The organism is Peribacillus sp. FSL R5-0717 (assembly GCF_038002945.1).
Taxonomy (GTDB): Bacteria; Bacillota; Bacilli; order Bacillales; family DSM-1321; genus Peribacillus; species Peribacillus frigoritolerans.
On record NZ_JBBOOF010000003.1, the window covers coordinates 1 to 57,671 of the forward strand.

A 57,671-nucleotide genomic window follows, 5' to 3' on the forward strand; every position below is an offset into this window, starting at 1 on the left:
AAAGCATATCCTCTATGGGCATGCTTTTCTTTACCAATTCCAATTATCCGTATTATCTAAAAGTTGATCGATGTCAAATGTATCAAGATGGAATGGAACTGACTCTTCTGCTATCGCTTCAGTGGCTAACAATAATTGGTCGATATCAATAATGGCCAAAACAGTCCTCTCCCTTTTTTAATGGTCTTTACCCTCATTTTTAATACTTTAAACAATTCGTTCAAAAGAAATTTTATTAGAGGGTCATTTTACATTTGACATTTATTTAAGATGCAGTGAATCTTTTTCAGATCCTTCCGGAGAAAGCGTATGTATCAATTTAACCAGCTTATAAAAGGTCCCGCTGCAGATTGTTACCTCGGGCAGATTATGAAATATTGATTTTTTATTAATATGATAATTTTCTTTCTCAGGAGAATACACAATTATTTTCTTATTTAAAGATAAAGCATAGCCAAGCTCATATAGATTACCTTTTCCTGCCGTTAGGAAGATCAGCATGAAATCGGCTTCCTCTATCCCCTTTTTTTCATATTCTCCAATGTCGTCCGTTATTTGGTTTTTCTCATCATTCGTAATTAAATTCATGTCATTCACACAAGTAAATCCTTTTGAAGTCAATTTCTTGATCAATGATTTTACTTGCTTCAAATTTTTTTCGTCTGATGCTATATAATATTTCACACATACACCTCCAAAATATATAACTATTGATACTTTTTACCTATGTTACCTATACTATACATATTCGTTATAAAGAACGCAATATCCTTTCCCCAAAAATAAAAAATATTTAAGCGGGAATTTTTAGCGAAACTAAAAACCATCATTCCTTTTACAGGTAATGATGGTTTTTTACATTTTAATAAGTGCACTATTATCACCAACGACTTCAGCTTACTAAAAAAATAATATAGTATGTACTGTTCTGTCATTCCGGGTTACAAATTCAAGAAATCCAAAATAAAAACCTTGTCCATTAACCGGCAAGGTTTTTTTTATTTTTCATATGTGATATTTTCTATTTCAATTCTGAAGGGTGCAGCCTCGCATATATTAATTCCCCGATCCAGATTCACCTTTTCCATTTCGCTTGCATCCGGGATTGTTTTTTTATCGTGTATAAAATGTTCGACCATGGATTCCAACAGTTCTTGAGCACAAGCTAAGGCATCTAACCGATTCCTGCCGCTAACGGAAGAAATAATTCCTTCTCGCCTAAAATCCGGGAAACAAACTTGAACGGAAAAAGAGTCGACAATCAAAGGGTGCTTTTCATAATAGAATACAGCTGGGTACTCAAAGATTTGAATGGTCAAAATATCATCCCTTCATACAATATTTAGATATTTATAATAATTATAACATGAATTTCCATTTTATATAGGTTTAAATTACTTTTCTTTGTTTGTCAAGTTAATACTTACATTCAATAGGTTGATATGTCCGTATTGACTACGAAATAAAAAAACACCATGAAAATCAAAATCATGAGAACATTTAAGATTATTCCAATAATACTGCACACTTTTCCAGCTGTCACTAAACCATTTCCAGATTCACCAGTAAGGTTCATTTCTTGTTTACTCTTCGATGAAAATATTAACCCTAAAATACCTAATATGATGCCAATGATTGGAATAAACAGGGATAATACCCCCATGATCAATGATACAATCGCTTTGCTATTGCTTCTTTTAATTTCCGACATATTTTCCACCTTCTTTCTTCCTTTATATATACGGTTATTAAAAGCAAAAGATTCATTTTTTGTGTACTCATTCATCACTATTATTCCATTTGATTAAGAAGTCCGCTCCCTTTCCGCCGACTGTATGCCATTCCTTCTCGGCACAAGCGCCTGCGGGGTCTCGGCTAGCCAGGTATTCGGCTGGAGTGTCGCAGATTTCTTCCATTTATTAAGGATTACAGTTATAAAATCATGAAGGATAACCTAGTCCTAAACTCGGTTCGAATGAGTTCAGCCTATGGTTTCTTCTTAAAATAACATTCCAGTTAATTTCAGAAATCCGCTCCCTTTCCGCCGACTGTCTGCCAAGTCTCCTCGGCACAAGCGCCTGTGGGGTCTCGGCTAGCCAGTTATTCGAGTGGAGTATCGTATATCTATTCAATCCATTAAGGATTACAGTATAAAACCATGAAGGATAACTTAGTTTCAACTTGTTTGGCATGAGTTCAGCCTACGGTTTCTTCTTAAAATAACATTCCGGTTAATTCCAGAAGTCCGCTCCCTTTCCGCCGACTGTATGGATCATGGAGTATAAACAAGTTTTAAAACAAGGGTGAGGGTGAGACACTTCCGAATCTTCTAGACAAATAGAAAACGACTCATTTCTGAGCCGTTTTTTTAGGTGCGTTTCAATTCAAGTCTCTGGGCTACCAAAGAAAGGCTATAGTTAACTATGAAATACATGAGAGCTACCAGGATCAAAATCGGTATTAAATACTTTTGACTTTGTCCATATATGATTTGACCATGATGGGTCAGCTCCGGCAAAGAGATGACAACCGCTAAAGAGGTATCCTTTAATAAAGAAATGAATTGGCTGACAATGGGAGGAACCATGCGGCGCAGCGCTTGGGGCAGAATAATATGTATCAATGCCTGTGTATAGCTCAAACCTGATGAACGGGCAGCTTCCATTTGGCCTTTATCAATGGATTTCAGTCCACTTCGAATGACTTCAGAAAGCATGGCTGACTCAAAAATTGTCAAGGCAACGATGGCTGCTGGAATGATTTCCAGTTTAATCCGTATCTCCGGCAAAGCAAAATACGTAAAAAATATGATTAATAACAGAGGTAAATTACGTACCGTTTCTACAATCAAAGCTAGTATTTGTGATAACACCGGCACTTTTGCGTATCGGATTATACCTACAAGCCCGCCAATAATGAAACTTAGAATAATGGATATAAAAGCTACCTGGAGCGTTACCCAAAATCCTTCTAATAAAAACTTAAGATTATCTGGTGTATAGGCACCTGCAAAATCCATATCTTATACCTCCCTCAATTACTCTTAGCAAGACGTTTTTCCAAATAACCAACGCCAAAGCTTAAAGGAATGGTAAGAATTAAGTAAAAAGCTGCAACGAAAATGTACACATCAAACACGACAAATGTCCTTGAAGAAATCAAATCCCCGTGGTACATAAGATCGAGTCCTGCAACGACGGCCAAAATGGAAGAATTCTTTACTAAATTGATAAATTGGTTCCCTAAAGGAGGAATGACTATTTTAACGGCCTGCGGCAGTATGACGAGCCTCATGGCCTGCCCATATGTCAGGCCTGATGAACGGGCAGCTTCCATTTGACCCTTAGGCACGGAGAGTATGCCTGCCCGAATTGCCTCAGCTATGAAAGATGAAGTGTAAATGGTCAAGGCTAATGTCCCTGCATATAGACCGCTTAGTTTAAGACCAAGAAAGAAGAAAAAGGTAATGATCAATAACGGTATGTTCCGAATAAACTCGACATAGGCGGTACCCAGCCAGTTTAGTGGCTTTATTGGCGCAATCCGCATGATGGCAATTAGCACACCAAGAATCAAACTCGATACCAACGCGACCAAACTCGACATGATCGTATTTTTAAAGCCTAATAAATACATATCCAGATTCTCTGTTAAAATGGAGAAATCAAGCACGGCATACAACTCCTTTAACTAGTAAGGATGAGCAAAACGCTCATCCTCACAGACAAATGTTCAAATGTTATTCAAGGTCAGCTGCCCATATACATTTGCTAAAATGTTTAGTGTTTAATCCATTTATCATGGATTTCGTCGTACTTGCCTGAATCTTTAAGTGACTTAAGGGCTTTATTCAACTCTTCCACAAATTCAGAATTCCCTTTTTTTACGGCAATTCCATATGGCTCTTCGGTAAATGTACCGCCAACAAGCTCATAACTTGGATCTTCATCTGCCATTCCATAAAGGATGGAATCATCCGTTGTCAATGCATCCCCTTGTCCGGATTTAAGTGCAGCGAACGCTTCGGAATAGTTTTCAAATTCCAGCACTTGTGCTTCAGGAGCTTTTTCACGGATATTTATGGAAGAAGTAGAGCCCTTGACAGCCAATACCTTTTTCCCTTTCAAACTATCAATACCCTTGATATCGCTGCCCTTTTTGACTAACAAAGATTGTCCCGCGTCGAAGTAAACATCAGTGAAGTCAACTTCTTTTTTACGATCTTCCGTGATTGTCATAGTTGCTACAATTGCGTCGATATCACCATTATTCAATAAGGCCATCCTAGTTTTAGAAGTCACTTCTTTAAATTCAACTTTATTCTCATCACCAAGGATTTCTGCTGCAAGAGCTTTGGCAATATCAATATCAAAGCCTTCTACCTCTCCAGTACTAGGATTCTTCAAACCGAATAGCCTTGTATCATTTTTCACCCCAAAAACGATCTTATCCTTTTCCTTCACTTGTGCTAGAACATCTTCTTCTTTGCCTTTACCTCCACCCTCTTCAGCTTTGTCGGTATCATTCCCCCCGCCGCAACCAGCTAATAAAATGACGGCCAGTAATGATAGCAAAGATAATTTTAACCATTTCTTTTTCTTCAACATGTAATTCACCCCTGTTTTTTATTTAATGATTTAATATACGGCTAAGGAATAAACGAGCCCTCTCTTCACGAGGATTGGCGTAAAACTCAGCCGGAGTTGCCTCTTCTAAAACCCTGCCTTCGTCCATGAATACGATTCGATCCGCCACTTCACGGGCAAATCCCATTTCGTGCGTAACAACCACCATCGTCATTCCTTCATGGGCAAGTGCTTTCATAACATCCAGTACCTCGCCAATCATTTCCGGATCCAAGGCTGAGGTAGGTTCATCAAAAAGCATGATTTCCGGTCCCATTGCCAAACCTCTGGCAATCGCTACCCGTTGCTGCTGTCCACCTGAAAGCTGGGAAGGAAATGAATTTGCTTTATCTCCAATCCCCACTTTGTCCAAATACTTGAGTGCAATCTTTTTTGCTTCCTCTTCGGATTGTCCCAAGACCTTCCTGGGAGCAAGCATGATATTCTCGAGCACGGTTTTATGGGGATACAAGTGAAAATGCTGGAAAACCATACCGATATTCCGACGGAGTTTGTTTATGTCCGTCTTTTTATCCGCTACATTTAAACCATTTATTGAAAGGGATCCTTGCGAAATGGTCTCTAGACGATTAATGCATCGAAGCAGTGTACTTTTTCCTGATCCGGAAGGTCCGATGACCACTACCACTTCCCCTTTCTTGATTGTTAGATTAATTTCTTTCAATACATGGAAATCGCCATAATACTTATTCACTCGGTCAAAAACTATCATAATTAGCACCCCGCCCATAATCAATCTTCGAAACTGAATATTTATAATAATCAGAATTATAAAAGCGTACTATAACATTCTCTTAACTCGATTCATATCTTATGTATAATCCTTTCTTCCAATATTATTTCCCAATATTTCGATAGTGTTAGGGAAGCGACCATTTTTATTGTTATTTTAAACTAGTAATTTAAATAATATATTCAATATTCACATTTTTTATTATATATAATATTTCTTAAAATTACCATATAAACTTTAAATTGTTAAAAACGTTATCATATTTCATGATATTATTGCTATATTCCATATAAATGTTAAATTTTAACTTATTTCCCCGTGGAAAAATTCCCTCTTTTTGTAAAAAATCATTCATTTCCCGAAAGCTGAATACGCTTTTAATAATACAAAAAGACAGCATTTGCTGTCTTTTCGTATTATTCCTTTATCGCATCTTCAAATGGTGCTGAATACAAACCCCTTGGCGCCAGCATATCCGTATCTGATTCATGAATTTCCCCATTGTGGGTATATGGACCTGCTGGAAAAAAATCAAACAAATCACTTTCCTTATGTATGATCAAGAAATAATCGTATAAATCATCCATAAGTTCCTGATGTTCATCTATTTTCATGATTTCACCACATTCATCAATTTCAAAGTTTTCATTAATCGCAGCTTGAAGTTCCTCATTATTTGAATACGCGATATAAAAATCGACATCACCGCACTCCATGCATAGCAAGAGTTTTTCTTCCAGTGCTTCTTCAAAGGTTTTCAGGACGATTTCCTTTAGTATGGCATCAATCTTTCCAGGATTAATCAATTTAATTTTAGTCTGGAACACAAAACCCCTCCAATCAAATACTGGCATTAAAATACCAAACGCCAGTTTAATAAGCTACTCTTTAATATTAAAATGAAATTGTTGAAATCATTTTTTCATCAACACCTAAATAAAGGCCATAAGTTCATGTACCGCGATGGGTACCCAGCCCAAGATTTGGTCATCAAGGGCAATGCCTATCATTAGGCCGGATCTCGTTTATTGGATAGGAAACGTCCGATTCGTGTTTATAATAAGTTTGCCCACATAATTAGAATCATAATCTTCTATAATACAAAGAAAAAGATGATGGGAAGCGTAATCAGGCTTAATGATGTACTGATGAATGTAGCACTTGAAACGAATTCTGGCTCCGTATTGAATTGGAGCGCATACATTGTAGTGTTGGCCGCCGTTGGCATGGCAGCTACGATGATCATGATATGCCTGACCATTTCACCCACTGGCAAGGTAAGTGATAATAGGAAGGCAATTGCTGGTGAAACGGCAAGTTTAAGAAGTAGCGAAACTGATAGCTTTCGATAGGCAATTTTTTTCAGGGAAATGTTGGCCAGCTGCATTCCCAGTGTAATCATGATTGTTGGGATCGCTGCGTTTGCAACAAGATTAATAGCTTCCATAACCGAATTGCTTAAAGGTATGTTCACGAACTGAAAGGCTGTTCCCGCAATAGCTCCATAAACAATTGGCATTCGACATACCGCTTTAATTGCTGTTTGAACTCCGTTTCCTTCAGGACTGCCCTTTGCTGCAAAATAAATGCCGATTGTGCACATCACTAACTGCTGTCCCACCATAAGGATGATTGCATAATCGAGTCCCGCGGCTCCGAATAACAGGAAAATGACGGGTGTACCGTAATTCCCGTTATTCATGAATGCCGATGCCAATATCATGCCGCTTGTTTCAGTGACTGTATAATTGCGAAAAAAAGATATAATGTAGACTACCAGTATGAGAGAAAGGCAAAGTACTATCGTGAATAAGAACAGGTAAAAATAATTAATCGTAAATTCTGCGGAATAAAAAGTCCGGAACACGAGAAAAGGTGACATTAAATATAATGCCATCGTGGAAATCGATTTTGTATCAAGATTAAACTTTTTCTGACCAATGAAACCTAAAACAAATATACCGAATATCGGTAATAGTACTCCCAAAAAACCCATGCATATCACCTTCATAATTCTAATGATTTTCTTCTAACAATATCAGTTTTATAATTATTTGTAAAAATTCTTTTAAATCCTTTCGACCGCACGTCATAAAATTGATTTTTCTTTATTTTCAGAAAACGATATTCTGTTTCCCCAGACATATGGTATATTGTTTATTATATTTACGTTAAAAAACGTAACATTAACACTTTTTGGTTATTAATATATGAAGGGGTGTTTTTTAGTGGATGTAAAATTCATGGAAATGGCTGTTCGGCTTGCAAATGAAAATGTACTGGCTAAGAACGGAGGTCCTTTTGGTGCTATAATCGTAAAAAATGGCAAAGTCGTGGGCAGAGGATGTAATAATGTGACAACGGCCAACGATCCAACTGCTCACGCCGAGGTACAGGCGATTCGTGATGCATGCAGGAATCTCGACAGCTTCCAGCTTACAGATTGTGAAATTTACACTAGCTGCGAACCATGCCCCATGTGCATCGGTGCTATTTATTGGGCACGTCCAAAAGCCATTTATTACGCATGCACTAAAGAAGACGCTGCAGTTATTGGCTTTGATGATCACTTTATCTATCAAGAACTTGCCCTGCCAATGGAAAACCGCACAATTAAAATGAAACAATTGTCTTTTAATGACCATGACTTACCATTCCGAACATGGGAAACCAATACGGAAAAAGTGAAATATTAACTGGTTTTTATGGCCAAAGGGGTTATGAATATGAAAAAAAACTTGCTTAAAAGGAGAATTGACGTTGCATCAGGAAGAACACCTGCAGATTGCGTCATTAAGAACGGGCAAATCATAGATGTATTCAATGGTGATATCTATACTGGCGACATTGCGATCGCCGATGGTTATTTTGCTGGAATTGGGCATTATGAGGGTACTTCGGAAATCGATGCTTCAGGAAAATTCGTATGCCCTTCCTTCATTGATGGCCATGTTCATATAGAATCCTCGATGGTCAGGCCTTATGAACTTGCAAAAATCCTCCTTTTACATGGTGTGACCTGCATCGTTGCAGATCCTCATGAAATTGCCAATGTTTCTGGAAAAAAGGGCATGGAATATATGATTGAACAATCCGATCAACTTCCTTTTGATTTTTACTTCATGATGCCCTCTTGTGTACCTGCTACGGAGTTTGAACATTCTGGTGCTGTCTTAAGAAGTGAAGATTTAATTTCCTTTTATCAAAACCCGAGAGTGCTTGGTTTAGCCGAAGTAATGAATTTCCCTGCCGTTTCACATACAGATGAAGATATGCTGCAAAAAATATACGATGCAAATAGACTGGGCAAAAGTATCGATGGCCATGCAGCTGGATTATCCCAGCAACAGCTCGATGTTTATCTAAGTGCAGGCATTAAAACAGATCATGAATGCACTACAGCGGAAGAGGCAAAAGAAAGACTGCGTAAAGGAATGTATCTTATGATCAGGGAAGGCACCGTCGCCAAAGACTTAATTAACCTGATTCCAGTAATTAATGAGAAGAACTCCCGCCGTTGTTTATTCGTCACCGATGACCGGCACCTAGATGATATAGTTTCTGAAGGAAGTATCGATCACAACGTTCGACTTTCCATAGAAACAGGTGTCCCGCCAATTACCGCCATTCAAATGGCGACCATTAATGCAGCAGAATGCTTTGGATTAAAGGAACATGGTGCAATTGCACCTGGATACAAGGCAGACTTCCTACTACTGGATGATCTTGATTCAGTCATCCTCCATTCGGTCTTCAAAGATGGAAAGCTTATGGTACAAAATAATCGATTGCTTAACTATCCAGCTGATGAGAAACAGGTTATTACCGACGGGTTGAAGCACTCTGTTCAATTTCATGAAATAACCGGAGATGATTTCGCGATACCTTTTAAAAATGAGTTCGCTAATATTATTGAGATAACTCCAAACAGCTTGATTACAAAGCATTCGATTGAACCGGTCACACTTAATCATGATGGTCTATTTCAGTTCTCCGAACATGTTGATCATCTAAAACTTGCTGTTATTGAACGGCATCATATGACCAAACAAGTGGGCCTGGGAATCGTCAAAGGGCTCGGGTTGAAATCAGGAGCCATTGCCACGACAGTAGCCCATGATTCACATAATTTGATCATTGCCGGAACGAATGACGAGGATATGATTCTGGCAGCTAAGGAAATCAAAAAAATGCAGGGTGGATTGACTGTAATCCAAAAAGGGGAAATACTAGCTTCCCTTCCCCTTCCAATAGCTGGATTGATGAGTGAATGCAATTATATGGATGTGGTCCATTCATTGAAGCACATCGATAAAGCCTTATTGAAACTTGATGCTAACAGGCATTTCAACCCTTTTCTTACACTTGCCTTCTTGGCGCTACCTGTCATCCCTGAAATCAAACTGACGGATCAGGGTTTATTTTCCGTTTCTGAGTTTAGGCATATACCCATCGAAGCTTCAAAGCCAGTCGATTTAAATTAACCCGCTAGGCGGGTTTTTTTTCTTATCACCCAAAAAAATTCTAAAAGAAAAAGGTTCCGACTCAACATAAAATGGGAAAAGGATATATGCGCATCATCTATGTTAAAATAAAAATAAACACAATTCTTTCTTGGAGGAGATAAATATGGCAAAACATGATCAACAGAACATCATTGGATACATAGGCACTTACACAAAAGGAAACAGCGAAGGTATTTACCGATTTACTTTAGATACAGCAGAAGGAAAGCTCAGTACACCGGTACTTGCAGCAGAATTGACCGATCCGACTTATGTCGCCATCAGCCAGGACAAAAAGAATCTCTACGCCATTTTAAAAGAAGCGGGCAGCGGTGGAGTTTCAGCCTATTCGATTAATGAAGATTCAGGTGAGCTTACCTTCTTAGGCAAACAACTTACACCAAATGGCTCTTCCTGCCATATAAGTGTCGACAGCAAGAAACAGGTTTTGGTCACTTCCAGTTATGGAGAAGGCGTGATTGAATCATATCCGCTTCATGACGATGCGACACCTTTGCCTGTATCATCAACTGTTCAACATGAAGGCCATGGACCGAATGAAGAACGTCAGGAAAAAGCACACACTCACTTCGCTGGTTTCACGCCGGATGAAAGGTTCATTGCTGTTGTCGACCTCGGAATAGATAAAGTAATAACCTATAAACTACATAATGGGGTTTTGGAAGAAGTAAACAGCTTATCTGTTGCTCCCGGCAGCGGACCACGGCATCTGACCTTCCACCCAAACGGTAAATTTGCGTATGTCATGGCAGAACTTGTACCAGAAGTGATTGTTTTGAGCTTCGATAGTCAAACCGGTAGTTTTTCTGAATTGCAAACGGTACGGACCGTCCCGGAAGATTTCAAGGAAAATAACCAAGGAAGCGCCATTCATATTTCTGATGACGGGCGATTCATATATGCCGCAAACCGCGGACATGATAGTATTGCCGTTTACGAAATCAATCAAGAAACAGGCAAACTGGCATTCGTGCAGCTGGTTTCCACCGAAGGACATTGGCCGCGTGATTTTTCATTGGACCCTAGTGGAAAATTTCTGATCGCTTCTAATGAACAATCAGGAAACTTGACACTATATGCCCGGAATGAACATGACGGAAAATTAACATTATTGCAAAAGGATGTTCAAGTTCCCTTCCCTGTTTGCGTAAAATTCTTATAATCCATAATAAAAGAGGATTGAAGCTTTCACTGCAGCTTCAATCCTCTTTTTTATGCCTTACTTTAATTCCAATTATCTGCCATTTCGGGAAAATCTATATACGGGTTACGATTACCCTGCATTTCATGTATAGCGAGGTTTCTATGTTTTTCATAAGTGCTGACGGGAAAAAGCCGATGCCATTCCAAAAGCAGTGCCAGGTCGATATTGCCGCTATCGATGATTCCCTCATATCTGAGTAAAAAATACAAAGTTGCCCTCGCCACGATCCCTTTTCCGTATTCGGGCTCGAATTTACTTTCGTCTGATTTCCCGCAACCCGCTTTTATACCGGCAGCCGATCTTTCAGGGATATAATCCTCAAAATCATGGTATGGATAGTTACTCCGGCTGCTATTACACGTTGGTTCACAGGCGAACAGATGATGCAAATCCCCCCTCATCGGTTCTTTTTTATCGAACCATGATTGAGGTACTACATGTTCACAATTAACGAGAATATTCTCCGAATTTGTTGATTCAATACCTCTTGACAACACTTCCAGTATACGGATATCTTCCTCAATCACTTGTGCAGGATCCATCCCTTTACCGGAATACAGACTTTTCAGCTGGCCATTTTCCTGTAAGTCCACCCATGGGTAAACATGACGATGCGGTGAGTAGTTCAGCTGGTTTTTATGGGTTGCCACAAGTAGGTCCTTCAATCCTTCCCGGTCCAAGGAACCATCTTTGTAGTATGCCAGCTTAAGTTCCTTATCTTTGGTTTCATCATAGTATTCGCGGTTTTCATTGAAGTTGACTAGTGCAGCCATTGCCATTTCCCGTTCTTTTTCAAGTACTTCAAAACTATACTTCATCCACTCATCCCCCCGCTACTATTAAAAACCTAACTTTTACCATAATTAAAGTTTAATAGAAATAGACCGAAAAAAAAAGGTGCTTTAGAAGGGTCTAACGAAGAATTTCAATAAAATGGGTAAGGATTTTCGCTGTCATTCCCCAGATTACCCGACCATTATATAAGTAAAAATACTCTTCCATCTGTTTTGGCTGCCATTTATAATTCTCCCCGCCAACGACTAAATCATGGGGGAAGTTTGCATGCGGTTCCACTTTATATTCCACATGATAAATTTCTGGCGGTTTTTCCATGAAAAAGGAAAGCGGGACCGTAAAAATGGTTTCTACCTCAGCTGGATTAGGTATTATCCGTTGATGGTTACGAACAAATCCTGCATAAGGATAGACAATCATCCCGAATGGAGATACCAAATAATCGATCGGAAAGACGTTTTCGATATCTTCTTTTCGCAAATTAAGTTCCTCATATGTTTCCCTTAGGGCAGCAGCCTGTTCATCATGATCCAGCTTGTCTATTTTCCCGCCCGGAAAACATATATCCCCCGGCTGCCTCCTCAGTTTGTGTGAACGCTCTTCGAAAAGAACATGAATTCCATCTTCTTTCTCTATTAGCGGTACCAATACAGCATACTTTGAAAAATTCCCACTCCCTAAAATTTCAGGGATATGTAATGTTAATTTTTTTGTTATATCTTTATTATTCATGTCCCTCACCTCTTCTGCCGGATAATATAGATATTCTATCACTAATCCTTATCATTCCATTTTCGAACATCCGCTATAACTAAGCAAGGAAAACGATTCCAAAATATCGCCTTTAATTTCTACTAGATTCCTTTACCTCTTATTCTTCCTTGATCATAAACAAAAGCACCGTTCAAAGTTCCGAACGGCGCTAAAACTGACGTATCAGCCTCATTTAAAAAGCAAGTTATGTGTATCAACAGGCAAATGCGTAAAATTGTTGAATATTCAGTTTTTTCATTTTATTTTCATAGTTCAGCTAACGTTCGCTTTAACGTCGCTATGATGAATGCAAAATCCTCTTCAGTTATACTAAGTGGGGGAGCAAGAGTCAGGATATTATTGAAACCTGCTACTGTATCGCCATTTTTCCCTATGATCAGCCCCTTTTCTTTGCATGAAGCAATGACTTTATTGATTTTGGAAAGTTCGATCGGCTGTTTGGTCAGTTTATCTTCCACTAGTTCAATGCCTACCAACAAACCCTTCCCGCGTACATCCCCAACATTGGGATGAGATTTGATTTCTTCAAACTCTTGCAGAAAGCGTAGTCCTAACTCCTTGGACCGTTCTATTAGTTTTTCATTTTTATATATTTCAATATTCTTCAAAGCGACGGCACAGGCAGCAGGATTGCCGCCAAATGTATTTACATGCCGAAAACGGTCATAAACGTCTGAGCCAATATACGCTTCATAAATTTCGCGCTTGACGGCTGTAGCGGATAATGGCAAATAAGCGCTCGTGATTCCTTTAGCCATTGTTACGATGTCTGGTTTGACATCATAGTTCATAAATCCAAATTTCTTACCAGTACGGCCGAACCCGCAAATGACCTCATCCGAAATGAGAAGGACACCATTTTTCTCACAAATTTCTTTGACACGTTTCATATATCCATCGGGCGGCATCAAAATTCCGCCCCCGGTGATGATTGGTTCCATGATGACCGCAGCCACCGTTTCGCTCAGCTCCCATGTAATGGTACGTTCAATTTCCGCTGCACTTTTTTCACCGCTTTCATCCTCTGGATTTCGGTAAGAATCTGGCGGTGATACATGAAGAAACCCTGGGGCGAGAGGTTCGTATTTATATTTTCGCTGTGCCTGCCCGGTAGCTGACAGGGCTCCCATTGAATTGCCATGATAGCCGCGATAACGCGAAATGAATTTATAGCGTCCATGTTCACCCTTTTGCTGATGATACTGCCGCGCAATTTTAAAGGCCGCCTCATTGGCTTCTGAACCGCTGTTAGAGAAGAAAATCACATAATCCCCACCAAGCCATTCATTTAATTTCTCCGCTAGCTTAATAGCCGGGATGTGGCTATTCGTTAAAGGGGCATATGGAAGTTCCTTCAGCTGCTCGTAAGCTGCTTCAGCCAGTTCCGTGCGGCCATAACCGACGTTGACACACCATAAACCAGACATTCCATCCAGGAAGCGATTCCCATCAACATCCGTTATCCATGCTCCTTGCCCGTTTTTAATCACCATTGCACCAGGGGTGGGTTCAGCCCCTTTCATATGATGCCACACATATTTACCATCCATCGCTTTAAGATCCTGACCCTGTTTTTCAACCTGCATAAGCTACACTCCTCCTAAAATAATGTATAAAGGAAGGCCGACCACAAATTGCGCCGACCCCCTTTTTCCTATCAGTATCTTGCCGTTAACATTTTCTTTCTGGTATAAAATTCCACGCCATCTTTCCCATTGGCATGAAGGTCCCCATAAAACGAACTTTTATATCCGGAAAATGGAAAGAATGCCATTGGCGCGGGTACCCCAAGGTTAATGCCAAGCATCCCTGCATCAATTTCTTCGCGAAATTCCCGGATGGCTTTTGCACTATCCGTATAGAGGCAGGCACCATTGGCAAATTCGGATTGATTGGTCAATTCAATTGCTTCTTCAAGAGTATTAACTCGTACTATGGATAAGACAGGAGCAAAAATTTCATCACTCCATATTTTCATGTTTGTTTTTACATGATCAAATAATGTCGGTCCAACGTAATAGCCTTTTTCCTGATCGCCTTCATTCCTGCCATCACGAAGGAGGACAGCTCCTTCTTTTTCCCCGATTTCAATATATTGTTCTGTTCTTTTTTTATGAGTATCACGGATTACAGGTCCCAGGAAAACGTCTTTATCCATTCCATTTCCAATCTTGATGTTATCTGCTGCAGCCTTTAATTTCTCAACGAGCGTATCTCCCACTTCTCCCACCGCAACAACCACTGACGCAGCCATGCAGCGCTCGCCTGCAGATCCGAAAGCTGCATTCGTTATGTTCGTTACGGCATTATCCAAATCTGCATCAGGCATGACGATCGAATGATTTTTCGCACCCGACAAAGCCTGGACACGTTTTTTATTGGCAGCTGCCGTTTTGTATACATACTCTGCGACAGGCTGGGATCCCACAAATGATACCGCTTTAATGTCTTCATGCTCCAAAATCCCATTCACGACATCGTGGGCACCATGGACAATATTGACAACACCATCCGGAACACCGGCTTCTGTCAATAATTCCACGAGACGGTTGGCCAAAAGCGGTGTCCGTTCTGAAGGTTTTAAGATAAACGTATTTCCACAAGCTATTGCCAGCGGGAACATCCAACATGGCACCATCATCGGGAAATTAAACGGCGTAATCCCGGCAACGACACCCATTGGATAACGATACATGCCAGATTCAATGCCTGGGGAAATATCAGGAAGCTGACTTCCCATCATCAAGGTAGGGGCACCTGCTGCGAACTCCACGCATTCAATCCCACGCTGAACCTCTCCATATGCTTCTGTATAGCTTTTTCCGTTTTCCATAGTGACCAGCTTTGCAAGCTCATCCCAGTGTTCAATCAGTAATTGCTGGTAACGGAATAAGAAGCGAGCTCTTTTTGGAACGGCGACCTTTTTCCATTCTTTATACGCCTTTTTAGCAACCTCCACCGCTTGGTTTACATCTTCCCTTGTTGAAAGGGGTACGATTGCCAATGCTTCTCCTGTTGCCGGGTTAGGCACTTGTTCATGTTTCGAAGTTGTGGAATCAACCCATTTGCCACCGATATAATTTTTCAACGTTTCTACTTCATTGATAACTGTCATTAAATAAACCCTCCATTTCAACACGATTTCATAGTTTCATTATATTTTTCAAAACGACTTTTTACATTAGACGTTTTGTATAGTTTTTGATTCAATATTTGCACATATTGTTTGTTTCTGGCTTTCCACCATAATCAACAACAGAAATTCACGATTTCGCAAACGATGTATATTTTTCTTATACTTTCCCTTTAATCAGCTGACTACGCGGCCATCATTTTATAATGGAATATAGCTTTAGATCTTGATGCTTCCCCTTGACGAACATTCCTTTTCTGATGATTCCCTCAAAAGACATACCAGCCTTTTGCATGACTCGCTCTGAACCTGAATTTTCAACGAAGCACCTTGCTTGTATTCGAACTAGGTTCATATTTTCGAAGCCAAAGGCGATTATCTTTTGGGCTGCCTCCGTCATCAAGCCACTCCCCCAATATTCTGGTGCAAGCACATACCCTATTTCCGCACGATGATGGTCAACCTGCCATGAAACAAAATCAATGGTACCAATCAACTTACCGCTTTCCTTGTGTTCTATGCCCCATGGAGCGATTTTCTTATCCTCATAATTTTGAAGTATAAATCGGATAAAATCTTTTGTATCACTTAGGGAACGATGGGCTTCCCATGTGACGTAACGGGAAACTTCATTGTTGGATGCATAAGCGAACATGTCTTCGGCATCATTCATGGTGACTTTCCTCATGATCAATCGTTTTGATTCCAGGGCAGGCAGCTGTCCATATATCTCTTTCACGTTCATGATTACACCCCATTCCATTGATTATTAGTATTATAGCAAGATTGGTAAGCAATCGCCTTCCCAATTGAAATATTATCGAAACTTACGTATAATTCAGAAAAAATATCCAGGAGGATAATTATGCCAAAAAGAAAACTAATAATAAGCCAAAATTTGAATGAAATCTTATTACAGAAGATCCAAGAATTGATTCCCGAGTGGACTGTTATCACCGGGAGATCCCAGGAAAAATGGAGAGATCATATCGCCGATGCAGAAGTCATCGCAGGCTGGAAAGCGGAAATGTCTGTATCGATTGCTGCAAGCGATGTTAAATGGATCCAGACATGGAGTGCAGGAGTGAATGCTTTACCCCTGGACAATTTAGAACAAAAGAATGTTCAGATTACAACTGCAAACGGCGTTCATGCGTATCCCATTTCAGAGACAATTTTCGCGTTAATGCTTGCCTTAACAAGAAAAGTAGATACATATATTAAGCAACAGCAGACAAGGATCTGGCATCACGCACATATGAAGCAGGAAATTCATGAAAAGACCATCGGAATCATCGGTGTCGGGAAAATCGGAAAGGAAACCGCAAAAATTGCCAAGGCTTTTGGCATGACCGTATTAGGGATGCGCCATTCCGGTAAATCAGAAGAATTCGTAGATGAGATGTTCACACAAAAACAATTGATTGATCTTCTTCCTAGGTGTGATTATATTGTCGTGACATTACCATTGACCCCAGAAACAAGGAATATGTTCGGTAAAAACGAATTCAAGTTAATGAAGCGCTCCGCATTTTTCATTAATATAGGAAGGGGAAACCTGGTCATTCAAAACGAATTGATTCAAGCGCTTAAGGACAAAGATATTGCAGGTGCTGGTCTTGATGTGTTTGAAACGGAGCCACTTCCTGAGAATAGCCCTTTATGGGAGTTGAACAACGTAATCATCACGCCGCACACATCCGGAAATACGGAATTTTACGACCAAAGGCTAATTCAGGATATTTTCATCCCTAATTTAAAGGACTATCTAAATGGTAAAACACCTTCAACAAATTTACTTGATTACAAAAAAGGGTATTAAGAATTGTTCATTTTCTGTATACATTAATAATCTTTCCTTGTTAGCTTGCAGATTCCGACATTATCTGTTATATTTAAAAAGAATTATTTTTGTTCGGGAAGATTGATAAGTGAAAAACTTTTCGTCTAATGATTGAGCAAGGGTAGTAACACAATGTGTGGATTCACACTAGGAGGCAACAACAATGGAACAAGGTAAAGTAAAATGGTTTAACGCAGAAAAAGGATTTGGCTTCATCGAACGCGAAAACGGAGACGATGTATTCGTACATTTCTCAGCTATCCAAAGCGAAGGATTCAAATCATTAGACGAAGGTCAAGAAGTTACTTTTGAAGTTGAGCAAGGTCAACGTGGACCCCAAGCTACTAACGTTCAAAAAGCATAATTTTAAATACAATATATAACGGACCCTACTTGTAGGGTCTGTTTTTTTTGATCAAAAAAAACAATCATAAAAAAACCCTATTCACAGGGAATAGGGAACATGAAACAAGTTTAGTAAATGGTAAACCTAGTATAACACACTAAGAAAAGAAACCCTAATTTATCCGAAAAGTAAAAATTATCAAGCACTTCCGAAGCCCTCGATATCGACCTTACCATTCATTCATTTCTTATCCGCTTCATATGTTCGATCCGTTCCCCACGGATAAAACGGAGGCATATCCGTGCTGCTTTTCATTTTGAAATCGGCTTTCCTTTTTTCGAGAAAAGCTTCAATTCCTTCTAGTGCATCAGCTTGTTTTCCGGTCCAATGAATCATTTTCGATTCTATTTTGTGTGATTCAACAGGATGGTTCGCACCGAGCATGGACCACATTAACTGCCGGGATAGCGTCACAGAGACGGAAGATGTATTTTCCGCAATGTCTGTCGCAATCTCCATTGCTGCAGACATCAATTCTTCTGGCTCGACGATCTTATTTACCAGCCTTCCCTCATATGCTTCACTGGCCGTAATCATCCTGCCGGTAAAAATCCATTCGGAAGCTTTGCCCATTCCGACAAGTCTAGGCAAGAACCAGCCGCTGCATGCCTCCATCGTTATCCCCCGCCTTGCAAATACAAAACCCATCTTTGCATCTGTTGAAGCAATTCTAATGTCCATGGGCAAAGTCATTGTTATCCCAATCCCGACTGCCGCTCCATTAATGGCTGCTATCATAGGTTTCTTCATCTCAAAAATCCGTAATGACAACATTCCTCCTGCATCGCGATATTCAACCAAAGGAGTGTGATCCATAAACGTTTCTGCACCTTTTTCCAAATCCATTCCAGCACAAAAAGCATCCCCAGCGCCAGTTAATATGACGGCTCTTACGTCATCATTTTCATCCGCTTCATTAAAAGCGTGAATCATCTCCTCACACATCTTTTCATTGAAAGCATTCAATCTCTCTGGACGATTAAGAGTAACAATCATGACACGATCGACGATCTCACTAGTTATCGTGGAATACAATAACAGTCCCTCCTTCTCTCACAAATTGAAACATTCAACAGAATTTTATATTTACATATAATTACATTTTATATGTTTTAATTTCAGATTCCTAGTTTTTTATTTTGACATGCTGATAAATAATTTGATAATCGTTTCTATTCTAAAAATATTTTACATAAATGTGTAAAAAAAGACCAGTCGCAAATGCAACTGGTTTTTTTGTTTACCAATATAAATGACAAGCAACGAAATGCCCTGGTTTTTGTTCTTTCCATTCAGGTACAGCACTGGAGCATATCTCCATCGCCTTAGGGCAGCGCGTCCGAAATACACAGCCGCTCGGCGGATTGATCGGACTTGGTACATCGCCTTTAAGGACGATCCTTTCCCGTTTAATAGTCGGGTCTGGTATCGGCACTGCGGATAGCAAGGCCTGTGTGTATGGGTGTAGCGGATCTTTCGTTAAAGAATCACTATCCGAAAGTTCCATCATTCTTCCAAGGTACATGACTAAAATGCGATCTGAAATATACTTGACCATCGATAAATCATGCGCGATGAATAAATAAGTCAATCCCATTTCTTTTTGCAGTTCTTTTAATAAGTTGACCACTTGGGCCTGTATCGAAACATCCAAGGCAGAGATTGGTTCATCACAAACGATGAATTTAGGATTTAAAGCCAATGCCCTTGCAATTCCAATACGCTGGCGCTGTCCGCCACTGAATTCATGCGGAAAACGAGTGATATGTTCCGGACTTAAACCAACCAGCTTTAATAGGTCTTCCACCCGTTTTCTTCGCTCTTTACCTTTTGATATCCCATGAATGGCAAGTGGTTCCCCAATCAATTCCTCCACCTTCATCCTTGGGTTCAAGGATGCGTAAGGATCTTGGAAAATCATTTGTATTTCACGGCGGATATGTGACATTTCCCCAGGTTTGTAATCGAAAATATTTTTCCCCTGAAAAAGAACTTCTCCATCTGTCGGTTCATATAATCGAGTGATTGTACGACCTGCAGTCGACTTACCGCAACCGCTTTCCCCAACAAGACCGACAGTTTCCCCTGGATAGATTTTGAGATCCAAACCATCTACCGCTTTCAGCGATTGAGAACCGATAGGAAAATGCTTCTTCAGATTCTTTATTTCAACAAGAGGAGAATTTTCGTTGTATGTCTTTTCTTTTACGGCCTTATTTTTCAGTGAAACCATTGGTTCTCCTCCTTTATACGTTAGTCGGTGCTTGTACCTGTGCTGCCTTGGCCATCGGGTGGTGCAGCCAGCATGCGGCTGTCTGACCTTCGTCCACTACTTCAAGCTCCGGATCATGGTCTTTGCACACTTTCATTGCTGATTCACATCTTGGGTAAAATGGGCATCCTTTTGGCGGATCCAATAAATCAGGTGGTGATCCGATAATCGGAACCAACGGAGCCGTTTTTTCCATATCCAGCCTCGGTACCGTTTTAAGCAAACCTCTTGTATAAGGATGCTGCGGGTTTGAAAATATAGCCTCTACCGTACCCGTCTCCACTACCTTGCCTGCATACATGACGACTACCCGTTCACAAGTTTCCGCAACCACACCTAAATCATGAGTGATTAAAATGATGGAAGTATCCATTCTTCGTTGGATATCTTTCATCAGTTCCAAAATTTGCGCTTGTATCGTTACATCCAATGCAGTTGTAGGTTCATCGGCAATCAGTAATTTCGGTTCACAAGCAAGGGCCATCGCTATCATTGCCCTTTGGCGCATACCACCTGAAAACTCATGCGGATATTGCTGCATCCTTTTTCCCGGCTGTGGAATACCTACTAGTTTCAGTGTTTCCAACGCCCGTTCGTATGCATCATTTCGGGACATATTTTTATTATGCTTTAAAATGCCTTCCATGATCTGGCTGCCGATTTTTGTCGTTGGATTGAGCGAAGTCATCGGATCCTGGAAAATCATGCTGATTTCATTCCCGCGAATCCTCTGCATTTCCTTTTCACTCATTTTAAGAAGGTCTTTACCGCCAAAGTTTATCGACCCTTTTCCATACTCTGCCGGGGGTGTTTCCAATAATCTCATGATAGATTTCGCTGTAACACTTTTGCCGCATCCGGACTCCCCAACAATCGCAACGGCTTCCCCCTTTTTCACGCCAAAGTTCACACCGCGAACCGCTTGCACTTTACCTGCATAAGTATGGAAGGTGATTTGTAAATCGTTGACTTCTAATAGGTTCTCCATCATCGTCCCTCCTATTCTAGTAATATCAATTCATTATGTTAGGACTCATTTATTTCCGTAGTTTTGGATCTAAGGCATCCTGCAATCCGTCACCAGCCACATTGAACGCGAACATCGTTAAGGAAATCAATATTGCCGGGATTAACAGTTGATAGAAATTCCCTACCAGAATGCTTCCCAGTGCATCACTTGTCAATGTTCCCCAGCTTGCCTGAGGTGCCGGAACTCCCAGTCCCAAAAAGCTAAGTGTAGCTTCGGCAAAAATGGCAGTAGGTACAGTCAACGTTAAATTGACAAGGATCGGTCCCATTGTATTTGGAATCATGTGTTTTCTTAAAGTCCAGCTCGTATTGGCTCCAGAGATTGTTGCAGCATGGATATATTCATTCTCTTTCAGTTGTAAAACCTGGCCCCGTACCAGTCGCGCCATCGGAATCCACCCCGTAATCGACATCGCAATGATGATCGGCAGAATACCAGGTTTTAATACGACCATCATTAAGATAACCATCAATAGGTATGGAATCGCATAGATTACCTCAGCGATACGCATCATGATATTATCCGTGCGTCCACCGCGAATGGCAGAAATCCCGCCATAAAGGACACCAATTAAAAAGTCGATCAGCGCTGCCATCAATCCAATGAACAAGGATATCCTTGCACCATACCAAGCTCGCGTAAATAGATCCCTTCCTGATGAATCCGTTCCAAACCAATGCTCGCTATTTGGGCTAAGATTCTTTTTATCGAAATCTTGTCCATAATAAGTATATCCGTTAATGTACGGACCAAAAATCGCCATCAAGACCAAGAGGATTATAAGAATAAACCCCGTCATCGCCAGCTTATTTTCTTTAAATCGACGCCAGACGTCAGACCAATATGAAACTGTAGGTCTTGCTATTTTTTCAGCTTCCTTAAAGTTGCCTTCGGCGGGTTGGAACATATCTTCGGTTAAATGCACTTTATCTGCCATTATTTCTTCTCTCCCGTCACTTTAATTCTAGGATCAATCAACGTATAGGCTATATCAACGATGAATATCAATAAAATAAGCACCGCACTATACACAATTGTGGAACCAAGAATCACCGGGTAGTCCCTGTTGGATATTCCCTTTACGAACATATCTCCCATGCCAGGAATACCAAAAATACGTTCAATGATGAAGCTTCCTGTCACGATATTAGCCGTAAGGATGCCCAGAACCGTGATAATCGGCAATAACGCATTCCGAATCGCATGTTTGATTATGACACCGCTCCGTTTCAATCCTTTGGCTTTTGCTGTCAAAATGTAATCCTGCCCCATTACTTCAAGCATGCTTGTCCGCATCAGTCTCGCGATGAAAGCAAGCGGCATCATGGAAAGGGCAATGGATGGTAAAATGGTATGCTGCCATGTCGCCCATGTAGCAACAGGAAATATATTCCATTTAATTGCAAAGTAATTGATTAAAATAGTCGCCAGGATAAAGTTAGGAACGGAAATCCCTACGATGGCAATGATCATTGATAAATAGTCGGGCCATTTATTTCTTTTCAGTGATGCCACGACACCCAAAATGAGGCCAAAGAAGATGGCAATCACCAAAGCTTGTGCCCCTAAGTGCAATGACACCGGAAACCCCTTCAAAATGTAATCATTCACGGAAATGGATGAAGATTTCAATGAAGGACCAAAATCAAATTGAACGACTTCCAATAAATAATTCCCATATTGGGTCAACAACGGCTTGTCCAATCCATAGTGGACTTGAAGGTTTTCATAAACAGCAGGAGGCATGGCTCCTTCTTTTGCAAATGGATTTCCCGGAATCGTATGCATTATGATGAACGTTAATGTAATAACAGCCCATAAAGTAATAATCGCCCATTTAAAACGGTTTAATGTATATCTCAACATGGTAATCACCCCAATCATCGATTTTCTAAGAAGTTGAAAACGGAAATGAATGCATGAAATATTCAAATTCGCAATTGAAAAATGGGGTATGTCCTTAATCGGACATACCTCCCATTTCACTATTATCCTTCTATTATTTTTTATCCGCGTAAATAAAGTTCGGATAAGCGTTAATTGGAGCATAAACTCCAGTAACATTCGATTTAACCATATATGGTTTTGTATAGAAGTAAACCGGAAGGATCGGCATTTCGTCAATCATGACTTTCTCTGCTTTATGCAAAGCATCCATGCGTTCTTTTGGATCCATTGTAGATTTTGCTTCTTTTAATAAATTATCATATTCTTTGTTCGACCAACCTGCATCATTATAGGCGCCGTCCGTTTCCCAAAGCATGAATGTCATCGGGTCAACATAGTCACCAACCCATCCTGCACGGGAAATTTCAAAGTCACCAGCTTTTTCACGGTCAAGCTTAACTTGGAATTCCGCATTTTCAAGTGTCACTTCAACACCCAGGTTATCACGCCACATTCCTTGAACCGCTTCAGCAATTTTCTTGTGTGAATCTAAAGTGTTATACAAAATTGAAAACTCAGGTAATTCTTTCATGCCTTCTTCAGCAAGTCCTTCTTTTAACAATTTCTTAGCTTCGGTAACATCTTCCTTAAATAGGTTACCTGTATTTTCCTGGAAATCTCCAGATGCATCGGGAATACCCGGAGGGACTACGCCGAAAGCAGGCTTTTGTCCGCCTTGAGCAACATTTTCGGTGATTTTTTGACGCTCGATAGCCATTGAAAGCGCTTTCCTTACTTTAGCATTATTAAAAGGTTTCACTTCTGTATTAAAGTTGTAATAGTAAACGGCAAGTTCTTTGCCCATTTTGAATTCTTTATCATCAGAATTGACCATTTGACCTTGAATATCCACTGGCAGTGGATAAGCGAGGTCCAATTCGCCACTCTGATACATTTGCCATGCTGTATTTTCATCTTCAATTAGAGCAAAGTTAACCGCATCCAATTTGATTTTATCTTTATCGTAGTAATTTTCATTCTTTTCGATTTTCAGGCTTTCTTTATGTTTCCATTCCGTTAATTTGAACGGCCCGTTTGAAACGTGAGTTTTTGCATCCAAAGCCCATTTTGGATTTTCTTCCTGTACCTTTTTATTGATTGGATAGAAAGTATAGAAAGAAGTCAAGTCAAGGAAATATGGTGTAGGCTGTTCCAAAGTAACGACTAATGTATGTTCGTCTGTCGCTTTAACCCCTACGTCCTCTTCCTTCCCTTTCTTACTGTTGTATGCTTCCCCGCCTTTAAGATAATAAAGTTGGTAAGCATAATCTGCAGCCGTTTCCGGTTTCAAAGCATATTTCCAAGCGTATTCGAAATCATTGGCTGTAAGCGGATCTCCATTTGACCATTTCAAACCATCTTTCAATTTGAATGTCCAAGTTAATCCATCTTCACTGATTTCCCATGATTCTGCAGAACCAGGGACGATTTTGCCTTCCTCTGTTTTCTTTGTCAGCCCCTCGAACGTATGTTCAAGGATCCATGATTCATGAGTACCTTGAGCATTTGCAGGGTGAAGCGAACCAGGTTCACTCGAATTGTTTACGTTTAATACTTTTGATCCGGATGAGTCACCCGAGCCCCCTTCTTTTTCATTCGAAGTTTCCTTCGAACCGCCGTTGCATGCCGCAAGCATAAGCATGATGGCCATAAGAAGAGCAAGCACTGAAAATTTAGACTTTTTCAAAAAATATTCCCCCTCATCTTTAATCTTTCTTAGAATATTCCCATTTAAGAGATTATCCTTCTAACACCTATTAATCTTCCGTATAGTACATATAATGATTGCGAGGAAAAGCAGAAGCATTCATTGCAGGAATTCACCAAAAACAATTAGCGAACCGTTTGCATAAATCTTAATTTCTACCTAAAAAAAGCAATTAATGCAGTTTACTAGGTATAAAATCACCTTTTTTTCACCTCGCCAAGGATACTATACCTCGAATTAAAGATGTTGAATTTTAAGTATATTACGAATAAACCAAAAAATCAATAAACCGGTGAGTACTTTTTCACAATATAGTAATTAATTGCTAATCAATTCGATCTAGATACTAGGTAAATAGAAATGATCACCTAAAAGGACTTCCGACTTCCAGGTGTTTTTACAAACCCTTCTAAATCAGTATTCATATAGGTTCTCTTGTCTATTTATTTCTCAATATTCTAATAATTCACATCAGGTTGATTACTAAGACAACTTTCCTAGCAAACCATCCCCTCTCAAATAATATATTTTAGCAGAATAATGCATTACTTGATTAAAATATTTAGTTCTCTTTAATCAATCTCCAAATAATAGGCATTAACTATAGGGGAATAGAAATATTCCCCTATATGTACCCGTCATTTCAATGAAAAGTGCCCCTTCTTCATTTATGATTAAACAAATATAATGACACGAAAAGTAAACAAATTCCTGCCACCTTTTTCGCATCCAATGGGATGCGTACGCCTCCGAATAAACCGAAATGGTCAATGACTGCCCCAATAATTATCTGGCCTGCTATAACCCCGACCAATGCCGGTGCCACTCCAATCCGAGGCACGACCAATACGATCACAATGACATAAATAGCCCCTAACAGCCCGCCTGTTAATTGCCATTTGGGTACAGACGCGATGGCAGAAATATTTCCATTTCCCGCAAACAAAACAATAAATAATAAAGCGAGAGTCCCGATTCCAAACGAAATGAAGGAAGCTTCAATGACCCCCACTTTTTTTCCTAATCCACCATTGATTTGTCCTTGTATTGCAATGGTGATTCCGCCCAGGACCGCAAGCAACGGAAATAATATCTTCACAATGATTTTGCTCCTTTTTATGTCCATCCGGACTGATTAATGAATTCGCATACCATTTTAACATGAAAAATATGTATATTGTCCTTTACTGATATAAAATCATCTGCAAATAAAAAAACTGGCACTTTGGGCCAGCTGCAATCTTCTATACCAAACTAAAATCTATATGATTCCTGAACACTTTGTTGCCTTAACTGGCAATACTCCGTACTCAACAAGGAAAATACCAGGGCATCATGGTACTGATCACGAAGAAATAGATAACTTCTGAGGCTGCCTTCCTCTTTGAATCCAAATTTCTTCAGAAGGTTTCTGGATGCAATATTATCCTTGAAAGTTAAAGCGGCGATTCTGTTTAGTCTCAATTCCTCAAAGCAATAGCGCAATACTACGTTGACAGCTTCAGACGTAAAGTGTTTCCTCCAATATTCAGGATGGATTTCATATCCTATTTCGGTGCGTTTGTTGGCTAGGCTCAATTGATGCAGGCCAACAGTACCGATGAACTTGCCTGAATCCTTTAGAATGACTCCCCACCGCATCCCTCGTTTGTTTATATAAGCACTTTTAAACGAGTCGATTAAGCGGCGGGCATCTTCTACTAGAGTTAAACTTTCTATCCCATCATATTTGGTCACTTCATCTTTAGAGAGGATTTCAAACAGACTCTCGGCATGATGGTGACCTATTTCGATTAAATGCAGTCTTTCTGTTTCCAATTCCTTAAACCACATCGAAGAATCCCTCCCGTATATTCAGCTGTCTACTTAATTCTATTCAAGATGAAGAGATACCTGTCTTAATGGACAATACTTTTTGAAAAATGCCTTAATCCCTGATTATTTTGGGAACGGTTGACACTGTAAACCGTTCCATTCCCGCCATAACCCAATAAGAAGTAGAATTAGGATGGTCAGGATACATTCCTATTGTCGGTAAACCATCATGGATCTCACAAAATAAAGCTCCCCAATAATAATCAGCCCAGATCCGATTCTCTAATTCTGGAAACAGATTGACAAGCTGCTATATTAATTTATCTCTATTGTTCAAAATCATTGGATCCCTTTTCTCCAGATAACCGGTCGATTCATCAAGGCCACAAATGATAATTCGATTGTCAGGAGTTTTTCTTGCATATAAATAAGGCCGTGCGGTTTCCCAAATATCATATTATCATGCCATTTAGCTTGATCGGCTATTTGATTTGTTGCTATGGCATATGAACTGAGAACCACTGCATTTTTATCCTTCACTTCTTTTTGGGCTTCATAACCAGTTGCGAAGATGACCGTCTGTGCATGTACCGTATGACCAGTTTCGATAAATAACTGGGTTTGATTCTCTTTTAGTATCTTTCCATTAATTTTTGTTTTTGCATAGACACGTACGCCTTTCGAAACTGCCTTTTCAATCAATAAATGTACATGTTTATAAGGATTGATTTCAGCATCATTATCTGTAACCAGCGCTCCTGCTTTCGAAAACGAAAATTTCCGGTTAATCTCTTTTTCAGTATAATATTCAACAGGGAAATTTCGGGTTTTAAGATTCCTATATTCTCTTTAAGCATGGGATTGGATGCATAGTACAAGCTTTTTCTACTCATTTGAAAACTGTAAAAGTCCAGTGTTCGCAACCGTACTTCCTTCGCTAGCATCCCTTTTATAGATCAGGAAAAAAATTAGACCAGTCTCTGTCAAAAAATAGGCACAGTGTGCATGAACCGCTTCCTTCTATACAAACATCACATGGAAGGTCTTCCTCCAACATGGGATATTTTCTCGCTTCAAATGTATCTTTCCAAAACACTTTCCCTGCCTTTAAATCCATACAAGCTCCACCCTTGGAACAATTAATTAGTTTCATCCTTTTTAGTTCCATATAACTATATCGTTTTGATGTACTTATTATTTCCCTGAAAAACATGGCCTGCAAACGTAAAATGATTCTTTTTTTCCAGAAATTCAGCATTCTAATTTATCAAATAGACCTATGATTTTCATTTACCATATAATCTGCCAAGTTATATGGACCCTTATTATGTATATTCTTATACTATCCTTTTTCCTAGTCCTATAAAGAATGAGAATGAGCTAATTTTACACAAAACTATTTTTATAGGATACTATATTACCAATTCAGATATTCTACTAGGAGGAATTAAAATGAAGAAAATCATCCTTTTATCAGCACTGTCACTATCACTTCTATCTCCAAAAGTTGCTTTGGGAGCCAATACATACGAGGTGGCAGAAGGAGATACCTTAACGAAAATCGCTTCTGAATATGATGTCAGCATTGACGAATTACTTAAATCGAACTCTGCTATTAACGATGCAAATCAAATTCGAATCGGACAAATCATAAATCTTCCCGAATCATCCAATACCACGGTTAATCGCAAAGAAAGTCAATCAGTTGAACAGCAGGTCCTTAGTTTAGTTAATGAAGAACGGGCAAAATCGGGCCTCCCTTCACTTAAAATGGATACAGCCATTTCCAAGGTAGCCATTCTAAAATCTGAAGATATGCGTGATAATAATTATTTCAATCATACAAGCCCCAGTTATGGATCGCCTTTCGATATGATGAAATCCTTTGGGATCAGTTACGAGTACGCAGGGGAAAATATCGCAGCAGGTCAACCTAGTGCGGATGCTGTCATGAAATCATGGATGAACAGCCCCGGACATAAGGCGAATATTCTTAACAAGAACTATACGCACATTGGAATCGGGCATGTAACTGGAGGGAAATACGCCCACTATTGGACCCAACAATTCATTGGAAATTAAAAGCTTCAGAGGCGGCAGCCTCTGAGTTTGTCGACACAACTCTCCCCCGGACCATGATAATATAAGGAAACTTGGTTATCCTTCATGAATTTTTACCTATTTGGAATGAAACCTCATTAGATTGAAGAAATTTGCGACACTCCTGCCGAAAAACTGGCTAGCCGAGACCCCACAGACGCTTGCGTCGAGAAGGCTTGGCAGACAGTCGGCGGAAAGGAAGTGGATTTCTGAAATCACTGCAACTTTTTTCAAATAAAAAACTGTAGACTAGCTCGATTTAAATCGAATTTGTCTACAGTCTGAGAGGCGGCGATTGCCGGCCTCTTTTATTTATTCTTATATTCCAAGTCAAATGATTGCCATTATCGCTGATTATATTCCTTTCTCACTTTATATCAAAAAGACGTAATTTCAGTTTGATCGTATCAATAAGAAAACGTTCTTTATTTTTTGTTGGATGGGTTACGCAAGGAAAACACGTAAAGCAGTTATATCATACTATCTTTCAATTATCTTACTGATAAAAAATAAATTATGTAAAATAGAATTCTAGACATAGGTACAAAGGGGCAATTGTAATGAAAATAGAGGTTAGCCCTGTCATCAACGAATTACGAATTAAACAAAATCTTACACGAGAAGAACTGGCTAAGGATATATGTGAACCTATTGCCTGTCAGATTATGAAAGAAGTATCACTTCTCCAACCATTGATGAATTGGCACTTTTTGCGGATAAACTTAAAGTTGACCTGCCGTATTTCTTCACTACCAAAAATGAACCGATCTATAATTACATAGAAACCATTAAACTTTTGATTAACAAATACAAACGCACACGTAATTATGAAGCAATTTATGAAATCATTCAAACAGAAATGGCAACTGCACCGGAAAAATCGATATCATTTTATCAATTCTTAAAATGGCATGAAGGTATCTCTTTTTTTTATTTCTACAATGACAAACAAAAGGCTATTGAATTATTGAATGAAGCCATGCAGATTACCAAGGGTAAACGGGTCATTCTTCATCAACAGGAGATAGAAGTTTTAAATAGTATCGGGATCATCCATTTTAAAACGAAGAATTATGAAGAGGCCATCACCATCTTCAATGATGCACTGGAATTTATCAAAAATATTCCCCATGTGAACCAAGAAGGTACCATTATCGTGATGATCTTTCATGGATTAGCACAAACATTGACTGAACTTCATTATTATCAAGAATCATTAAATTATACTCTTAAAGGGATCAACATTTGTAATTCGATAGAATCATTATATTTATATGCGGAACTCCATCTTTTAACTGGTAAGAATCTGGTTCATCTGCAACAACCTGAAGAAGGACTGCACTATATAAAGCAATCCAAAAACATTTTCAGTCTTCAAAAAAACGAAGAATTCGTACAAATTGCCGAACATGAAATGGAAAACATTTTGCACTGCATATGAACATGGATAAAAAAGATAGAGATTGCTTAAAAATCTCTATCTTTTTTTAGTATCGTTAGTTCACCCTTACCTTCAATATTTCAAATCCTTTAAAACGATCATAATGCTTTCAATAGCCATTCTATGTCAGCTATAATAGAAGAATGTAACCCAACTGGAGGAAAAAAAATTGACTAATAGATTAGGTTTAGTACTGGATGTAGAAACTACTGGTTTACGTCCCTCTTCAGATGAAATTATCGAGCTTGCCCTTATACTCTTTACATACAGCAGTGAAACAGGGGAAATCATTAATCTTATTGATCAAGAATCATTTTTAAGGGAGCCTCTCTCCTATGGAGCAAGAAGGAATTATGATCAAGCATACAGAATTCATGGAATTCCATACAGCTCCGTAGAAGGAAAGAGTTTTCATGATGAAAAAATTAAAACCTTCATTGACCGTACCGATTCGATCTTCGCACACAATGCTTCTTTCGATAGAAGTTTTCTCTACCAAATGTATCCGGAAATCAATGATCAAAAGTGGTACTGTACGATGCGTAATGTACCTTGGAAGCAATATGGATTTGAGAATAGTAAACTCTTAACATTACTGCAGGCACATAATATCACCAATTTTCAAACACATAGGGCCATGGACGATATATCTTACCTAATGGAGCTTATGAGAAAACCAGGTCCTTCTGGCCATCCTTATTTGAAGGATGTCATTGCAAAAAATCCAATGAAGAAATATGCACCTGCTTCCCAAAAAACAAGGGTATAGCCGTTTAAATAATTACTTCATTGTAATGGTGCACCAATGTTTTGTCACAAACAAACCGTTGCCCATTCCATGAGAACAGTAATGCATATCTTTAAGGTGGTTTTTATTTTAGGAAGCCTATTATTATCCTGCATTTCACTTATTACTTGATATTTATCAAAAAACAGCGACCCAGACGGGTCGCTGTTTCAGTTTATTATAAAAGAATACTTAGTTATCCTTCATGTATTTTCACTTTTTTATCTGGATGAAATCAACAGGAACGTTTTGAGGGGTTTAAATTTGAACGTTGATTGGAACGTAAGGCACTCGCTTTCGTGGGCGGTCTTTACGTCTGTAGGGTCTCCCTTGTACACGCTTTTCCAAGCAGGAGTCTTGAACGCCCGCTCCAATCAACTTTGTTTTAAAATATAGATAGAAACCCCGTTGTCGACAAAAGTGGAGCCGAAACGGCATTATCCCGAATCTGAAATTATTACCATTATTTTAAAACGAGACTTGGTTTTACTCCATAATTTTTTACTGTTTTATATGGGGTGAAATCCTATCTAGATTGAAGAAATTTGCGACACTCCTGCCGAACGACTGGCTAGCCGAGACCCCACAGACGCTTGCGTCGTGGAGGCTTGGGAGACAGTCGGCGGAAAGGGAGCGGATTTCTTCAATCAACTGGATTTTTTTTGAAAAAGACTGTAGACAAACTAGCTTTCCTCGAATTTGTCTACAGTCTGAAACAGCGACCTAGACGGGTCGCTGTTTTTTTGATCATTGTACAGTTGCTTCTTCCTGTTTTTCATTCAATGTGCCGTTCATTTTCTTATACCTATAAATAAAGTAAAGAAGAGATAATATTAATGCCGTAACGAGGAATATCGCCAATATGGCAAGATTGTGCCACATGAAGCTATAATCTCCTGTTGAGATGACAGCACGAAAAGCATTAATGGAATAAGTCATCGGCAGGAGCGGTGTGAATCCTTGCAAGAAGCCAGGTACTAATTCATTGGGGAATGTTCCGCCACTGCTGGTCAGTTGGAGAATCAAAATCAATAATGCTATGAACCTGCCTGGATTGTCAAAGGCTGAACCCAGGAACTGGATGATTGCCATGAATGTGCAGCTAGCAAGAATGCTTACTGCAAAAAACAACGGCAGGCTCGTAACATTGATTCCAAGACCTAAAATTAAAATCGAGTCCACCAATATGGCTTGACAGATTCCGATGAGTGCCATGACACTGTATTTACTAATAAACCAGCTAAATCCACTCGCAGGTATAACAGCAGGATCTCTTAGCGGGAAAATGATCGTCAGAACGATAGCCCCGATAAATAAACTTAATGAAATTAAATACGGTGCAAAACTAGTGCCATAGTTCGGTACATTATTAATTGGTAATTTATCTACTTTAACTGGGCTTGCAAACATGTCATAAACTTCTTCATTGGATTTGATCTTGCCTGCTTCATTTGCCCCGTCATTCAATTCGTCATGTAATTCTGCAGATCCATCTGAAAGTTTGGCGATACCATCTTGTAACTTAATGGCTCCATTCGCCAGTTCTCCCATTCCGCTAGTTAGGCTGTTTGAACCCTCCTTCAATCTATCCGTTCCTTTAACCAGACCTTCCGAACCTTCGGAAAGCTGTGAGGTTCCACTTGATAATTGCTTGGAGCCATCTTCAAGCTGATCAAGCCCGCTTACCAAGTTATTGCTGCCTTCAGTTAATTGTCCAAGTCCACTCTGCGCTGAATCTATACTTTCGCCAAATGTTGTCAAACCAGACACCAATTGACCTTGGCCATTTTTCAGTTCATTCGCCCCATTGGCGAGTTTATCCTGAGCTTGCTTCAATTGCGTGAAACCGCCGCTTAACGCACTAGTGCCTTCACTTAACTGATTGGCTCCATCACTAAGGCTATTTGAGCCTTTAGCAATTTCGGTTGCACTGGCCGATAGTTTTCCCACTCCTTCAGATACTCCTTTACTACCTTCACTGATGCGTGTTAGAGAAGAAATCACTCCCTCCAAACGCGCTTTCTCTGCAGGATCATCCGTAGCTTCAGATTGTTGTTCCAATCCGGAAATAACCTCATCCAAACCTGCCGAAACTTCAGATGCCCCCGCTTTTGCTTCGTTTGATGCTGCGCTCCATTCAGACAATGAACCTGAAAGCTGGGCGGCACCAGCCGCTACACCATTTGCTCCCTCAGTCAAAGCGGGCAGCTTTTCATCTATTTGATTGAAGCCCTCTAATGACTGCTGCAATCCAGAGGCCAATTCACCAGTTCCCGCTTCAGATCTCTTGGCCCCTTGCAAAAGCTCGGATTGACCATCTTTCATTTGCCCAACACCAGAGCTGAACTGTTGTAACCCTTGATTAAGTTCCTTTGATCCTGCAGCTGCCGAACCGACCCCATTCGAAAAGGTCAATGATTTTTCAGCTAATTTTTCCAGGTTTTCATGGATTTCGACAGAACCTGAATGAAGGGAGTCAATTCCTTCATCCACTTTTTTGGAACCTTCTTTAGCTGAGATAATCCCTTCACCAAGTTCACTGGAGCCGTTTTTCACTGTATCTGTTCCGTCTTTCAATTCTCCAGCTCCATCACTGGCACTTTTGAGTCCGTCAGCCACTTCGTTCAAATTATCGAACATTGACTCCGCATAGGTTTTCGTAACCGCCGACGAAACCTCCCCTTTGATTCTCTCCGAAGCTGCATCACCAATTTTAGTGGATATATAATTGAACCCTTCATTGGACGTATAAATTAAATCAAGTTTTTTCGGATTGTCCTCCTGCAAGGTCGTTGCATTCTTCGAAAAGTTTTTCGGAATTTCTATTTTCATGTAATAATCTTGATTTTCTAGGCCTTCATTGGCTTCTTTTTGACTGACGAAATGCCAATCGAAATCCTTCTTTTCCTTTAACTCCTTGACTAAATCTTTTCCTATTGTAAGTTCCGTTTCATTGAACTCCGCACCCTCATCCAAATTGACAATGGCTACAGGCAATTGATCCACCTTACCATATGGATCCCAAAATGCCCAAAGGAATGTGCCGCTATATAATAAAGGAATCAGTATGATCCCTATTATGGAAATGAGTATCATAGGATGTTTTATTATGGCTAAAAATTCACCCTTTAAAGATTTTAACACGCCTACCAAGCCCTCCTATACGACGAATATGCCGTTTATTTAATCTATCTCGGTGAAAACGCATGAAAGAATACAAAATTAAGTCATATGCTTCTGCATTGTAAATTTAGAGTTCTTCATCTTCACCTAAATATATATTACTTTTTAAACAACGAATAATATATGACTAAATTGTTCATTTGGTCATTATCACGAAAATAATATAACATTTATCCATCTTTTTATCAATATTTTTTCACAGCGATACATCCTATATTTACTGCTTTTATCTTTAAATCCATTTAGATTGCCTTTTAAGCTGAAAATACTTTATTATGAATTAGCTCTGATATTACATGGAAAAAAAGGTACCCATAATGGGTACCCTTTTTATTAGCTATATTAGCATAATTAAATAAAGCGCTTTCATATCATTTCGATATAAATCCTTTTAATTTTTCCGCCTGCCCGGTCAATTTCTTCAAGGACTCCTGATACTCTTTTTCTAATTGTTTTATGATGCCTGCAGCGGTATCTACTTTTTTAATCGCCCCCACACCATGACCCGCTGACCAGATATCACGCCACGCTTTAGATTCAGACGATTTGGACATGCTGTCAAAATCGACTTTTTCTTTTTTGGCTAATTGTTCTGGGTCCAATCCTTCCTTCCTGATGCTCGGTTTAAGCATATTACAATTAACGCCTGAAAATGCATCGGTCAAGATGATGTCATCATGGTCAGAATCGACAAGCATTTCACGATATTCATCATTTGCCCTGCTCTCTTTCGCCACGATAAAACGTGTACCCATATATGCAAGATCCGCTCCTGCCGCCTGAGCTGCCAAGATACTGTGACCAGTACTGATCGATCCGGCGAGCAAAATGATTCCATCCCAGAATGTCCTTACGCTGTCCACGAAAGCAAAGCTATTTATCTCACCAGCATGACCGCCTGCTCCCGCAGCAACCAAGATCAATCCGTCCACACCGGACTCCGCAGCTTTCTTTGCAAAATCCACAGAGCTGACATCCGAAAAGACCAACCCGCCATAGCTATGTACGACATCCACCACATGTTTTGGTGAACCTAATGATGTAATGACGATGGGAGGCTGATGCTTTTTGACCAATTCCAACTCTTCTTCAAGCCGGCTATATGTACGGTGAACAACCATATTCATTGCCCATGGAGCTATCTTTGAGCCTGGTTCTTTATCCTTTGCTGCAATCAATGTATCGTTTATGTCACCCATCCATTGATCCAGTACCTCTATCGGCCGCGCATTCGGTGCTGGAAAAGAGCCGATCACCCCATTCAAACAGCATTCTTTCACTAACTCAGGACCGGATATTAAAAACATAGGTGCTGAGATAACTGGTAAAGTTAATTGATTCCACCACTGTTCAGGCAAACTACTTGTCATCCTTAAACCTCCCATTATTAATATATTACCAAAATATAACACTACAAGATTATCATACTTCTAAAAGACACAATTTTCAAGAAATTAATTCAGCAGCTAAAATTTAATTGTCATGCAGCACCATTTTAATAAAAAAACTGTATATGGAATACGCCCCATATACAGTTTCAATTCAATTTGAAAGCACCCATTTCCGAATGGCCTTAGCTACACCATCTTCTTCGTTTGTCGCTGTAATCCAATCTGCTTTTTCTTTCACAATTTCTTGGGCATTTCCCATTGCCACGCCCACTTTTGCTTCAGAAATCATCGCAAGGTCATTAAGGCTGTCACCCACTGCCATTACATTTTCCATGCTAATGTCGAGCAGTGAACATACGAGCTTTATCGCTTTCGCTTTATTGACTCCCATGGCATTCACTTCAATATTCGTTGGGCTTGAATTGCTTATTTCAAAGGTTCCTTTTGATACCAGTTCATCCATGATGATTTGGCGGATGCTTTCATCATTTGTATCAAAACCGAATTTAAGCCATTGCGAGTCATGGATTTTTTCAGGCATTTCAGCCCTGTAAATATTATCGCAGCTAATGGCCCAAAAATGTGTACCATGTTTTTGGCTTAATTCCCACATCCATTGTATGGATTCACTATCGACGATATTCCTTTCCACCAGTTTTCCTTGGTTATCGTAAATTTCGCTTCCGTTTACTGTAATGAGGTATGATTGGAGTTCCATTGACTTTGCAAAATCACTGCACGTCGCATAGGATCTTCCTGTGCTCAATACCACAAAAACCCCTTCATTTTCGGCTTCTTTTATCGCTCTCCGGTTTTCTTCAGATATCTCTCCAGCCTTATTGAGAAGTGTGCCATCCATATCAAGTGCAACTAGCTTAATATTTTGTTTCTCCATTCTTATTCACCCTTCCATAATCCTTCATTATGTAACTAAGTCCATGATAGCTTATAATGCATACCCAAGGAAAGTACGTGATGAATTGAACAGCATTATCATTAGTGTCTTGATTTATAATCACACAATTATCCTGATCATGACATTTTGTATTCTGCCATTATTTCTACTCGCTGTCTTTTTTGATTTCATTCAATTCTTTTTTTATCTGACCTTCCCATTTTGGGATACCATCATTTTCATCAAATTCTATAATGACGTCCGTTACCCCTCTTTCCTTTAATATTTGATTAAACAGCCGATCTTTAATGTCGTCCGCCTGTGCGATTGAAATATGGGGATCCAGTTCAACTTCAAGTTCAACATGAAAATCTTCCCCTTCTTTTATTACGGCCAGTTTCTGTATATCCCTTACGTCTAGATCATCCATGACCATCGCACCAATTTTTTGCCGCATATCAATATCGGCTTCCCCAAGAGCACCAGCAGCATTGTCAAGAAAAACCCTTCCAACCACATAGAACATACCAAGACCGATCATGACGGAAGCAACTCCTTCCGCTTGGATAAAAGGCGTGAAGTTTGCTAATAATATGGCAATTATCGCAAGGACGCCGCCACCTGTCGCTACCATATCTTCCATAAATACTAATTTCGTCGCTGGTTTTGCCCTTTTTAAACCAGAAAAGCTCTTAAATATGACGGCTGCCCCTTTAGCTTCAATTCCAGTCTCATGGACCACTTCTTTCATCGCTTTAAATAATACATATGATTCCAACACAACCGCTAACGAAAGGACTGACAAGTTAATAAGGATACCAGTTGATTCTGCAGGGTGTAAAATGTGATGGAACCCTTCTTTAATCGTTTCATAAGACATGATCCCGACAACCAATACTGCCCCTAGCAATACAAGGTTAACCAAACGTCCAAAACCATCAGGGAATCGATCAGTTGGTGACTTTTTACTTAGTGCAGAACCAATGAAGACGAAAAACTGATTCGCAGCATCACCCAAAGTATGTAAAGTTTCAGCAAACATAGCGACATTTCCTGTCATAAAATAGGCAATCCCCTTTAGCACTGCGATGATACTATTCACACAGGCAGCAATGAACGCCGATTTATTACCTTGTTTCAATAATCGAAATAATTCTTTCATATGAAAATCCCCCCTTATTTTTTTTATAAATGCATGATCATAATGTATTATCCCCAACACTGGAAAATATGAAACCACAAACGCAAAACCAATACGATTGGAGAAAGGTTATAAGTTGTATCTCCCACAAACGAATATATTCCAGTGGTGGACGCATCTATTCTAATAAGTTCATGTAATCATTCATTTCTTTAGATGCCTGAATACGGCAATAAAAAAGGAGTAAGCGGCGGCTTACTCCATATCATCCAATAACTTCGAGTGTTTACCCTTCTTTTTTCACTAACTTGGATGGATTATTTACTTTATAGCGTATTTCTTTATTGTATTTTTTGTCGACCACTTTTCCATCAAATTCGATTGCGTCTCCTTCTTCGAGCTCAGCTTTTTTTAATGTCTTGCTATATCCACACCAAGCATCGCCAATAGTCAATTCAGGCTCCGTTGTCACTTTAACATTCTCTAAGAGTATGACTTCATCTTCTTCACCAGTGAAATGGTTCATTTTTGCCGTGAACTCCTTGACGGTCGCGGTAAAATGCACTTTTTCCCCAGGCAAGTCCAACTTAGGTTTTGCTGTCGTTTTTTTAGTTTTGGTTTTTGCCTTTTTTGGTTCTTCACTTGGCTGATCGGCGTTTTCCGTAATTGGTGCTTCATCCATCTGCTCAGTTTCACTTGAAACTGCGGCTGTTTCGGAAACCGGGCCACTCAACAGTTCTTTTCCGAAACTGGAGCTTTGCATTTCCTTTAAATAGGAAGGGTTAATGCAGCTAAGCTTACCATTTTCAAATTGAACGACTACAGTGTCAAGTCCGTTGCCATATTGTTCATAACCTGCCAATTTGACTTTTGCTTGAAAACTTCCGCTTTTATATAATAGTTCTCTTTTAACCGAACGGGCAGTGAATAATTTCCATTCCAATCCTTTAGCGATATAGTCCGTATCATCTAAAAAAGGGATATACTCTCCTTTTGGTGCAATATAATGAATCAAATCTTCAGCTGGAGTTTCAGCCACATTCACCACTCCTAATCTTTTCTATAGATTATATTCTAGCAAAGGATTTCAAAGTTGCAAATGAATGAGTATCATAATTGTACAGAGGGGGTGGCAGTCAAGGTTACGGTTATATATAAACGCCCCCATGCAATGAATGCAATCATTTTTGGAACCAGAAAAAGCTGCCCACTAAGAGCAGCCCAGGCTGTAGACAAACTCGATGTAAATCGAGTTTGTCTATTTTTATGGCTTGTACAATTTGGACGTTGATTGGAACGTAGGGCACTCGCTTTCCGCGGGCGGTCGGGGAGCCTCCTCGGCTTTCGCCTGCGGGGTCTCCACGTTCAAAGTGTACAAACCCCGTAAAAAAGTAAAAACATGAAGGATAACTTAGTCTTCTTTTAAAATCATAGTTTGGGTAGAGACTATTTCGAAACCCCTATAGTCGACAACGGAGCCACCCACTAAAGGCAGTCTTTTATTAGAATAGTCAATCTCTTTTCTCTATAATCGGACAAAGCGACTACATTCCTCACCCTTCCTTAACGTGGATATTTATTAGTTTTCCTTCTTGTTCAGCAGCAATTACGTTTTTCTTATGATAAAACAGAAAGTATGACCCAATAACTAGAATCGTGAGAAGGGTTGTAAGAAAGAATTGCAATCTCATGGAATCAATAAACGCCTGAGCAACGAATATAATAAATAAGACGGCAATGGTCGCATAGGTTAAATAAGGGAATAGCCACATTTTCACTTTGAGTGTCCCGGGATTTTCTTTTTCCGTCTTTTTCCGTAAATATAGATGAGAAAAGGCGATAAAGATATACATGATCATCGTGACTCCTCCCGAGCTGTTTGCGAGAAAAGCAAACAATTTATCAGGGGAAACAAATTTAAAAGTCGTGAACACATAAGCAAAGAAAACACTTGCCATTAACGCCCAAATCGGGATTCCCCGCTTATTCACTCGGGAAAGGATTTTCGGTGCATCACCTTTTTTTGATAAAGAATATAACATACGAGAGCTAGTATATAGACCTGAATTCAAAACAGAAAGCAATGAAGTGAAGATTACGATATTCATAATTTGACCCGCTGCCGGCAGGCCTGCCATGTCAAATACGCTGGCATAGGGGGTTTTCAGTAAATCTTCAGCACCTTGGGGAATTACGAGAACCAACACGGTCACTGAACCAACAAAGAAAAGAAGAAGACGCCATACGACACTGTTTATGGCTCTAATAATGTTTTTTTCAGGGTTTTCAGACTCTCCTGCAGCAATGGCAGCTACCTCACTTCCCGATAAAGAGAAAGTGATGAATATCACACTAAGAAGGACAGGCAGAAAACCTTTTGGTAAAAATCCTTCCGCTCCAGTTATGTTTGAAAGGCCTGGTGAATCAAATCCCGGAACCAATCCAAAAATCATGGCAGCACCAAGGAAGAGGAATATTACAATGGCAGCCACTTTCATGAAAGCTAACCAGTATTCAAATTCCCCATAAGCTTTGACTGAATAGATATTCGTAATCGTCATTAATATAGGGAAAGATAGACTGGCAGCCCACATAGGTATACCAGGAAACCAATCATGAATCATAGTTCCCAATAACGTTGTTTCAATAGCAATGATGATAACCCAGTTGAACCAGTATAACCAGCCGATCGTGTATCCGGCCCAAGGACCGAATGCTTGATGTGCATATGTTGAGAAGGATCCGCTATCAGGATTTACAACAGCCATTTCACCCAGCATACGCATTATAAGCACGATCATCAATCCTGCGATTATATACGATAAAATCGCACCAGGACCAGCTGAATCAATTATGGTTCCGCTTCCGATAAATAACCCTGCCCCAATTACCCCGCCAATAGAAATCATTGTGACATGCCTGGTCTTGAGACCATGTTTCAATTCATTTGTTTGAAGTGCCACTATTGTCACCATCCTTAAAAACTGTCAATTTAACGTTTTGTAAGCAGTAGCCACTGCTCATGGGTACCCTAGTAGAAATCTTTCATTCAAAAAAACAATTTTAACAGTCCTATTCCCGTTTCATCATTCGTTTTCATGAGGCCAAATTCACAATCGTTATATGTATATTGAACAGCGTATATTCTATTAACCGGTAATGCATTTCTATTTATACTATCTCTTTACTACCATCAGCCCCTCAATGAATTACACGGAACGTACAATGGTACTTGTTGATATTTCACTTTCGCTTTTTGTTGAGTGAAGTTCTTTTATTTAAAATAACCAGCTATTATTCTTTCTTTCCTCTATCTTCTTTTTTTATAAAAGCACCCTCTCTCATTAAAATTTCATACCTATATAAAATAAAAGCAATATCCATGCCAAAAAAAGGATAGTTATTCAATTAGGGTTTAACGCTGTTATGGATTAAAAACGATTCATTGTTGCATCATAAATGCATTTTTTGATTCATATATTAATTATTGACCCTTTTTGATTCACAATTGAATTAAAAATGACAATTTAACTGATTTCATTTTAGATTTCGACACCTTTACATACCGAAAAATAACAGAGATAAAAAGAAGATGCCAAAAACCAAATTATGATTTTGCATCTTCCAAATATATTTATTTTCTTGAGAATGATTTTATGTAATACCGGCAGATCCGAAACAGCCTTTCCTATTAATCAAAAATCTGTACATGCTTCGAAAAATATCGATATGTTTACTATTTTACTTTATGAAAAGTCACTATATGATATGTATTATACCCATTGAAGCTCATTCTGGACTTTAGGGAAATGGATGCTGAATGTGGTTAAATTTTCATTGGAGACACAATTCATATATCCATCATTACTTTCAATGATCTTTTTACATACGTATAACCCAATTCCCGTTCCTAACTCTTTCGTCGTGACAAAGGGTTCAAAAATAGATTCAATCAATTCACTGGCAATGGCCGGTCCATTATTTGAAATTCTAATTATTCTCTCATTCGCCTCGATTAAAGAATTTATCCTCAAAATTCTTGGATGTTCTTTATCCTTTAAGGCATCAATCGAATTTATAAAAAGATTCAAGAACACTTGTTTTAACCCATCCTTGCTCGCTGTCATGGCGAAGTTTGGATAAATATCTATTTCCACATTAACACTGGCATCCACAATATTTGCATAAGTCAGTTCTTGAATTTCTTCAATTAGCTTTAACACTGAAATTTCCTCTCTTTGTTCCTCATTAAAATCTGATTTAGAGGTATGGAGGAATTGGGTTATCCTGAAATTCAGCTGATTTAACTCATAATCAATGATATCCAAATATTTCAAATCCGGATTCTCCCTCTTCAGTAATTTATTGAACCCCATGATAGCTGTAAGAGGATTTCGAAATTCATGTACAAAGCTTGATGATATCTGGCCCAATACCGCTAATTTATCTTTGTGGTTTTCACTTATATAAGACTTTTTTTCCTCAATTACTTCATTTGTAAGATTCGTATATCTCGTTACTGCATGGTAACTGAACGTATCAAAGTGCAAGTTGATGTCATTAATGAATTTCTGCATATAATGAATCGGGATATTTGCCCCAAAAAGATTTCTGATTATGATATTTCTCCCCAAATTGATATTATATAGAAAATCCCCAATGTTGATATTCGCTTCAAGACGTTCTTTTGCAACCTGGTAAGCCAATTTAATTAGCAAATCTTCAGATAGTACTTCCTTGAACGTTTGGATCACCAATGAGTACATTCCATAACCATTTTCTTTAATCTTTTCTTTGTAGGGATCTATTTCATTAATCTTAATAGTCTCGTTCCATTCATTTAAAAACTCAGATTCTTTTTCTTCCAAATATTGGATCAATACAAATTTATACTTCTTATGTTCAGATGACAACTTCATACTATTGACCACACATCCCCTTACGGAAATTTAGATACTATATCAATAACATCATTCTATATGAGATTTTGATTTCCTGCACTTCATTATTTATAGTAGTGAAATGTAGCTTATAAGGAGACTAGGTATGCATGTTCGCATATAGTTACTTGCAATAACAAGAACCGACCAAATCAGGTCGGGAATCTGAGAGATTTTAAAAGAAAAATTATCATACATGTTTTTTTATATACTAAGGAACTCTTACTTTTGAAAGTTGATTCCATATTTTTTCATTTTTCTATAAAGCGTATTTCGGCCGATGTCGAGTTGTTTCGCGGCGTTACTGATATTTCCACCTGTTCGTTCCAATGCATTTCTGATAAGCTGGGTTTCTTGTTCTTGAAAGTTTCTTGGTTCCCGATCGGCAATTGCCCCTTCCTCATTTGTAATGGAAGAAACAGGACAAAGTGCCACAAGCATGTCCCTTGTAATCGGGCCCTTATCAGCTAGGAAAGCAGCCTGTCCGAGAACGTTTTTCAATTCACGGAAATTTCCTGGCCACGAATATCCCAAAATGAATGTTTTAGCTTCGACTGTCAGTTCAGTATGTTCGCTCTTATAAGGTAAATCCGCTAAAATGTATTCTACTAAGAGCAATAAATCTTTACGACTCCTCAGATTTGGAAGTTTTAAACATAATCCACAAAGGCGGAAAAATAAATCTGCACGGAATTCTCCAGCTTCCATTTCTTTTTGTAAGTCTTTGTTGGTGGCAGCAATGACCCTGACATCGATTGGAATGGAAGCATGTCCGCCGACACGCGTCACGCATCGTTCCTGAAGCACACGGAGCAGAGACGCTTGAGCTTGAAGCGGCATGTCCCCGATTTCATCCAAAAACAGGGTTCCGCCATCTGCAGCTTCGAACTTCCCCTTATGCCCGCCGCTTTTTGCTCCAGTAAAGGCACCCTTTTCATACCCAAATAACTCACTTTCCAATAAGTTTTCTGGAATTGCGCTGCAATTGATGGCGATGAATGGCTTATCGCTTCTTAAGCTATACCCATGAATGGATTGAGCGAACAGTTCTTTTCCCGTTCCGCTTTCTCCAGTGATTAGCAAGCTGATATCCAGCGCTGAAGCTCTTTTAGCAATGGATATGGTTTGATTCATTTGCGGATCATTACTTATTATATCGGTAAATTGATAACGATTGGTTGTTAATCCATCAATCAATTTCTGTTTTTTTAACCGTACGATCACGGATGATTGATGTTCTATATTTTTGCCAAGGGTTTGAACCAAGAATTCCTGGTCTTTGATTGAAACCCTCCGTTCTAAAACGAGTGGGTCAGTTCCTGATACAATATTCGATACCGGTTTTTCCAATGTGCCGATAACATCTGACGCCGCTGAATTGAGATCTGTAACTTTCCCTTCTTTATCTAGGGTAATTAACGGATCAGGGTATGAATCATATATAAAATAAAGGTTTTTCTCCCTTTTTTGTGTATGGGACAACAAGAGTGATTGTTTGATGCTATCAGCCACCCTCTGAACTAAGCTAATGGAAAAAGGATGATAATTCTGTTGATGACTGCTTAAGTTCAAAACACCAAGCAGGTGCCCATCAGGGTGATAAATGGGTGATGCGGCACAAGTAAGAAAATGGTTATCCTGATGAAAGTGTTGACTGCCATGAATCAATACAGGATTCCTCTCCACTATGGCTGTTCCTATTGCATTTGTTCCTTTTGATTCCTCTAGCCAATTGGCCCCTTTTCTTAAGGAAACATTATCTGCATGGCGGATGAAAGCTGGATCCCCAACTGTTTCGATGATATATCCTTCAGGAGCAGCAAGTAATAAAATGGACTCCAAACCATTAATCGAATGATAAACTTCTTTTAAAATGGGAGAAGAATGGTACAGAAGTTCCGCATATCGATCGTGGTATTCGGCCAACTCAAAAGCACCAAGCATATCTTCCTTTTCCATCATGCTTGGCTGAAGTCCCTTCGAAATGCACCGCTGCCATGATTCTTGAATAAATGCCGGTATGGTTCCTTTATCCGCGCTTATATTAACAGACATTGAATAATCCTCCCGTATGTATAATCAAGTAAATCGGCTTCTGTTTTTTATTCAATTTCATTAATGAAACTCTAAGTGATCCAAAGTTTCAGAGCATTCAGGGTTCGTTCCTTCAATTTAATTATAACAGAAAATTCAGATATCCACCAAAATGAACACAAGCTTATGTGAACTATTAAACTTTTTTGTTCCATATTGGAACACCTGCCTGTTCCAATACGGAACAGTAAGGCACCTTCCCTTTTCCCTCCACCACCTTTTTAACTGATTTCATCGGTTTTTTGTTATGGCATCAGTCTTGCATAATTACATGTCGAGATATTGATTCTTTTTAATAAAGGGGGGTAAGAAAGAAATCAAGATAGTCAGAATCGCTGCAAGTCTGCCAAAGGGAATTGGAAAAAAACATAATAGTATGTCTGATCCTTTTACTTAGAGCCATTGTCCAAACAGATATCGAACATATAATCCAATTGAAAAGGGGTATTATACATGGAACAAACTATTAAACTCAATCCACGTGTGCAAGAATTCTTGAAGGGCACCAAAAAGCTTTTGATAAATGGGGAATTGGTGGAAGCTGCTTCAGGAAAAACCTTTGAGACTCTCGATCCTTCAAACGGCAAGGTTTTAGCGGTTGTGAGTGAAGCGGGTCCGGAAGATGTAGATAAAGCAGTCAAAGCAGCACGTACGGCGTTCGACAAAGGTCCTTGGAAAAAAATGAGTGCATCTGAACGCAGTCGCCTCATTTATAAATTAGCGGACCTCATGGAGGAACATAAAGAGGCGTTAGCGCAATTGGATACCCTGGATAATGGCAAGCCAATTGGCGAAACCACTAATGCCGATGTCCCCCTTGCAATCGATCACTTCCGTTATTATGCGGGATGGACCACTAAGATAGTAGGACAAACAATACCTGTTGCTGGGAATTACTTCAATTATACCCGTCATGAAGCGGTTGGAGTGGTAGGTCAGATCATCCCTTGGAATTTCCCCCTACTTATGGCCGCATGGAAATTAGGCGCAGCCCTTGCCACCGGATGTACGATCGTTTTAAAACCAGCGGAGCAAACGCCGCTTTCAGCCTTATATTTAGGAAAATTGGCGCTTGAAGCAGGTTTTCCTCCAGGCGTTCTCAATGTCATACCAGGATTTGGTGAAACAGCAGGGTCACCGCTTGTAGATCATCCTGATGTCGATAAAATTGCCTTTACCGGTTCAACCTCAGTAGGGAAAATGATCATGCGCCAAGCTTCGGGAACCGTGAAAAAAATCTCGTTGGAATTAGGCGGGAAATCACCTAATATCATTTTACCGGATGCAGATATGAGTAAAGCCATTCCTGGAGCTTTAATGGGCATCATGTTTAATCAAGGACAAGTTTGCTGTGCCGGTTCCCGCCTGTACATTCAAAAGAAATCCTATGATAACGTGGTAGCAGACTTAGTGTCCCATGCAAAAAACATTAAACAAGGGGCCGGTCTTGATCCATCTACCCAGATAGGGCCTTTGGTATCCAGTGAACAAATGGAAAGAGTCGGCGGTTATATTGAAAAAGGAAAGTCTGAAGGAGCTGAAGTGGTTACCGGAGGCAATTACGGACAAGGAGAGGGTTATTTTGTAACTCCTACAATATTTGCAGGCGTTGAAGACCAAATGACAATCGCTAAAGAGGAAATCTTCGGTCCTGTTGTAGCTGCGATGCCTTTCGACGATTTGGATGATGTGATAAACCGTGCAAATAACTCAGAATACGGATTAGCTGCAGGTTTATGGACACAAGATGTAAAAAAAGCCCATTATGTCGCTAATGAATTAAAAGCAGGTACAGTTTGGGTAAACTGCTATAACGCATTTGATGCAGCTTCTCCATTTGGCGGGTATAAACAAAGTGGAATCGGTCGGGAAATGGGCAGTTATGCTTTGGATAATTATACGGAAGTCAAAAGTGTCTGGATTAACTTAAACTAAAATAACAGAGTGAACGCTCCAAATGCTCATTTGGCTAAGATATCATGATTGAAGTGCATGTTATCGTTTGCTAATTCGCAAAAGGACGTACCAAAGTGCGGACTTTGGTACGTCCCTTTTCTTGTTTTGTACTTATATGGCATAGACAAAAAGAAGAGACCTTTCATCAGAAAGGTCTCTTCTTATCGATTATCCATTACGTTCGATTTGCATTTTTTCTCTGTTTGCTTTTTCTTTTTCGATATTTTTCTGTCTTGAAATCCCGGCAAACAGGATTCCAATCACCACTATCGCTTCAAATCCATATTTAATGAAGGGATTTGCAAAGTAGTCGTGCATGAAAGGTTCAGCTACGATCATTTTAGCAGCTGTCCAGCCTAGTATTCCCGCACCAATTATTATGATGAATGGGAAGCGTTCGATCAGTTTCAGGATCAAAGTGCTTCCATACATCACTACTGGAATTGATACAAGTAAACCGATCACCACTAAAATGAAATTACCATGAGAAGCACCTGCAACAGCTAGGACATTGTCCAATCCCATCAATGCATCTGCAATAATGATGGTTTTTATGGCAGCCCACATCGAGTCTGCAGGCTTCACATCATGTTCTTCTTCATCGATAAGGAGCTTATAAGCAATCCATACAAGAAGTAATCCCCCTATTAAATGCAGTCCTGGCACCTCTAATAGCCAAACAACTAGCAGCGTTGCGATGATCCTTATCACTATTGCCCCGACCGCTCCCCATATTATCACCTTTTTTTGCTGTTCTTTTGGAAGCTTTCTTGCAGCCAATCCAATAAGGATCGCATTATCACCGGCTAGAACCAAATCTATCATAATGATCGCTAAAAGTCCTGAAATGAATTCACCTGTTAAAAAATCCAACACAAATTCCTCCTTTTTACAAAAATAAAGAGACCTCTGCCATAAATGGCAAAGGTCTCGCTAAGCACTAAATGAATTAGGCCAATAAAGCCGGTGGGATTTCCACGTAATGACGACTTTATTTCAGGTTATCCCTGACGCTACTCCCCTTCACGGGAATAAAGAATATGTAATTCTTTTAATATCTTTCCATTAGGAAACTACCAAGAAAAAATATCACTAATTCAGTATACCAAAAATACAAATAAAATAAAGAAAAAAATAATAGATAGTAATGTTATTCATGAACTTAACCTTGTCCATATCCTTTCAACGGATATTTTAGTCGATCATCCCTTCTAGATATTGGCATATTTCATTTCCTAGGTTCGGGATATCGCTCAAATCCTTCCCCCATAGATATTGATTACTTAAGGTTGCCTCTATCAATTGTCTAAGCGGGACTTCCCCTTTATCATAACGAAGCCATTGTTCCTGGAAAAATTCAATTGTCTTTATATCATCTTTAACGACATAGTCTTTACCCGCAAAGCTTTTACCAATATAACTCCCCTTCATTTCATTAACCCTATAAAATCGGATCAGGCCCGAAAAACCTCTTACGATACAATCGGGCAGCGTGCCTTTCGCCTCATGATATTCCTCTAAGGTAGGAAGGAGACGAGCCTTGAACTTCGAAATGCTGTTCAGCGAGATATCGGCCAGGAGGTGATGTACAAAAGGATTCTTAAATCGCTCAAGAACACTTTCCCCATATTGCATCATCTCATTTTGATCAAAAGGTAATGAAGGAATTATTTCCTTTTCGATGGCATTGCTTAGAAATTGGCTGAATTCCGGATGATCGATTGCCTGTTTTACTACTTCCAATCCAGACAAAATGCCTAAAGGAGCCAACAAGGTATGTGAACCATTAAGTATCCTTACCTTCCTCATTTGATAAGGTGTCAAATCTTTTACCCAATGCACATTCAATCCGGATTGTTGTAAAGGAAGACGTTGATCGATACAAGGGTCACCTTCAATAGCCCATAAATGGTAGGGTTCTGCCGTATTTAGCAGAGTATCCTTGTATCCCCATTCAGCAAATAGGGTGTCCGACTCATTGGCTGGAAATCCTGTAACGATACGGTCTACAAGCGAGTTTAGGAATAGGTTGTCCCGGTCCACCCACTCCATGAATGGCTTAGGTAAATCCCAATCCCTGCTATGCTTAAGAACATATTGCTTCAATGAATCACCATTTCTCTCTAAAAGCTCACATGGAAGTATGATCAGTCCCTTTTTCGCATCCCCGTTGAAATGCAGATAGCGATGATACAAAAAAGCAGTCAGCTTTCCTGGAAAAGATTCCATCGGCTTTCCTTCTTCCAAAGGAATCGGCTGGTATTTGAGTCCTGCTTCAGTCGTGTTGGAAACTACAAATTCCAATTCAGGATTTTCTGATAGTGCTAAAAATTCCATCCATTCTTCATATGGATCAATTATCTTTGAAAAAACGGAAATGATCTCTGTATGTTCCACTTTCTTCCCTTGGTGAAAACCACGTAACATTAATGTATACAGTCCATCTTGCCGCTTCACTTCCTCTATTTTCCCTTTCCCGGCGGGCCGAGGCTGGGTAACTGCAATGCTTCCCTTAAAATGACCTTGTTTATTACACTCATGAATCATCCAATCAAAGAAGCCCCGAAGAAAATTCCCCTCACCAATCTGCAATACTTTTATGGGGAAATCCATTTTATGTGAGGATTGGACAGCTTTTGTATCTTTACTCAAACGCTTTATTGGACTTTTATTTATGTTCATGATCAAAGAATTCCTTTCTTATTGAAATATCCAATTCAGAGTGCGATTTAACAGCATACTGCTTATATTTCGACAATCGCCTTGATCACTTTAGCTTCAGGAGTTAACCATCCTTCAAATTGATTGATCATTTCATCCATATGTGTGCGGTGTGTAATATACTGGCTCATATCCAACAAATCATTTTTCAGCGTATTCACGACATAATCAAAGTCATCCCTTGTTGCATTGCGGCTTCCCATCAATGTAAGCTCTTTACTGTGGAATTCAGGATCATTGAAGGAAATATCCGCTTTAACTAAACCTACATAAATCAATCTTCCGCCGTGAGCAGGATATTTAAAAGACTCCATCATTGACTTAGCATTACCTGTCGCATCAAATACCACGCTTGGCATATCACCATTCGTCAATTGGGCCAATTTCTCCATTGGATTCTCCATAACGTTCAAAGTATAATCGACATTTGCCCATTTGCCAGCAAACGCAAGGCGTTCATCATTTACATCCATTGCGATCACCTTCGCACCCTGTTCTTTAGCGAATGCCATGACTCCCAAACCAATGGGACCAGCACCAATTACTAGTGCAAATTCGTCTTTATGAATAGCGGCACGCCTAACTGCGTGAGCCCCGATACTTAAAGGCTCTATCATTGCGGATTGATCAAGTGTGAGACCTTCTGTTTTCACCAAATGATTATTAGGAACCGTAATCCACTCACTCATGCCGCCTTCAGCATGTACACCCAACACTTTCATATCCGTACAGCAGTTCGTTTTTCCACTTCTGCAAGCCAGGCATTCTCCACATTCCATATAGGGGATGATCGATACCTGATCCCCGACATTAAGCCCAGATTCATTTTCCGGTATGGACTCAATATAACCGGATAATTCATGGCCAAGTATTCGGGGATAGCTAAAAAAGGGTTGATTGCCTCCATAGGCATGGATATCCGTACCGCATATACCTATACGCCGCACACGAATCAAAGCTTCCCCTGAGTTTGGTACGGGTTTTTCCGACTGTATCATCTTAAATTCAAAAGGTTGTTCACAAACGATACTTTTCACTGATTAACACTCCTTTTTTATAGCTTAATAGAAACCTTGTACTATTAGAGAATGACACCTTCTTTAAAGATGCTAATCTCCCTATATCCGAATTTTTCATTATTCGTTTTCTTTTTACCGGATGAAAGCTCAAGAATGTAATGGAATAAATCGTCCTTTAATTCATCGATCTTTTGACCTTCTATCAACCGTCCGGCATTATAATCAATCCAGTGCTTTTTACGATCGGCTAAATCCGAATTCGTGGCTATTTTTACAGTTGGCACCGGTCCGCCGAATGGTGTTCCTCTTCCCGTAGTGAATAGAACGATATGTGCGCCGGCTGCTGCCAAAGCCGTCACCGAAATCAGGTCATTTCCAGGAGAATTGATTAAATTCAAACCATGCTTCTCTACTCGTTGTCCATATGGGCTTACATCCACTACAGTGGCATGGCCCCCTTTTTGTGTACATCCAAGTGATTTTTCCTCCAGTGTACTTATGCCGCCTTCCTTGTTTCCAGGTGAAGGGTTTTCATAAATTTCTTGATCATGGCGAATGAAATACTGTTTGAAATCATTTATAAGGCCAACGATTTTCTTAAAGGTTTCTTCATCCCTCGCCCTGTTCATCAATATCGTTTCCGCTCCAAACATCTCAGGAACCTCTGTCAATATCGTGGTCCCGCCATTTTCCACAATTAAGTCGGAAACCGCACCAACCAATGGATTAGCAGTAATGCCTGAAAAACCATCGGAACCACCGCATTTCAAGCCTATTTTCAACTTTGAAACTGGTACGTTCTGGCGTATGAACCCTTCCGCATATTCCACTAGTTCCCCCATTAAACGTAAGCCGCTCTCCAATTCATCTTGAACCTCCTGGGCTTTTAAAAATTTAATCCGACTTGGGGGAAATTCGCCTATAACTTCTTTAAATGCTTCGATTTGATTGTTCTCACACCCTAATCCTACAACTAAAACCCCTGCTGCATTTGGATGTTGAGCCAAGGCTGCCAATAGTTTCTGCGTATGGGTCAAATCATCTCCCAATTGAGAACAACCGTAGGGGTGGGAAAAGTGATGAACTCCATCGATTTGACGATCTTTAAATTGCTCACTGCCCATTTTGGCGAGAAGTTCACATGTTTTATTGATGCAGCCTACCGTATTGATGATCCAGATTTCATTCCGGATACCCACTTCCCCATTTTCACGGATATATCCTTGGAAGGTATGATTTTGACTGGGTTCTTTTGTATTTTGTCTGCTAGGTTGATAGGAGTAATCCAATATGCCATGCAAACCGGATGTCAGATTGTGGGTGTGAATCCAATCTCCAATGGGGAGATCTTCTTTAGCTTTTCCGATCGAATAGCCAAATTTGATTACGTCCTCCCCTCGCTTAACCGGATTCACTAACATTTTATGCCCTTTAGGAATGTCATCACGTGCCTTGATATGGATCATTCCCCTATCTTTTGTTTGAATCTGGAGGCTCTGTCCTTTCTGAATCCCCTCCAAGGAAATAACAACATCATCGTTTGAATGCAATTGAACAAATTTATTCATTTTGTTCCCTCCTTATCATGAGTGAAGAAGTTCTAAAGGTAACGTCAATCCATTCCGAAAGCCCTTTCATTTTTCCCTTGAATTTTTTTAATTTTCAAATCCTCTATTAATTTTAACATCAAATTTTGAAATATTAATTGCGTATTTTGCTATAAATATACTCATTCTTGTTGTATTATACTTTCAGGAGATGAACAAATGAAAAAAATCCATAATGCATTAAATCATGATTTACTCTTCCCATTTTCTTTTGTCTATCAAGATACGAAAAGTCCCCAGAATGAATTGTCCGATCATATGCATGACCATTATGAAATTGTTTATGTTTATAACGGTAAAGGGACCTTTTTTATCGGTGATGTGTTTTATGATATGCAGCAAGGGGATGTATTCCTGATCCCGAATAATACCATTCATAGGGCTTTACCGAATAAGGACGACCCTGTTACCTCCACCATTATCTTTTTCAGTCCCACATTAATATATAAAGATATGGTTGATGATTCTTTTTCATATTTACATTTGTTTGATCTGACAAAAAAGAGTAAGAATTATAAAATATCATTGCCGCAAAAGAAACAAGTTAAGATGGAAGAACAGCTAGAACTCATCCTGCAAGAAACGAATAGCCGATCGATGGGCTCGAGGCATGCTTGTTTGCTGACCGTTCATCAGATCATACTTGATTTATACCGTATCCGGATAAATGGCAAACAAGAATTATCCGAGGGCAAGAGCTATAGTTCAGAATGGATGAAAGATATTCTGATCTATATTAATGAACATATGGATGAACCATTGACGCTGACGATACTTGCACAAAAAGCATTGGTCAGTCCCGCACATTTTAGCAGGGTTTTTAAGGAAACGACTGGAATTGGGTTAGTCGTGTATCTAAACACGAAAAGGATCATCAAGGCAAAGGAACTTTTACTGGAAACGAATCACACCATTGCCCATATTGCCGAAATGTGTGGTTTTGAAAGCATGCCCCAATTTTATCGTACCTTTAAGAAATACAATGAAAAGACACCAGCTACATTTCGAAAAGAAAATAGGATCCGCTAGGCATGCCTAATACAAATGAAAAATGGAAGTGTCTTCCACTTGGGAGACACTTCCATTCTAACAATCTATTACGCAGGCTTTACTATCGGTCGTACAAAACGGATGACCGCTAGTGAGGCAACAACTGCCAATCCACCTGCAAGCAAGAATGCAACTGTGTATGTGCCTGAGGTATCGACAATGTATCCTGTTAACGTCGGTCCGATGATTCCTGCTGTATTTGCCAAGAAATGCATAAAACCTCCAACAGAACCAACATTACCAGGGTCGACGACATCGTTGACGATGGCCCAGTAAATGGCACCAGTCAAATATAGGAAGAAGACGGAAAGTGCGACAAGCGTTACTGCACTGACTGTTGTGGATACAAGTCCAGCAAAACCGATACATAACGCCGATAAGAACAAACATGTTACTAGCACTAGCTTACGTGAGAATAAAACACCTTTTTGTGCGAATTTTTTATAGAAGAAATCCGACACGAATCCACCCAAAGCTAGTCCGATGAATCCAAAAATCCAAGGAATCACTGTAATGATACTCATATTTTCTACACTTAGCCCGCGTGCATCCACCAAATAGCTTGGGAACCAAGTTAAGAAAAAGAAGAGGATGTAGTTGTAAGAAAAAAAGGCTAGAGCTGTAAATAAAACCGTTTTTTGTTTTAAATAGAAGGTGAATTTCAATTTCCCTTCCGATGTTGCCGCTACATAAGATTTTCCTGTATGCTTCTGTTCCTTTGACTCTTCTGGTTTTTCTTTAACGAACTTCCACCAGCAAATCGCCCATATAAGACCAATTATCATTATGGCAATGAAAGAAACTCTCCATCCATAAGAGATGGCAATGAATCCAACTATCGGACCTGCAATGGCGCCACCGAGCGGCGTCCCGCTATTCGTCAAACCAACGACAGATGCCCGTTGATTTGCAGGGAACCAGTTATTCACCATTTTATTGATGGTTGCCGAAAGAGGGCCTTCGCCCATCCCAAACAGGATACGAATGACGATCATACTGGCAAAACCGACAGCAAGTACAAGCGCACCACTGAATAAAGACCAAACGATCATCGCCACGAAAAGCGTAAGCTTCGCTCCCCATTTATCGGACGCCATGCCTCCAAGGAAGTTAAATACGGCATAACCAACGGAAAAGCTACTAAAGATAATTCCCATCTGTGTGGCTGTTAAAGATAAATCATCTTGAATGAACGGAGCTGCAATGGACAGTGCAGATCGGTCCAGATAATTTATTACGCCTGCCAAGAACAAGAATACGATAACCATTCCTCTACCATTTGAAAACATAAAGTACCCCCCTATACATTTCTGTAAATGCAGAAGCATTTTTGGAAACGTTTTAATAACCAAGAGTAAAACCTAAAGATCATTAACTAAATCGGTTTAGAATTCCTGTAAAAAAGCGCTTCCTTTTTTACAGGAATCTTACATCCATTTTTAGCAAGAATTCCTTGTAAGCAAAGTCGGTTTCAAGCGATGCACGCTTGTATCCTCTTTTCCTGTTTTATTGATTTGACTAAGCAGTAACTCCGCTGCCAAGTTGGCCATTTCAATGGCTGGCTGATTAACCGTTGTGATGGTCGGTGTATAGAAACTGGCATATGGTACATCATCGATGCCTATGAGCGCTATGTCATCAGGTATATGGATTTCATGCTGTTTCATATAACGCAATACTTCATTAAGTACGATATCATTTCCTGCCAATATGGCTTGAGGCGGCTTTTCCAATTCGAAAAATTCTGAAAGCGCAAGCGGAATTTCATCTGCATTCACGGTTTTTATATATTCAGAATTGACTGGTATCCCATGTGACGCGAGTGAATCCTTATACCCTTGGATCCGTTCGATTCGAGGGCTGATATCGCGTATTATTGAAGTGGTTATGATTGCAATGTTTTCAAAACCCTTTTCAATAAACCGATCGATCGCTAACTTGGAAGCAAGGTGATTATCGAGCATGACTGTAGCAATATTCAATTCTTGGATTGTCCTATCCATGAATACAATCGGGAATTGATCACTCTTCATCCGTTGATATAAATCAAGATTGTCCCCTGTGGGGAAAATGATGATCCCATCCACTTGTTTAGCTCTTAGCATTTCAATATAATTCTTTTCCTTTTCAGGATTGTCATCCGCATTGCATACGATAATATGGAACCCTTGTTCATAAAAGTAGTTTTCTATCGCTCTAATAACTTGCGTTGAAAACGTGTGAAGGATATTGGCAACCACTACCCCAACGGTAAAAGTGGATTTTTGTTTTAAACTGCGCGCTATTATATTAGGCTGATAGTTTAACTCTTCGATTGTTTCTTCAATTTTTTTCCTGGTTTTTTCACTCATATATTCATAGCGTTTGTTCAGGTATTGGGAAACTGTGCTTTTTGATACTTTCGCGTGATTGGCGACATCAGTAATTGTAATGGTTTTCATTTCATTCATCCCTGTCGTGTGATTTCAATATATAAGGAATATTCTATTATAATAAGTAAAGCTTTACAATCACCTTCTGATGCAGTAAAAAAGTCAATTCCCATACCATGGAACTAATTTATCACGTTAACTTGTTTGCCTTTTTATAGGAGCTGAATTCAGACGCCGGAGTATGCCATGAAACCACCATCGACCGGTACCGTAATTCCTGTGACAAAGCCCGAGTAGGATTCATCAACGAGCCAAAGCAACGTTCCAAGTAAGTCTTCAGGCTGCCCAAAACGCTTCATGGGTGTTGAAGTAATGATTTTATTAGACCTTGCAGTCAGACTGCCATCTTCATTAAGCAGAAGATCCCGATTTTGCTTCGTCAAAAAGAATCCCGGAGCAATGGCATTCACTCGTAAACCTGCTTCGGCAAAATGTACAGCCATCCACATCGTAAAATTATTTATCGAAGCTTTGGCCGCACTGTATGCTGGCACTTTAGTCATCGGAGCGTAGGCACTCATGGAAGATACATTTACGATAACCGGTGCTTCCACTTGCAATAACTCTTTCCCAAAAACCTGACTGGCCAAAAATGTACCGGTGAAATTACTGGAAAAAACCTGGGAGAAACCATTTTCATCTAAATCAAAAAAGGATTTCCCTTCCGCTTCTTCCCCATATTTCTCTGGAGCTGTAATGGCATCAGGATGATTGCCTCCCGCTCCATTTATTAATAGATCCACTCTTCCGAACGCTTCTATTATTTTTCCTCTTGCATTCTCCAATGAGGCTCTATCCAAAACGTCTGCTGCTATGGATATCGCAGTGCCCCCTTTTTGTTCAATGAGTTCGACCACTTCTTGCCCTTTTTCGGCCGATCTGTTCAATATAGCTATCCTGATACCATGACGGGCCAATTCCACAGCCATTTTCGAACATAAAACACCGCTGCCTCCAGTGATCACTGCCACCCTATTTGATAAGTTTTCATGGATGGGAATCATGATTTCCCACCTGATTTACCAGCTTCATATGCATCCCATAATCCGAGCAAATACATGATGCCCAATGCTCGGTCATATAAACCGTAACCTGGGCGACAATCTTCACCCCAAATATGGCGGCCATGATCTGGTCTGACATAACCAGTATAATTCTGCTTATTCAATTCTTCCACGACGCCCAGTATATTGATGGATCCATCCTGGGTATGATGGGATGTTTCCACAAAGTCACCATTTTCATAAATCTTCACATTTCGAATATGGGAGAAAGGCGAACGGTTTGCATACTTTTTAGCCACTTGGACCATATCATTTTCAGGGTTTGCCCCCATCGATCCAGTACACATGGTAAATGCATTCGACGGTGAGTCCGAAATCGAGATCAGTTTTTCATAGCTCGATTCTCCGGTGATGATTCTTGGCAAGCCAAAAATGGACCATGGCGGATCATCCGGATGAATAGCCATTTTAATGCCGCAAGCTTCGGCAACAGGTAATATTTCTTTTAGGAATATTTCAAGATTCGCCCATAACTGCTCTTCGTCGACAGTTTTGTAAGCTTCGAATAATTCAGAAATTCGATCCATCTTTTCTGGTTCCCAACCTGGTAAAGTTAAATCGGAAGCTTCCGTCACAGTACGAATCAAATCTTGCGGTTCTAACGTATCCACTTTCGCCTTTTCATAAAATAGGGCAGTTGAGCCATCTTCCAAAGGATGGAACATTTCCGTACGAGTCCAATCAAAAATCGGCATGAAGTTATAGCAAATGACTTTCACTCCAGCTTCCGAGAGATTTCGGATCGTCTCTTTGTATTTCTCAATATATATCATGCGGTCTTCGTTACCCAATTTAATCGATTCATGGACATTTACACTTTCTACAACATCCGTGTGAAAACCAAATGATTGGATATATTCGATTTCTTCTTTAATTTCTTCCTTTTCCCATACCTCACCAACAGGTTTTTGGTGTAGTGCCCAAACAATTCCTTTCACACCAGGAATCTGTTTAATGTGCTCCAATGTAACGGTATCATTGTCTTTCCCATACCATCTAAATGTAATGTTCATCATGC

General features: G+C 39.6%; 50 protein-coding genes and 1 pseudogene. 11 read left to right on the forward strand and 40 right to left on the reverse strand.

The window, feature by feature from the left end; genetic code table 11:
• Window positions 1–30: 30 nt before the first annotated feature.
• From NYE65_RS26585 to NYE65_RS26630, 10 genes are all read right to left on the reverse strand, one after another.
• The gene (locus NYE65_RS26585; protein ID WP_255256757.1) at window positions 31–159 is read right to left on the reverse strand and encodes a hypothetical protein; all 129 of its coding nucleotides are present in this window, start codon (window positions 157–159) and stop codon (window positions 31–33) included.
• Between the two features lie 102 nt (window positions 160–261).
• Entirely contained in the window at window positions 262–711 is a 450-nt protein-coding gene (locus NYE65_RS26590) for a nucleoside 2-deoxyribosyltransferase (protein ID WP_340862319.1), read from the reverse strand.
• Window positions 712–998: 287 nt separating this feature from the next.
• Window positions 999–1,319, reverse strand: a complete 321-nt coding sequence (locus NYE65_RS26595; RefSeq protein WP_328178101.1) for a type II toxin-antitoxin system HicB family antitoxin — start codon at window positions 1,317–1,319, stop codon at window positions 999–1,001.
• Window positions 1,320–1,429: 110 nt separating this feature from the next.
• The gene (locus tag NYE65_RS26600; RefSeq protein WP_340862267.1) at window positions 1,430–1,711 is read right to left on the reverse strand and encodes a DUF4190 domain-containing protein; all 282 of its coding nucleotides are present in this window, start codon (window positions 1,709–1,711) and stop codon (window positions 1,430–1,432) included.
• 657 nt (window positions 1,712–2,368) lie between these two features.
• Window positions 2,369–3,019, reverse strand: coding sequence for an amino acid ABC transporter permease (locus tag NYE65_RS26605; RefSeq protein ID WP_034307000.1), 651 nt, complete (start codon window positions 3,017–3,019; stop codon window positions 2,369–2,371).
• Between the two features lie 14 nt (window positions 3,020–3,033).
• Window positions 3,034–3,672, reverse strand: coding sequence for an amino acid ABC transporter permease (locus tag NYE65_RS26610; protein WP_057277535.1), 639 nt, complete (start codon window positions 3,670–3,672; stop codon window positions 3,034–3,036).
• Window positions 3,673–3,779: 107 nt separating this feature from the next.
• Window positions 3,780–4,607 (reverse strand): transporter substrate-binding domain-containing protein, encoded by an 828-nt coding sequence (locus tag NYE65_RS26615; RefSeq protein WP_053535158.1) that lies wholly within the window; start codon window positions 4,605–4,607, stop codon window positions 3,780–3,782.
• A gap of 22 nt (window positions 4,608–4,629) precedes the next feature.
• Window positions 4,630–5,358: an amino acid ABC transporter ATP-binding protein gene (locus NYE65_RS26620; RefSeq protein ID WP_034307008.1), complete on the reverse strand. Its 729-nt coding sequence runs from the start codon at window positions 5,356–5,358 to the stop codon at window positions 4,630–4,632.
• A 437-nt stretch (window positions 5,359–5,795) separates the two neighbouring features.
• Window positions 5,796–6,206: a hypothetical protein gene (locus tag NYE65_RS26625; RefSeq protein WP_340862268.1), complete on the reverse strand. Its 411-nt coding sequence runs from the start codon at window positions 6,204–6,206 to the stop codon at window positions 5,796–5,798.
• Window positions 6,207–6,472: 266 nt separating this feature from the next.
• A complete protein-coding gene (locus NYE65_RS26630) occupies window positions 6,473–7,375 on the reverse strand; it encodes an AEC family transporter (RefSeq protein ID WP_328178102.1) in 903 nt (300 codons plus the stop codon).
• A 214-nt stretch (window positions 7,376–7,589) separates the two neighbouring features.
• On the opposite strand from NYE65_RS26630, the gene NYE65_RS26635 reads away from it, so the two are divergent.
• From NYE65_RS26635 to NYE65_RS26645, 3 genes are all read left to right on the forward strand, one after another.
• Complete coding sequence (locus NYE65_RS26635; protein ID WP_328178103.1) at window positions 7,590–8,075, forward strand: nucleoside deaminase; 486 nt, start codon at window positions 7,590–7,592, stop codon at window positions 8,073–8,075.
• 24 nt (window positions 8,076–8,099) lie between these two features.
• Window positions 8,100–9,863: an adenine deaminase gene (gene ade / locus NYE65_RS26640; protein WP_340862269.1), complete on the forward strand. Its 1,764-nt coding sequence runs from the start codon at window positions 8,100–8,102 to the stop codon at window positions 9,861–9,863.
• 145 nt (window positions 9,864–10,008) lie between these two features.
• The gene (locus tag NYE65_RS26645) at window positions 10,009–11,067 is read left to right on the forward strand and encodes a lactonase family protein (RefSeq protein ID WP_328178105.1); all 1,059 of its coding nucleotides are present in this window, start codon (window positions 10,009–10,011) and stop codon (window positions 11,065–11,067) included.
• A gap of 62 nt (window positions 11,068–11,129) precedes the next feature.
• Here the strand turns inward: NYE65_RS26645 and NYE65_RS26650 are convergent, their stop codons facing one another.
• The 5 genes from NYE65_RS26650 to NYE65_RS26670 form a co-directional block, all read right to left on the reverse strand.
• Window positions 11,130–11,927, reverse strand: coding sequence for an endonuclease I family protein (locus NYE65_RS26650; protein WP_340862270.1), 798 nt, complete (start codon window positions 11,925–11,927; stop codon window positions 11,130–11,132).
• Between the two features lie 94 nt (window positions 11,928–12,021).
• Entirely contained in the window at window positions 12,022–12,636 is a 615-nt protein-coding gene (locus NYE65_RS26655; RefSeq protein WP_340862271.1) for an NUDIX hydrolase, read from the reverse strand.
• Between the two features lie 287 nt (window positions 12,637–12,923).
• The gene (locus NYE65_RS26660; RefSeq protein WP_340862272.1) at window positions 12,924–14,264 is read right to left on the reverse strand and encodes an aspartate aminotransferase family protein; all 1,341 of its coding nucleotides are present in this window, start codon (window positions 14,262–14,264) and stop codon (window positions 12,924–12,926) included.
• Between the two features lie 71 nt (window positions 14,265–14,335).
• Complete coding sequence (locus tag NYE65_RS26665) at window positions 14,336–15,793, reverse strand: CoA-acylating methylmalonate-semialdehyde dehydrogenase (RefSeq protein WP_340862273.1); 1,458 nt, start codon at window positions 15,791–15,793, stop codon at window positions 14,336–14,338.
• A gap of 214 nt (window positions 15,794–16,007) precedes the next feature.
• Window positions 16,008–16,556 (reverse strand): GNAT family N-acetyltransferase, encoded by a 549-nt coding sequence (locus NYE65_RS26670; RefSeq protein WP_057277525.1) that lies wholly within the window; start codon window positions 16,554–16,556, stop codon window positions 16,008–16,010.
• Between the two features lie 120 nt (window positions 16,557–16,676).
• Here NYE65_RS26670 and NYE65_RS26675 point away from each other — a divergent pair, with 120 nt between their 5' ends.
• Together NYE65_RS26675 and NYE65_RS26680 are read left to right on the forward strand one after the other, a co-directional pair.
• The gene (locus NYE65_RS26675; RefSeq protein ID WP_340862274.1) at window positions 16,677–17,633 is read left to right on the forward strand and encodes a D-2-hydroxyacid dehydrogenase; all 957 of its coding nucleotides are present in this window, start codon (window positions 16,677–16,679) and stop codon (window positions 17,631–17,633) included.
• 184 nt (window positions 17,634–17,817) lie between these two features.
• Complete coding sequence (locus NYE65_RS26680; protein ID WP_029714163.1) at window positions 17,818–18,018, forward strand: cold-shock protein; 201 nt, start codon at window positions 17,818–17,820, stop codon at window positions 18,016–18,018.
• A gap of 222 nt (window positions 18,019–18,240) precedes the next feature.
• On the opposite strand, the gene NYE65_RS26685 is transcribed toward NYE65_RS26680, so the two are convergent.
• The 9 genes and pseudogenes from NYE65_RS26685 to NYE65_RS26725 all read right to left on the reverse strand — a co-directional run.
• On the reverse strand, window positions 18,241–19,095 hold the full coding sequence (locus NYE65_RS26685) for a crotonase/enoyl-CoA hydratase family protein (protein ID WP_340862275.1): 855 nt from the start codon (window positions 19,093–19,095) through the stop codon (window positions 18,241–18,243).
• Window positions 19,096–19,300: 205 nt separating this feature from the next.
• On the reverse strand, window positions 19,301–20,293 hold the full coding sequence (locus NYE65_RS26690; protein WP_048679436.1) for an ABC transporter ATP-binding protein: 993 nt from the start codon (window positions 20,291–20,293) through the stop codon (window positions 19,301–19,303).
• A 13-nt stretch (window positions 20,294–20,306) separates the two neighbouring features.
• Window positions 20,307–21,320 (reverse strand): ABC transporter ATP-binding protein, encoded by a 1,014-nt coding sequence (locus NYE65_RS26695; protein WP_340862276.1) that lies wholly within the window; start codon window positions 21,318–21,320, stop codon window positions 20,307–20,309.
• Window positions 21,321–21,369: 49 nt separating this feature from the next.
• Window positions 21,370–22,299 (reverse strand): ABC transporter permease, encoded by a 930-nt coding sequence (locus tag NYE65_RS26700; RefSeq protein WP_340862277.1) that lies wholly within the window; start codon window positions 22,297–22,299, stop codon window positions 21,370–21,372.
• A complete protein-coding gene (locus tag NYE65_RS26705; RefSeq protein WP_034311122.1) occupies window positions 22,299–23,228 on the reverse strand; it encodes an ABC transporter permease in 930 nt (309 codons plus the stop codon). Before NYE65_RS26705 ends, NYE65_RS26700 begins: the two co-directional genes overlap by 1 nt.
• A 133-nt stretch (window positions 23,229–23,361) precedes the next feature.
• The gene (locus tag NYE65_RS26710) at window positions 23,362–24,996 is read right to left on the reverse strand and encodes a peptide ABC transporter substrate-binding protein (RefSeq protein ID WP_034307043.1); all 1,635 of its coding nucleotides are present in this window, start codon (window positions 24,994–24,996) and stop codon (window positions 23,362–23,364) included.
• A gap of 685 nt (window positions 24,997–25,681) precedes the next feature.
• Entirely contained in the window at window positions 25,682–26,116 is a 435-nt protein-coding gene (locus tag NYE65_RS26715; RefSeq protein ID WP_098865135.1) for a DMT family transporter, read from the reverse strand.
• 155 nt (window positions 26,117–26,271) lie between these two features.
• Window positions 26,272–26,850, reverse strand: coding sequence for a GNAT family N-acetyltransferase (locus NYE65_RS26720; protein WP_057277520.1), 579 nt, complete (start codon window positions 26,848–26,850; stop codon window positions 26,272–26,274).
• Between the two features lie 321 nt (window positions 26,851–27,171).
• A pseudogene (locus NYE65_RS26725) lies at window positions 27,172–27,663 on the reverse strand (FAD-dependent oxidoreductase); the annotation flags it as partial.
• Window positions 27,664–28,284: 621 nt separating this feature from the next.
• Here NYE65_RS26725 and NYE65_RS26730 point away from each other — a divergent pair.
• From NYE65_RS26730 to NYE65_RS26740, 3 genes are all read left to right on the forward strand, one after another.
• Window positions 28,285–28,914 (forward strand): CAP domain-containing protein, encoded by a 630-nt coding sequence (locus NYE65_RS26730; RefSeq protein ID WP_340862278.1) that lies wholly within the window; start codon window positions 28,285–28,287, stop codon window positions 28,912–28,914.
• A 718-nt stretch (window positions 28,915–29,632) separates the two neighbouring features.
• The gene (locus NYE65_RS26735) at window positions 29,633–30,373 is read left to right on the forward strand and encodes a tetratricopeptide repeat protein (RefSeq protein WP_340862279.1); all 741 of its coding nucleotides are present in this window, start codon (window positions 29,633–29,635) and stop codon (window positions 30,371–30,373) included.
• 169 nt (window positions 30,374–30,542) lie between these two features.
• Window positions 30,543–31,142 carry an exonuclease domain-containing protein gene (locus NYE65_RS26740; protein WP_048679624.1) on the forward strand — a complete coding sequence of 200 codons (600 nt, stop codon included), beginning with the start codon at window positions 30,543–30,545 and terminating at the stop codon, window positions 31,140–31,142.
• Window positions 31,143–31,907: 765 nt separating this feature from the next.
• Here the strand turns inward: NYE65_RS26740 and NYE65_RS26745 are convergent.
• The 5 genes from NYE65_RS26745 to NYE65_RS26765 form a co-directional block, all read right to left on the reverse strand.
• The gene (locus NYE65_RS26745; protein WP_340862280.1) at window positions 31,908–34,304 is read right to left on the reverse strand and encodes a YhgE/Pip domain-containing protein; all 2,397 of its coding nucleotides are present in this window, start codon (window positions 34,302–34,304) and stop codon (window positions 31,908–31,910) included.
• 410 nt (window positions 34,305–34,714) lie between these two features.
• Window positions 34,715–35,713, reverse strand: a complete 999-nt coding sequence (locus NYE65_RS26750) for an NAD(P)H-dependent flavin oxidoreductase (RefSeq protein ID WP_145505468.1) — start codon at window positions 35,711–35,713, stop codon at window positions 34,715–34,717.
• Window positions 35,714–35,885: 172 nt separating this feature from the next.
• Entirely contained in the window at window positions 35,886–36,629 is a 744-nt protein-coding gene (locus NYE65_RS26755; RefSeq protein WP_328131841.1) for a Cof-type HAD-IIB family hydrolase, read from the reverse strand.
• Window positions 36,630–36,795: 166 nt separating this feature from the next.
• Entirely contained in the window at window positions 36,796–37,791 is a 996-nt protein-coding gene (locus NYE65_RS26760; protein ID WP_340862281.1) for a cation diffusion facilitator family transporter, read from the reverse strand.
• A gap of 265 nt (window positions 37,792–38,056) precedes the next feature.
• Window positions 38,057–38,809: a hypothetical protein gene (locus NYE65_RS26765; RefSeq protein ID WP_340862282.1), complete on the reverse strand. Its 753-nt coding sequence runs from the start codon at window positions 38,807–38,809 to the stop codon at window positions 38,057–38,059.
• Window positions 38,810–38,869: 60 nt separating this feature from the next.
• Here NYE65_RS26765 and NYE65_RS26770 point away from each other — a divergent pair, with 60 nt between their 5' ends.
• Window positions 38,870–39,061: a hypothetical protein gene (locus NYE65_RS26770; protein ID WP_340862283.1), complete on the forward strand. Its 192-nt coding sequence runs from the start codon at window positions 38,870–38,872 to the stop codon at window positions 39,059–39,061.
• Window positions 39,062–39,323: 262 nt separating this feature from the next.
• Here NYE65_RS26770 and NYE65_RS26775 read toward each other — a convergent pair whose 3' ends face one another.
• The 3 genes from NYE65_RS26775 to NYE65_RS26785 form a co-directional block, all read right to left on the reverse strand.
• Window positions 39,324–40,742, reverse strand: a complete 1,419-nt coding sequence (locus NYE65_RS26775) for an amino acid permease (protein ID WP_340862284.1) — start codon at window positions 40,740–40,742, stop codon at window positions 39,324–39,326.
• 801 nt (window positions 40,743–41,543) lie between these two features.
• A complete protein-coding gene (locus NYE65_RS26780; RefSeq protein WP_340862285.1) occupies window positions 41,544–42,689 on the reverse strand; it encodes a histidine kinase N-terminal domain-containing protein in 1,146 nt (381 codons plus the stop codon).
• 243 nt (window positions 42,690–42,932) lie between these two features.
• Entirely contained in the window at window positions 42,933–44,765 is a 1,833-nt protein-coding gene (locus NYE65_RS26785; protein ID WP_340862286.1) for a sigma-54-dependent Fis family transcriptional regulator, read from the reverse strand.
• A 492-nt stretch (window positions 44,766–45,257) separates the two neighbouring features.
• Between NYE65_RS26785 and NYE65_RS26790 the strand changes: the two genes are divergently transcribed.
• Window positions 45,258–46,739 carry an aldehyde dehydrogenase family protein gene (locus tag NYE65_RS26790; protein WP_340862287.1) on the forward strand — a complete coding sequence of 494 codons (1,482 nt, stop codon included), beginning with the start codon at window positions 45,258–45,260 and terminating at the stop codon, window positions 46,737–46,739.
• Window positions 46,740–46,928: 189 nt separating this feature from the next.
• Here NYE65_RS26790 and NYE65_RS26795 read toward each other — a convergent pair whose 3' ends face one another.
• From NYE65_RS26795 to NYE65_RS26810, 4 genes are all read right to left on the reverse strand, one after another.
• Window positions 46,929–47,633: a TerC family protein gene (locus NYE65_RS26795; protein ID WP_095679524.1), complete on the reverse strand. Its 705-nt coding sequence runs from the start codon at window positions 47,631–47,633 to the stop codon at window positions 46,929–46,931.
• A gap of 321 nt (window positions 47,634–47,954) precedes the next feature.
• Window positions 47,955–49,442: a tagaturonate reductase gene (locus NYE65_RS26800; RefSeq protein ID WP_340862288.1), complete on the reverse strand. Its 1,488-nt coding sequence runs from the start codon at window positions 49,440–49,442 to the stop codon at window positions 47,955–47,957.
• Window positions 49,443–49,504: 62 nt separating this feature from the next.
• Window positions 49,505–50,518 carry a zinc-binding alcohol dehydrogenase family protein gene (locus NYE65_RS26805; protein WP_340862289.1) on the reverse strand — a complete coding sequence of 338 codons (1,014 nt, stop codon included), beginning with the start codon at window positions 50,516–50,518 and terminating at the stop codon, window positions 49,505–49,507.
• A gap of 44 nt (window positions 50,519–50,562) precedes the next feature.
• Entirely contained in the window at window positions 50,563–52,068 is a 1,506-nt protein-coding gene (locus NYE65_RS26810; protein ID WP_340862290.1) for a UxaA family hydrolase, read from the reverse strand.
• Between the two features lie 198 nt (window positions 52,069–52,266).
• Between NYE65_RS26810 and NYE65_RS26815 the strand changes: the two genes are divergently transcribed.
• Window positions 52,267–53,136: an AraC family transcriptional regulator gene (locus tag NYE65_RS26815; protein ID WP_057277503.1), complete on the forward strand. Its 870-nt coding sequence runs from the start codon at window positions 52,267–52,269 to the stop codon at window positions 53,134–53,136.
• A gap of 68 nt (window positions 53,137–53,204) precedes the next feature.
• Here NYE65_RS26815 and NYE65_RS26820 read toward each other — a convergent pair whose 3' ends face one another.
• From NYE65_RS26820 to uxuA, 4 genes are all read right to left on the reverse strand, one after another.
• Window positions 53,205–54,446, reverse strand: a complete 1,242-nt coding sequence (locus NYE65_RS26820; protein ID WP_098936588.1) for an MFS transporter — start codon at window positions 54,444–54,446, stop codon at window positions 53,205–53,207.
• A 150-nt stretch (window positions 54,447–54,596) separates the two neighbouring features.
• On the reverse strand, window positions 54,597–55,598 hold the full coding sequence (locus NYE65_RS26825; RefSeq protein ID WP_340862291.1) for a LacI family DNA-binding transcriptional regulator: 1,002 nt from the start codon (window positions 55,596–55,598) through the stop codon (window positions 54,597–54,599).
• Between the two features lie 158 nt (window positions 55,599–55,756).
• Window positions 55,757–56,593 carry an SDR family oxidoreductase gene (locus tag NYE65_RS26830; protein WP_328178127.1) on the reverse strand — a complete coding sequence of 279 codons (837 nt, stop codon included), beginning with the start codon at window positions 56,591–56,593 and terminating at the stop codon, window positions 55,757–55,759.
• On the reverse strand, window positions 56,590–57,666 hold the full coding sequence (gene uxuA / locus NYE65_RS26835; RefSeq protein WP_328178128.1) for a mannonate dehydratase: 1,077 nt from the start codon (window positions 57,664–57,666) through the stop codon (window positions 56,590–56,592). Before uxuA ends, NYE65_RS26830 begins: the two co-directional genes overlap by 4 nt.
• Window positions 57,667–57,671 lie beyond the last annotated feature (5 nt).

Bases quoted from the DNA above. Each gene is read 5' to 3' on its own strand.
- NYE65_RS26825 (WP_340862291.1), bottom strand. From the start codon at position 55,598: ATGAAAACCATTACAATTACTGATGTCGCCAATCACGCGAAAGTATCA.
- NYE65_RS26655 (WP_340862271.1), bottom strand. From the start codon at position 12,636: ATGAATAATAAAGATATAACAAAAAAATTAACATTACATATCCCTGAA.
- NYE65_RS26800 (WP_340862288.1), bottom strand. From the start codon at position 49,442: ATGAACATAAATAAAAGTCCAATAAAGCGTTTGAGTAAAGATACAAAA.
- NYE65_RS26680 (WP_029714163.1), top strand. From the start codon at position 17,818: ATGGAACAAGGTAAAGTAAAATGGTTTAACGCAGAAAAAGGATTTGGC.
- NYE65_RS26785 (WP_340862286.1), bottom strand. From the start codon at position 44,765: ATGTCTGTTAATATAAGCGCGGATAAAGGAACCATACCGGCATTTATT.
- NYE65_RS26635 (WP_328178103.1), top strand. From the start codon at position 7,590: ATGAAGGGGTGTTTTTTAGTGGATGTAAAATTCATGGAAATGGCTGTT.
- NYE65_RS26780 (WP_340862285.1), bottom strand. From the start codon at position 42,689: ATGAAGTTGTCATCTGAACATAAGAAGTATAAATTTGTATTGATCCAA.
- NYE65_RS26600 (WP_340862267.1), bottom strand. From the start codon at position 1,711: ATGTCGGAAATTAAAAGAAGCAATAGCAAAGCGATTGTATCATTGATC.
- NYE65_RS26815 (WP_057277503.1), top strand. From the start codon at position 52,267: ATGAAAAAAATCCATAATGCATTAAATCATGATTTACTCTTCCCATTT.
- NYE65_RS26790 (WP_340862287.1), top strand. From the start codon at position 45,258: ATGGAACAAACTATTAAACTCAATCCACGTGTGCAAGAATTCTTGAAG.
- NYE65_RS26705 (WP_034311122.1), bottom strand. From the start codon at position 23,228: ATGTTGAGATATACATTAAACCGTTTTAAATGGGCGATTATTACTTTA.
- NYE65_RS26630 (WP_328178102.1), bottom strand. From the start codon at position 7,375: ATGGGTTTTTTGGGAGTACTATTACCGATATTCGGTATATTTGTTTTA.
- NYE65_RS26730 (WP_340862278.1), top strand. From the start codon at position 28,285: ATGAAGAAAATCATCCTTTTATCAGCACTGTCACTATCACTTCTATCT.
- ade (WP_340862269.1), top strand. From the start codon at position 8,100: ATGAATATGAAAAAAAACTTGCTTAAAAGGAGAATTGACGTTGCATCA.
- NYE65_RS26700 (WP_340862277.1), bottom strand. From the start codon at position 22,299: ATGGCAGATAAAGTGCATTTAACCGAAGATATGTTCCAACCCGCCGAA.
- NYE65_RS26810 (WP_340862290.1), bottom strand. From the start codon at position 52,068: ATGAATAAATTTGTTCAATTGCATTCAAACGATGATGTTGTTATTTCC.
- NYE65_RS26695 (WP_340862276.1), bottom strand. From the start codon at position 21,320: ATGGAGAACCTATTAGAAGTCAACGATTTACAAATCACCTTCCATACT.
- NYE65_RS26750 (WP_145505468.1), bottom strand. From the start codon at position 35,713: ATGACAAGTAGTTTGCCTGAACAGTGGTGGAATCAATTAACTTTACCA.
- NYE65_RS26605 (WP_034307000.1), bottom strand. From the start codon at position 3,019: ATGGATTTTGCAGGTGCCTATACACCAGATAATCTTAAGTTTTTATTA.
- NYE65_RS26615 (WP_053535158.1), bottom strand. From the start codon at position 4,607: ATGTTGAAGAAAAAGAAATGGTTAAAATTATCTTTGCTATCATTACTG.
- NYE65_RS26620 (WP_034307008.1), bottom strand. From the start codon at position 5,358: ATGATAGTTTTTGACCGAGTGAATAAGTATTATGGCGATTTCCATGTA.
- NYE65_RS26720 (WP_057277520.1), bottom strand. From the start codon at position 26,850: ATGTGGTTTAAGGAATTGGAAACAGAAAGACTGCATTTAATCGAAATA.
- NYE65_RS26660 (WP_340862272.1), bottom strand. From the start codon at position 14,264: ATGCAGGTTGAAAAACAGGGTCAGGATCTTAAAGCGATGGATGGTAAA.
- uxuA (WP_328178128.1), bottom strand. From the start codon at position 57,666: ATGAACATTACATTTAGATGGTATGGGAAAGACAATGATACCGTTACA.
- NYE65_RS26665 (WP_340862273.1), bottom strand. From the start codon at position 15,793: ATGACAGTTATCAATGAAGTAGAAACGTTGAAAAATTATATCGGTGGC.
- NYE65_RS26670 (WP_057277525.1), bottom strand. From the start codon at position 16,556: ATGAACGTGAAAGAGATATATGGACAGCTGCCTGCCCTGGAATCAAAA.
- NYE65_RS26760 (WP_340862281.1), bottom strand. From the start codon at position 37,791: ATGAAAGAATTATTTCGATTATTGAAACAAGGTAATAAATCGGCGTTC.
- NYE65_RS26820 (WP_098936588.1), bottom strand. From the start codon at position 54,446: ATGTTTTCAAATGGTAGAGGAATGGTTATCGTATTCTTGTTCTTGGCA.
- NYE65_RS26645 (WP_328178105.1), top strand. From the start codon at position 10,009: ATGGCAAAACATGATCAACAGAACATCATTGGATACATAGGCACTTAC.
- NYE65_RS26690 (WP_048679436.1), bottom strand. From the start codon at position 20,293: ATGGTTTCACTGAAAAATAAGGCCGTAAAAGAAAAGACATACAACGAA.
- NYE65_RS26770 (WP_340862283.1), top strand. From the start codon at position 38,870: ATGAATGAGTATCATAATTGTACAGAGGGGGTGGCAGTCAAGGTTACG.
- NYE65_RS26755 (WP_328131841.1), bottom strand. From the start codon at position 36,629: ATGGAGAAACAAAATATTAAGCTAGTTGCACTTGATATGGATGGCACA.
- NYE65_RS26830 (WP_328178127.1), bottom strand. From the start codon at position 56,593: ATGATTCCCATCCATGAAAACTTATCAAATAGGGTGGCAGTGATCACT.
- NYE65_RS26675 (WP_340862274.1), top strand. From the start codon at position 16,677: ATGCCAAAAAGAAAACTAATAATAAGCCAAAATTTGAATGAAATCTTA.
- NYE65_RS26650 (WP_340862270.1), bottom strand. From the start codon at position 11,927: ATGAAGTATAGTTTTGAAGTACTTGAAAAAGAACGGGAAATGGCAATG.